Origin of the sequence: Klebsiella sp. GG_Kp146 (assembly GCF_040061975.1) — a bacterium.
Taxonomy (GTDB): Bacteria; Pseudomonadota; Gammaproteobacteria; order Enterobacterales; family Enterobacteriaceae; genus Klebsiella; species Klebsiella quasipneumoniae.
Genome location: NZ_JBEAHA010000014.1, coordinates 55295 through 111174 on the forward strand (window position 1 = coordinate 55295; position 55880 = coordinate 111174).

At 59.0% G+C, this 55880-nt stretch carries 57 protein-coding genes (1 of these 57 cut by a window edge); 29 read left to right on the plus strand and 28 right to left on the minus strand.

Going from position 1 to position 55880, the window contains the following annotated elements; genetic code table 11:
* On the minus strand, positions 1-283 hold the beginning of the coding sequence (locus tag ABLU95_RS16495) for a L,D-transpeptidase family protein (protein WP_023289149.1). It extends 671 nt beyond the left edge of the window; the window shows 283 of its 954 coding nt (coding positions 1-283); the start codon lies at positions 281-283; its stop codon lies off the left edge, out of view.
* 164 nt (positions 284-447) lie between these two features.
* Positions 448-3894, minus strand: coding sequence for a transcription-repair coupling factor (gene mfd / locus ABLU95_RS16500; protein ID WP_087776214.1), 3447 nt, complete (start codon positions 3892-3894; stop codon positions 448-450).
* 39 nt (positions 3895-3933) lie between these two features.
* Here mfd and ABLU95_RS16505 point away from each other — a divergent pair, with 39 nt between their 5' ends.
* The 9 genes from ABLU95_RS16505 to ABLU95_RS16545 all read left to right on the plus strand — a co-directional run bounded on the left by ABLU95_RS16505 (position 3934) and on the right by ABLU95_RS16545 (position 13210).
* Complete coding sequence (locus ABLU95_RS16505) at positions 3934-4065, plus strand: hypothetical protein (protein ID WP_032428740.1); 132 nt, start codon at positions 3934-3936, stop codon at positions 4063-4065.
* Between the two features lie 133 nt (positions 4066-4198).
* Entirely contained in the window at positions 4199-5398 is a 1200-nt protein-coding gene (lolC, locus tag ABLU95_RS16510) for a lipoprotein-releasing ABC transporter permease subunit LolC (protein ID WP_023289151.1), read from the plus strand.
* Entirely contained in the window at positions 5391-6092 is a 702-nt protein-coding gene (gene lolD, locus ABLU95_RS16515) for a lipoprotein-releasing ABC transporter ATP-binding protein LolD (RefSeq protein WP_032452447.1), read from the plus strand. Before lolC ends, lolD begins: the two co-directional genes overlap by 8 nt.
* Complete coding sequence (gene lolE / locus ABLU95_RS16520; protein ID WP_023289152.1) at positions 6092-7336, plus strand: lipoprotein-releasing ABC transporter permease subunit LolE; 1245 nt, start codon at positions 6092-6094, stop codon at positions 7334-7336. The genes lolD and lolE overlap by 1 nt, the downstream gene beginning before the upstream one ends.
* A 48-nt stretch (positions 7337-7384) precedes the next feature.
* Positions 7385-8296, plus strand: a complete 912-nt coding sequence (gene nagK, locus ABLU95_RS16525; RefSeq protein WP_348879983.1) for an N-acetylglucosamine kinase — start codon at positions 7385-7387, stop codon at positions 8294-8296.
* A gap of 14 nt (positions 8297-8310) precedes the next feature.
* Positions 8311-9141 carry a Sir2 family NAD+-dependent deacetylase gene (cobB, locus tag ABLU95_RS16530; protein ID WP_178962957.1) on the plus strand — a complete coding sequence of 277 codons (831 nt, stop codon included), beginning with the start codon at positions 8311-8313 and terminating at the stop codon, positions 9139-9141.
* Positions 9142-9231: 90 nt separating this feature from the next.
* Positions 9232-9576, plus strand: a complete 345-nt coding sequence (locus ABLU95_RS16535; protein WP_348879985.1) for a hypothetical protein — start codon at positions 9232-9234, stop codon at positions 9574-9576.
* Between the two features lie 284 nt (positions 9577-9860).
* On the plus strand, positions 9861-11489 hold the full coding sequence (locus tag ABLU95_RS16540; RefSeq protein ID WP_348879987.1) for a long-chain fatty acid--CoA ligase: 1629 nt from the start codon (positions 9861-9863) through the stop codon (positions 11487-11489).
* Positions 11486-13210, plus strand: a complete 1725-nt coding sequence (locus ABLU95_RS16545; protein ID WP_065883854.1) for an aldehyde dehydrogenase family protein — start codon at positions 11486-11488, stop codon at positions 13208-13210. The genes ABLU95_RS16540 and ABLU95_RS16545 overlap by 4 nt, the downstream gene beginning before the upstream one ends.
* A 45-nt stretch (positions 13211-13255) precedes the next feature.
* On the opposite strand, the gene potD is transcribed toward ABLU95_RS16545, so the two are convergent.
* Genes potD through potA form a run of 4 tightly spaced genes read right to left on the minus strand, consistent with a single transcriptional unit; the run spans position 13256 to position 17058 of the window.
* The gene (potD, locus tag ABLU95_RS16550) at positions 13256-14302 is read right to left on the minus strand and encodes a spermidine/putrescine ABC transporter substrate-binding protein PotD (protein ID WP_277475828.1); all 1047 of its coding nucleotides are present in this window, start codon (positions 14300-14302) and stop codon (positions 13256-13258) included.
* Positions 14299-15084: a spermidine/putrescine ABC transporter permease PotC gene (gene potC, locus ABLU95_RS16555; protein ID WP_004150813.1), complete on the minus strand. Its 786-nt coding sequence runs from the start codon at positions 15082-15084 to the stop codon at positions 14299-14301. The genes potD and potC overlap by 4 nt, the downstream gene beginning before the upstream one ends.
* The gene (potB, locus tag ABLU95_RS16560; protein WP_004150812.1) at positions 15081-15938 is read right to left on the minus strand and encodes a spermidine/putrescine ABC transporter permease PotB; all 858 of its coding nucleotides are present in this window, start codon (positions 15936-15938) and stop codon (positions 15081-15083) included. Before potB ends, potC begins: the two co-directional genes overlap by 4 nt.
* A complete protein-coding gene (gene potA, locus ABLU95_RS16565; RefSeq protein ID WP_087848973.1) occupies positions 15922-17058 on the minus strand; it encodes a spermidine/putrescine ABC transporter ATP-binding protein PotA in 1137 nt (378 codons plus the stop codon). The genes potB and potA overlap by 17 nt, the downstream gene beginning before the upstream one ends.
* Before the next feature lie 257 nt (positions 17059-17315).
* Between potA and pepT the strand changes: the two genes are divergently transcribed.
* The gene (gene pepT / locus ABLU95_RS16570) at positions 17316-18548 is read left to right on the plus strand and encodes a peptidase T (protein ID WP_023289160.1); all 1233 of its coding nucleotides are present in this window, start codon (positions 17316-17318) and stop codon (positions 18546-18548) included.
* Positions 18549-18831: 283 nt separating this feature from the next.
* Positions 18832-19323, plus strand: coding sequence for a transposase (locus tag ABLU95_RS16575; RefSeq protein WP_023289161.1), 492 nt, complete (start codon positions 18832-18834; stop codon positions 19321-19323).
* Between the two features lie 374 nt (positions 19324-19697).
* Here the strand turns inward: ABLU95_RS16575 and ABLU95_RS16580 are convergent, their stop codons facing one another.
* The 4 genes from ABLU95_RS16580 to ABLU95_RS16595 form a co-directional block, all read right to left on the minus strand.
* On the minus strand, positions 19698-20819 hold the full coding sequence (locus ABLU95_RS16580; protein ID WP_004206634.1) for a cupin domain-containing protein: 1122 nt from the start codon (positions 20817-20819) through the stop codon (positions 19698-19700).
* An 85-nt stretch (positions 20820-20904) separates the two neighbouring features.
* Positions 20905-22371, minus strand: a complete 1467-nt coding sequence (gene phoQ, locus ABLU95_RS16585) for a two-component system sensor histidine kinase PhoQ (protein ID WP_004206635.1) — start codon at positions 22369-22371, stop codon at positions 20905-20907.
* Positions 22371-23042, minus strand: a complete 672-nt coding sequence (gene phoP / locus ABLU95_RS16590) for a two-component system response regulator PhoP (protein WP_004206636.1) — start codon at positions 23040-23042, stop codon at positions 22371-22373. The genes phoQ and phoP overlap by 1 nt, the downstream gene beginning before the upstream one ends.
* A 41-nt stretch (positions 23043-23083) precedes the next feature.
* Complete coding sequence (locus ABLU95_RS16595) at positions 23084-23302, minus strand: hypothetical protein (protein ID WP_136070404.1); 219 nt, start codon at positions 23300-23302, stop codon at positions 23084-23086.
* 21 nt (positions 23303-23323) lie between these two features.
* Between ABLU95_RS16595 and ABLU95_RS16600 the strand changes: the two genes are divergently transcribed.
* Together ABLU95_RS16600 and ABLU95_RS16605 are read left to right on the plus strand one after the other, a co-directional pair.
* Positions 23324-24130: an AraC family transcriptional regulator gene (locus ABLU95_RS16600; protein WP_023289162.1), complete on the plus strand. Its 807-nt coding sequence runs from the start codon at positions 23324-23326 to the stop codon at positions 24128-24130.
* Positions 24131-24213: 83 nt separating this feature from the next.
* Entirely contained in the window at positions 24214-24576 is a 363-nt protein-coding gene (locus tag ABLU95_RS16605; RefSeq protein ID WP_032452456.1) for a cupin domain-containing protein, read from the plus strand.
* A 54-nt stretch (positions 24577-24630) separates the two neighbouring features.
* On the opposite strand, the gene purB is transcribed toward ABLU95_RS16605, so the two are convergent.
* The 5 genes from purB to rluE are packed head-to-tail and all read right to left on the minus strand — an operon-like array spanning position 24631 to position 28989.
* Positions 24631-26001: an adenylosuccinate lyase gene (gene purB / locus ABLU95_RS16610; RefSeq protein WP_004176557.1), complete on the minus strand. Its 1371-nt coding sequence runs from the start codon at positions 25999-26001 to the stop codon at positions 24631-24633.
* Between the two features lie 3 nt (positions 26002-26004).
* Positions 26005-26646 carry a high frequency lysogenization protein HflD gene (gene hflD / locus ABLU95_RS16615; RefSeq protein ID WP_004140557.1) on the minus strand — a complete coding sequence of 214 codons (642 nt, stop codon included), beginning with the start codon at positions 26644-26646 and terminating at the stop codon, positions 26005-26007.
* Between the two features lie 54 nt (positions 26647-26700).
* Positions 26701-27807: a tRNA 2-thiouridine(34) synthase MnmA gene (gene mnmA / locus ABLU95_RS16620; protein WP_012542211.1), complete on the minus strand. Its 1107-nt coding sequence runs from the start codon at positions 27805-27807 to the stop codon at positions 26701-26703.
* A gap of 56 nt (positions 27808-27863) precedes the next feature.
* Positions 27864-28322 carry an NUDIX hydrolase gene (locus ABLU95_RS16625; RefSeq protein WP_004150802.1) on the minus strand — a complete coding sequence of 153 codons (459 nt, stop codon included), beginning with the start codon at positions 28320-28322 and terminating at the stop codon, positions 27864-27866.
* A 16-nt stretch (positions 28323-28338) separates the two neighbouring features.
* Positions 28339-28989 carry a 23S rRNA pseudouridine(2457) synthase RluE gene (rluE, locus tag ABLU95_RS16630; RefSeq protein WP_348879997.1) on the minus strand — a complete coding sequence of 217 codons (651 nt, stop codon included), beginning with the start codon at positions 28987-28989 and terminating at the stop codon, positions 28339-28341.
* 240 nt (positions 28990-29229) lie between these two features.
* Between rluE and icd the strand changes: the two genes are divergently transcribed.
* Positions 29230-30480: an NADP-dependent isocitrate dehydrogenase gene (icd, locus tag ABLU95_RS16635; protein ID WP_023289166.1), complete on the plus strand. Its 1251-nt coding sequence runs from the start codon at positions 29230-29232 to the stop codon at positions 30478-30480.
* 272 nt (positions 30481-30752) lie between these two features.
* Here the strand turns inward: icd and ABLU95_RS16640 are convergent, their stop codons facing one another.
* The 4 genes from ABLU95_RS16640 to ABLU95_RS16655 form a co-directional block, all read right to left on the minus strand.
* The gene (locus tag ABLU95_RS16640) at positions 30753-31466 is read right to left on the minus strand and encodes a winged helix-turn-helix domain-containing protein (RefSeq protein WP_348879998.1); all 714 of its coding nucleotides are present in this window, start codon (positions 31464-31466) and stop codon (positions 30753-30755) included.
* Positions 31463-31855, minus strand: coding sequence for an amino acid-binding protein (locus ABLU95_RS16645; protein ID WP_348880000.1), 393 nt, complete (start codon positions 31853-31855; stop codon positions 31463-31465). Before ABLU95_RS16645 ends, ABLU95_RS16640 begins: the two co-directional genes overlap by 4 nt.
* The gene (locus tag ABLU95_RS16650; protein WP_241504917.1) at positions 31848-32171 is read right to left on the minus strand and encodes an antibiotic biosynthesis monooxygenase; all 324 of its coding nucleotides are present in this window, start codon (positions 32169-32171) and stop codon (positions 31848-31850) included. Before ABLU95_RS16650 ends, ABLU95_RS16645 begins: the two co-directional genes overlap by 8 nt.
* Before the next feature lie 136 nt (positions 32172-32307).
* Positions 32308-32781, minus strand: a complete 474-nt coding sequence (locus ABLU95_RS16655) for an OsmC family protein (RefSeq protein WP_004203707.1) — start codon at positions 32779-32781, stop codon at positions 32308-32310.
* 157 nt (positions 32782-32938) lie between these two features.
* On the opposite strand from ABLU95_RS16655, the gene ABLU95_RS16660 reads away from it, so the two are divergent.
* Both ABLU95_RS16660 and ABLU95_RS16665 read left to right on the plus strand, forming a co-directional pair.
* Positions 32939-33580, plus strand: coding sequence for a GntR family transcriptional regulator (locus ABLU95_RS16660; protein ID WP_064154847.1), 642 nt, complete (start codon positions 32939-32941; stop codon positions 33578-33580).
* Positions 33581-33870: 290 nt separating this feature from the next.
* Entirely contained in the window at positions 33871-34416 is a 546-nt protein-coding gene (locus ABLU95_RS16665) for a cysteine hydrolase family protein (protein WP_023289210.1), read from the plus strand.
* A gap of 54 nt (positions 34417-34470) precedes the next feature.
* Here ABLU95_RS16665 and ABLU95_RS16670 read toward each other — a convergent pair whose 3' ends face one another.
* Together ABLU95_RS16670 and ABLU95_RS16675 are read right to left on the minus strand one after the other, a co-directional pair.
* Positions 34471-34698, minus strand: a complete 228-nt coding sequence (locus tag ABLU95_RS16670) for a DUF1272 domain-containing protein (RefSeq protein ID WP_348880002.1) — start codon at positions 34696-34698, stop codon at positions 34471-34473.
* A gap of 111 nt (positions 34699-34809) precedes the next feature.
* On the minus strand, positions 34810-36003 hold the full coding sequence (locus tag ABLU95_RS16675) for a zinc-dependent alcohol dehydrogenase (RefSeq protein ID WP_348880003.1): 1194 nt from the start codon (positions 36001-36003) through the stop codon (positions 34810-34812).
* A gap of 610 nt (positions 36004-36613) precedes the next feature.
* On the opposite strand from ABLU95_RS16675, the gene ABLU95_RS16680 reads away from it, so the two are divergent.
* The 6 genes from ABLU95_RS16680 (at position 36614) to cydB (ending at position 41289) form a co-directional block, all read left to right on the plus strand.
* Positions 36614-36799: a general stress protein gene (locus ABLU95_RS16680; RefSeq protein WP_004150795.1), complete on the plus strand. Its 186-nt coding sequence runs from the start codon at positions 36614-36616 to the stop codon at positions 36797-36799.
* Positions 36800-36889: 90 nt separating this feature from the next.
* Positions 36890-37384, plus strand: coding sequence for a ferritin-like domain-containing protein (locus tag ABLU95_RS16685; protein WP_023289213.1), 495 nt, complete (start codon positions 36890-36892; stop codon positions 37382-37384).
* Between the two features lie 26 nt (positions 37385-37410).
* The gene (locus ABLU95_RS16690; RefSeq protein WP_023289214.1) at positions 37411-37917 is read left to right on the plus strand and encodes a ferritin-like domain-containing protein; all 507 of its coding nucleotides are present in this window, start codon (positions 37411-37413) and stop codon (positions 37915-37917) included.
* A 15-nt stretch (positions 37918-37932) separates the two neighbouring features.
* On the plus strand, positions 37933-38820 hold the full coding sequence (locus ABLU95_RS16695) for a manganese catalase family protein (RefSeq protein ID WP_023289215.1): 888 nt from the start codon (positions 37933-37935) through the stop codon (positions 38818-38820).
* A gap of 55 nt (positions 38821-38875) precedes the next feature.
* A complete protein-coding gene (locus ABLU95_RS16700; protein ID WP_023289216.1) occupies positions 38876-40282 on the plus strand; it encodes a cytochrome ubiquinol oxidase subunit I in 1407 nt (468 codons plus the stop codon).
* Positions 40279-41289 (plus strand): cytochrome d ubiquinol oxidase subunit II, encoded by a 1011-nt coding sequence (gene cydB / locus ABLU95_RS16705; RefSeq protein ID WP_348880005.1) that lies wholly within the window; start codon positions 40279-40281, stop codon positions 41287-41289. The genes ABLU95_RS16700 and cydB overlap by 4 nt, the downstream gene beginning before the upstream one ends.
* On the opposite strand, the gene ABLU95_RS16710 is transcribed toward cydB, so the two are convergent.
* Genes ABLU95_RS16710 through ABLU95_RS16720 form a run of 3 tightly spaced genes read right to left on the minus strand, consistent with a single transcriptional unit; the run spans position 41283 to position 44462 of the window.
* Complete coding sequence (locus ABLU95_RS16710) at positions 41283-42203, minus strand: HlyD family secretion protein (RefSeq protein WP_348880007.1); 921 nt, start codon at positions 42201-42203, stop codon at positions 41283-41285. The genes cydB and ABLU95_RS16710 overlap by 7 nt on opposite strands.
* Complete coding sequence (locus tag ABLU95_RS16715) at positions 42200-42412, minus strand: DUF1656 domain-containing protein (protein ID WP_049014926.1); 213 nt, start codon at positions 42410-42412, stop codon at positions 42200-42202. The genes ABLU95_RS16710 and ABLU95_RS16715 overlap by 4 nt, the downstream gene beginning before the upstream one ends.
* Positions 42405-44462 (minus strand): FUSC family protein, encoded by a 2058-nt coding sequence (locus ABLU95_RS16720; protein ID WP_348880009.1) that lies wholly within the window; start codon positions 44460-44462, stop codon positions 42405-42407. The genes ABLU95_RS16715 and ABLU95_RS16720 overlap by 8 nt, the downstream gene beginning before the upstream one ends.
* 77 nt (positions 44463-44539) lie before the next feature.
* Here ABLU95_RS16720 and ABLU95_RS16725 point away from each other — a divergent pair, with 77 nt between their 5' ends.
* Complete coding sequence (locus tag ABLU95_RS16725; RefSeq protein ID WP_044522244.1) at positions 44540-45334, plus strand: helix-turn-helix transcriptional regulator; 795 nt, start codon at positions 44540-44542, stop codon at positions 45332-45334.
* A gap of 59 nt (positions 45335-45393) precedes the next feature.
* On the opposite strand, the gene ABLU95_RS16730 is transcribed toward ABLU95_RS16725, so the two are convergent.
* On the minus strand, positions 45394-45591 hold the full coding sequence (locus ABLU95_RS16730; protein WP_023289222.1) for a hypothetical protein: 198 nt from the start codon (positions 45589-45591) through the stop codon (positions 45394-45396).
* Between the two features lie 568 nt (positions 45592-46159).
* Here ABLU95_RS16730 and ABLU95_RS16735 point away from each other — a divergent pair.
* From ABLU95_RS16735 to ABLU95_RS16750, 4 genes are all read left to right on the plus strand, one after another.
* Positions 46160-46792 (plus strand): helix-turn-helix domain-containing protein, encoded by a 633-nt coding sequence (locus ABLU95_RS16735; protein WP_023289223.1) that lies wholly within the window; start codon positions 46160-46162, stop codon positions 46790-46792.
* A 45-nt stretch (positions 46793-46837) separates the two neighbouring features.
* On the plus strand, positions 46838-46993 hold the full coding sequence (locus ABLU95_RS16740) for a hypothetical protein (protein WP_048298651.1): 156 nt from the start codon (positions 46838-46840) through the stop codon (positions 46991-46993).
* Positions 46994-47421: 428 nt separating this feature from the next.
* The gene (locus ABLU95_RS16745) at positions 47422-48108 is read left to right on the plus strand and encodes an EAL domain-containing protein (protein WP_023289224.1); all 687 of its coding nucleotides are present in this window, start codon (positions 47422-47424) and stop codon (positions 48106-48108) included.
* A 134-nt stretch (positions 48109-48242) separates the two neighbouring features.
* Complete coding sequence (locus tag ABLU95_RS16750; RefSeq protein WP_348880013.1) at positions 48243-48653, plus strand: Spy/CpxP family protein refolding chaperone; 411 nt, start codon at positions 48243-48245, stop codon at positions 48651-48653.
* Between the two features lie 84 nt (positions 48654-48737).
* Here ABLU95_RS16750 and ABLU95_RS16755 read toward each other — a convergent pair whose 3' ends face one another.
* Positions 48738-50240, minus strand: coding sequence for a UbiD family decarboxylase (locus ABLU95_RS16755; protein WP_023289226.1), 1503 nt, complete (start codon positions 50238-50240; stop codon positions 48738-48740).
* Positions 50241-50360: 120 nt separating this feature from the next.
* Here ABLU95_RS16755 and ABLU95_RS16760 point away from each other — a divergent pair, with 120 nt between their 5' ends.
* Positions 50361-51260, plus strand: coding sequence for a LysR substrate-binding domain-containing protein (locus tag ABLU95_RS16760; RefSeq protein WP_023289227.1), 900 nt, complete (start codon positions 50361-50363; stop codon positions 51258-51260).
* Here the strand turns inward: ABLU95_RS16760 and ABLU95_RS16765 are convergent.
* Both ABLU95_RS16765 and ABLU95_RS16770 read right to left on the minus strand, forming a co-directional pair.
* On the minus strand, positions 51257-53041 hold the full coding sequence (locus ABLU95_RS16765; RefSeq protein ID WP_348880015.1) for a diguanylate cyclase: 1785 nt from the start codon (positions 53039-53041) through the stop codon (positions 51257-51259). The two genes, ABLU95_RS16760 and ABLU95_RS16765, sit on opposite strands and share 4 nt — an antisense overlap.
* A 72-nt stretch (positions 53042-53113) precedes the next feature.
* Complete coding sequence (locus ABLU95_RS16770) at positions 53114-54322, minus strand: HD domain-containing phosphohydrolase (RefSeq protein ID WP_348880017.1); 1209 nt, start codon at positions 54320-54322, stop codon at positions 53114-53116.
* Positions 54323-54625: 303 nt separating this feature from the next.
* Here ABLU95_RS16770 and fraE point away from each other — a divergent pair, with 303 nt between their 5' ends.
* Positions 54626-55669, plus strand: a complete 1044-nt coding sequence (fraE, locus tag ABLU95_RS16775; RefSeq protein WP_348880018.1) for a fructose-asparagine asparaginase — start codon at positions 54626-54628, stop codon at positions 55667-55669.
* The last annotated feature ends 211 nt before the right edge of the window (positions 55670-55880 follow it).

Consider the following 55880-nt stretch of genomic DNA (forward strand, 5'->3'; position numbering starts at 1 on the left):
CATCGGGCAGCAGCGTCTGCAGGGGGATAGTCAGCACGCTGCCGGCGCGCGGAACATAGGGATCTACCCCGGGATTCGCCTGCAGCAGGGCCAGAAAGCCGACATTGTACTTTTTGGCAATCGCCTCCAGCGAACCGCCGTTATCCTGCACCACATGGAACTGATTCTGCCCCACCAGCCGGCTGCCCGGCGGGGGAAGGGGCCAGGTGTTAGCGCGCGCAGGCAGTGCCAGCGCGGCAACAAGCGCGACCAGCGCCAGCGCCAGGGGGAAACGGTTTCTCATTACCATAACTCCAAAATATATAACTGGTTATTTTTATATGAAAAAGGAGATGAGATTATGGCGTGAGTCTGTGTGGGGAAATCCAGGCGGATTGCAAAATGTTTGTAAAGATTGCCAGATATGTGAAAAGGGAGATACGGCGTACCGGCCGTATCTCCCTGCGATCAGGCGACGGCGTTCTCTTCCAGCTGGCGCATGAACTGGCGAACCCAATCCATCCGCGTCTTACGCTCCTCGAGATCCTGCATGAACTTCAGGCGCGTCGGCCCGTCCAGGCGGAAGTGCTGCGGCTGCTTCTGCAGCAGGCCGATCAACCACACCGGATTGACGTTGTTTTTCTCGTTAAATTCGATCACGCCGCCTTTTTCATTGCTCTCCAGCTTACGGATCCCCAGCTTCTGCGCTTGCTGACGCAGACGGGCGATATCCAGCAGATTGCGGGCGGCGTCGGGCAGCCGGCCAAAACGATCGATCAGCTCGACTTTGATCTCCTCCAGATCCTGTTCGTTTTTGGCGCTGGCAATGCGCTTATAGAACGACAGACGGGTATTGACGTCGGGAATGAAATCATCAGGCAGCAGGGAAGGCATGCGCAGTTCGACTTCTGTCTGCTGGCTGGTGAGATCTTCCAGCGACGGCTCGCGCCCGGCTTTCAGGGCATCTACCGCATTCTCCAGCAGCTCCATATACAGGGAGAAGCCGATGGTCTCCATCTGACCGCTCTGATCTTCGCCCAGCAGCTCCCCGGCGCCGCGGATCTCCAGATCGTGGGTCGCCAGCGCAAAGCCTGCGCCAAGATCTTCCAGCGAGGCAATGGCTTCGAGGCGCTTTTGCGCATCGGTGGTCATCGCCTTCGGATGCGGCGTCAGCAGCCAGGCATAGGCCTGGTGATGGGAGCGGCCAACGCGGCCGCGCAGCTGGTGCAGCTGGGCGAGGCCAAAGTGGTCGGCGCGTTCGATAATGATGGTGTTGGCGGTGGGAATGTCGATCCCGGTTTCGATGATGGTGGTGCACACCAGCACATTGAAGCGCTGGTGATGGAAGTCATTCATCACCCGCTCCAGCTCGCGCTCCCGCATCTGACCGTGGCCGATGGCGATCCGCGCCTCAGGCACCAGCTCCGCCAGCTTGTCGGCGGCTTTCTGGATGTTCTCGACGTCATTAAACAGGTAGTAAACCTGACCGCCGCGCAGCGTTTCACGCAGGATCGCCTCGCGCACGACCAGCGCATCGTATTCGCGAACGAAGGTCTTTACCGCCAGGCGGCGCGCCGGCGGCGTGGCGATGATCGACAGATCCCGCATCCCGCTCATCGCCATGTTCAGCGTTCGCGGGATCGGCGTGGCGGTGAGGGTCAGGATATCGACATCGGCGCGCATCGCTTTGATGCGCTCTTTATGCCGCACGCCAAACCGGTGCTCTTCGTCGACGATCAGCAGCCCCAGATCGCGCAGCTTCACCTCGCTCTGCAGCAGCTTATGGGTGCCGATCAAGATATCGATTTTGCCTTCCGCGGCCTGCTCGAGGATCTGCGCCTGCTCTTTAGCGCTGCGGAAGCGGGAGAGCATTTCGATGCGTACCGGCCAGTTGGCGAAACGATCGCGGAAGTTGTCATAGTGCTGCTGAGCCAGCAGGGTGGTCGGTACCAGTACCGCCACCTGTTTGTGGTTCTCCACGGCGAGGAAGGCGGCGCGCATGGCCACTTCGGTCTTGCCGAAGCCCACATCGCCACACACCAGGCGGTCCATGGCCAGCGGCTGGCACATATCGCTGAGGACGGCGTTGATCGCCTGCGCCTGATCCGGCGTGGTTTCAAACGGGAAACCGTCGCAGAACAGCTGATACTGTTCGCGGTCGTGTTTAAAGGCAAACCCGGCTTTCGCCGCGCGCTGGGCGTAGATATCCAGCAGTTCGGCTGCTACGTCGCGTACCTTCTCGGCCGCTTTTTGCCGCGCCCGGGTCCAGGCATCGCCGCCCAGCTTGTGCAGGGGCGCGTTCTCTTCCGCTCCGCCGGCGTAGCGACTGATAAGATGCAGGGAGGAGACCGGAACGTATAATTTGGCATCGTTGGCGTAGGTCAGCATCAGGTATTCGCCGGTGATGCCGCCCGCCTCCAGGGTGGTCATCCCCGCATAGCGGCCCACGCCGTGTTCCAGGTGAACGACCGGCTGGCCGATATGCAGTTCGGCAAGGTTGCGAATTAGCGTGTCAGGGTTAATGGTGCGACGGGAATCCTGACGACGGCGCGCTACGCGCTCGCCGAGCAGGTCGCTCTCGCAAATCAGCGCCAGGCCGCGCTGGCTGTCGATAAACCCGTGCTCGGCGGCGCCAATCATCAGATAGCGCCCGTTGCCGGTGGCTTCCTCTAGGCGCAGCAGGTGTTTCGGCGCAATTTTGATCCGCGCCAGCATTTCGCTCAGCGCTTCCCGGCGACCCTCGCTTTCAACGGAGAAGATCACCGGGCCGGCAAACGCTTCGAGGAAGCGGCGCAGATTATCCAGCGGCGCTTTGTTTTGCGCCTGGACGGCGAGGTCCGGCAGCGTCTGGTAGCCCAGGTTGGTATTCGCTGCTTTTTCGGCCAGGCGCTCGGTTTTCAGCTGAACGCGCGGCCACTTTTTCAGTTCGCTGAACAGCTCATCGCTGCGCAGCCACAGTAGTTCCGGCGGCAGGAGCGGGCGCATCGGATCGACGCCGCGGTTTTCAAAGCGGGCGCGGGCTTCATTCTGGAAACGCTCCGCGCTGGCCTCGAGATCGCCGGTGTTGACGATCAGCGTGCTGGCCGGGAAATAGCTAAATAACGGCGGCAGCGGCTCGCTGAAGAACAGCGGCTGCCAGTATTCGATACCGGCAGGCAGCGTCCCTTTACTGACCTGCTGATAGATATGCTCGGCGTCGCGCTTCACCTCAAAGCGGTCGCGCCACTGACTGCGGAACAGCTCGATGGCGGTCTGGTCGGTGGGGAATTCGTGCGCCGGCAGCAGGTTAATGGCCGCCACTTCCTCCAGCGTGCGCTGGCTGTCGACGTCGAACAGGCGCAGGCTGTCGATTTCATCGTCAAAGAAATCGAGGCGGTAGGGCTGGTCGCTGCCCATCGGGAACAGGTCGAGCAGCGCGCCGCGGGTGGCGTATTCGCCATGCTCCATCACCTGATCGACATGGCGGTAGCCGGCCCCCTCGAGCTGATCGCGCAGCGCATCGCGCGACAGGCGCTGACCCTTTTTCATCACCAGCGCGTGGCCGTGAAGGAAGCTGTGCGGACAGACGCGCTGCATCAGCGTGCTGACCGGGACGATCAGCACGCCGCGCTGCATAGTGGGTAACTGGTAAAGGGTGGCAAGACGGGAGGAGATGATGTCCTGATGCGGCGAGAAGCTGTCGTAAGGGAGCGTTTCCCAGTCCGCCAGCCCCATCACCAGGCTGTCGGTGAACTGCCTGATCTCGTCGTTCAGACGCAGCGCGTTTTGCATGTCAGGCGCCACCAGCACCACCGGGCCCTTGTGGCGTTCGGCCATCTCCGCCACCAGGGTGGCGCAGGCTGCGCCGGTCAACTCGCCAAGCTGGCGCTGGTCACCGGCTTTCACCGGCAATGAGTATCGATATTGTTCAGGCATAGACGGTTTCATGGTCTCTTAGGGATTCGCTCTGCCGATATGGAGGGCAACTCGCTGATATTCAATAGTGAGATTATCCGCGATTGGTCTGGATTCGCCAACCCGAATTGCCATCGCGTGTTGAGTGAAGAAAGGTCAGCGCTGTCGATAAGCGTAAAGATTAATAAGTAAGTACTTATCTATCCGTTTGTATTTGCTTGGTTTTTAGGATTATTGCTAATAAAGTCGTCAGGTATCAGTCATTTACGCTGCCCCTAATCGCTTATATACTCGGGAATCGGCTATCAGCAACCAGATGGATGACATGTACCAACCTGCCGCACTCTTTATCGGCCTGCGCTATATGCGCGGGCGCGCAGCCGACCGCTTCGGTCGTTTCGTCTCCTGGCTTTCCACCATCGGTATTACCCTCGGCGTCATGGCGCTGGTGACGGTCCTGTCGGTGATGAACGGCTTTGAACGCGAACTGCAAAACAACATCCTGGGGCTGATGCCCCAGGCCATTCTTAGCGCCAAACAGGGTTCGGTGAATCCCCAACAGCTGCCGGAGCGCGAGGCGAAACTCCAGGGCGTCACCCGCGTGGCGCCGATCACCACCGGCGACGTGGTGCTGCAGAGCGCGCGCAGCGTGGCGGTCGGCGTGATGCTGGGCATCGACCCGGCGCAGAACGATCCCCTGACACCGTACCTGGTGAACGTCAAACAGAGCGATCTGCAGGCGGGCAAATATAACGTGATTCTCGGCGAGCAGCTGGCGGGCCAGCTGGGGGTGAATCGCGGCGATAAAATTCGCGTGATGGTCCCCTCCGCCAGCCAGTTTACGCCGATGGGACGCGTGCCGAGCCAACGTCTGTTTACAGTCATCGGCACCTTCGCCGCCAACAGCGAAGTCGATGGTTATCAGATGCTGACCAACATCGACGACGCTTCCCGTTTGATGCGCTACCCGCTGGGGAATATCACCGGCTGGCGCCTGTGGCTGGATAAACCGCTGCAAGTGGATACCCTCAGCCAGCAGACGCTGCCGTCGGGCACCCAGTGGCAGGACTGGCGCGAGCGCAAGGGCGAACTGTTCCAGGCGGTGCGTATGGAGAAAAATATGATGGGCCTGCTGCTCAGCCTGATCGTCGCCGTCGCGGCCTTCAACATTATTACCTCGCTGGGGATGATGGTGATGGAGAAGCAGGGCGAAGTGGCGATCCTGCAGACCCAGGGGCTGACGCCGCGACAGATTATGGCCGTCTTTATGGTGCAGGGCGCCAGCGCCGGGATCGTCGGCGCGCTGCTGGGAGCCGTGCTTGGCGCGCTGCTGGCCAGCCAGTTGAATAATTTAATGCCGATCATCGGCGCCTTCCTTGACGGCGCGGCGCTGCCGGTGGCGATTGAGCCGCTGCAGGTCGTCGTGATCGCCCTGGTGGCGATGGCGCTGGCATTGTTGTCTACGTTGTACCCTTCCTGGCGCGCTGCCGCCACTCAACCCGCTGAGGCTTTACGTTATGAATAAGATCCTGCTGCAATGCGACAACCTGTGCAAACGCTATCAGGAAGGCAATGTGCAAACCGATGTCCTGCACAATGTCAGCTTCAGCATTGATGAAGGCGAGATGATGGCCATCGTCGGCACCTCCGGCTCCGGCAAAAGTACCCTGCTGCATCTGCTGGGCGGCCTCGATACGCCCACCTCTGGCGACGTGATTTTCTCCGGCCAGCCGATGAGCAAGCTCTCTACCGCCGCGCGCGCCGACCTGCGCAACCGCGAGCTGGGCTTTATCTATCAGTTCCACCATCTGCTGCCGGACTTTAGCGCGCTGGAAAACGTGGCGATGCCGCTGCTGATTGGCAAAAAGAAGCCGGCGGACATTGAACGTCAGGCGAAAGCGATGCTGCATGCGGTCGGGCTTGAACACCGCAGCCATCACCGTCCGTCGGAGCTCTCCGGCGGCGAACGCCAGCGGGTGGCGATTGCCCGCGCGCTGGTGAACAAACCGCGGCTGGTATTGGCGGATGAGCCGACCGGGAACCTCGACGCCCGCAACGCGGACAGCATCTTCCAGCTGCTGGGCGAACTGAACCTCGCGCAGCGCACCGCGTTTCTGGTGGTGACCCACGACCTGCAGCTGGCGAAGCGGATGAGCCGCCAGCTGGAGATGCGCGATGGCCGCCTGACCGCCGACCTGACCCTGATGGGGGCCGAGTAATGGCCTCTCCGTTATCGTTATTAATTGCATTGCGTTTCAGCCGCGGCCGGCGGCGCGGCGGCATGGTGTCGCTGATCTCGGTGATCTCCACCATCGGCATTGCGCTGGGGGTGGCGGTGCTGATCGTCGGTCTCAGCGCGATGAACGGCTTTGAGCGCGAGCTGAACCACCGCGTGCTGGCGGTGGTGCCGCACGGTGAAATTGAACCCGTGAACCAGCCGTGGAATAACTGGCAGGAGGCGCTGGCGAAGGTGCAGAAGGTGAAGGGGATTGTTGCGGCGGCGCCCTATATTAACTTCACCGGCCTGGTGGAGAGCGGCAGCAATATGCGCGCCATCCAGGTGAAAGGGGTCGACCCGCAGCAGGAAACCCGGCTCAGCGCGCTGCCCACCTTTGTGCAGAATAACGCGTGGGCCGGCTTCAAGGCCGGCGAACAGCAGGTGATTCTGGGTAAAGGGGTCGCCGATGCCCTGCACGTGAAGCAGGGGGACTGGGTGTCGATCATGATCCCTAACGCCGACGCCGACCATCAACTGCTGCAGCCGAAACGCGTCAGGCTGCATGTGACCGGTATTTTACAGCTGAGCGGCCAGCTCGATCATAGTTTTGCCATGATCCCGATGCAGGATGCGCAGCAGTACCTGGAGATGGGCGGCAGCGTGACCGGCATCGCCATCAAGGTCACCGACGTTTTCCATGCTAACAAGCTGGTGCGCGACGCCGGCGAGGTGACCAACAGCTACGTCTACATCAAGAGCTGGATTGGCACCTACGGCTATATGTATCGCGATATCCAGATGATCCGCGCCATTATGTACCTGGCGATGGTGCTGGTGATCGGCGTGGCCTGCTTCAACATCGTCTCGACGCTGGTGATGGCGGTCAAAGACAAAAGCGGCGATATTGCGGTGCTGCGCACGCTTGGCGCAAAAGACGGCTTAATTCGCGCGATTTTCGTGTGGTATGGTTTATTAGCCGGATCGGTAGGCAGCCTGTTCGGGGTGGTGATCGGCGTGATCTGCGCGTTGAATCTGACGTCAATCATCAACGGCATCGAATACCTGATTGGGCATAAATTCCTCTCCGGCGACATCTATTTTATTGACTTCCTGCCGTCTGAACTGCACTGGCTGGACGTCTTTTATGTGCTGGTGACAGCACTGTTGCTGAGTTTGCTGGCCAGTTGGTATCCCGCCCGCCGCGCCAGCCGTATCGACCCGGCGAGGGTGCTGAGTGGCCAGTAATTTATCGTCATCGTCGGCCTGGCTGACGACACAAGAGGAATTGCTGAAATGTACTATGGATTTGACATTGGCGGCAGCAAGATAGCGCTGGGCGTATTTAATCAGGAGCGGCGGCTGCAGTGGGAAAAACGCGTCGCCACGCCGAAAAGCAGTTATGAGGATTTTCTCCAGGCGGTGGAGGCGCTGGTCCGCGAGGCCGATGAGCGCTTCGACCGGCAGGGGACGGTTGGAATCGGTATCCCGGGGATGCCGGAAACGGCGGACGGCACGCTGTATGCCGCTAACGTGCCTGCCGCCAGCGGCCGGCCGCTGCGCGCCGACCTCAGCGCGCGACTGGGGCGCGATGTGCGCCTCGATAATGACGCCAACTGCTTCGCGCTGTCGGAAGCGTGGGACGATGAGTTTACGCAATACCCGCTGGTGATGGGGCTGATCCTCGGCACCGGCGTGGGCGGCGGCCTGGTGTTGAACGGTAAATCGATTACCGGACATAGCTATATCACCGGCGAGTTTGGTCATATTCGTCTGCCGGTGGATGCCCTGGAGGTGGTCGGGCGTGATTTTCCGCTGCTTCGCTGCGGCTGCGGCCAGCTGGGCTGCATTGAAAATTATCTCTCCGGCCGCGGTTTCGCCTGGCTGTATGAACATTTTTATCAGCAACCGCTTACCTCGCCGGAGATTGTGGCGCAGTGGCAGCAGCACGATCCGCGCGCCCAGGCGCATGTAGAGCGCTATCTCGATCTGCTGGCGGTGTGTCTGGGAAATATACTGACCATTGTCGACCCGGATTTGCTGGTGCTCGGCGGTGGATTATCTAACTTTACGGCCATTAGCGAAGGGCTGGCGCAGCGATTGCCGCGCCATCTTCTGCCGGTCGCCAGGGTACCGCGCATTGAGCGCGCGCGCCACGGCGATGCCGGGGGAATGCGCGGTGCGGCCTTCCTTCATCTGAGCCATTAACCACAGAGGTAGCTATGCAGTCGCGCCGTTTACATCGATTGAGCCGTTTTCGTCGCAATAAACGTCGGTTGCGTGACCGTCTGCGTCAGCGGATTTTCTTTAGGGAGGACAGGATGAAGCCTGAAGCGATGGCCAAACCGAGAGTGGTGGTGTTAACCGGCGCGGGCATATCGGCGGAGTCGGGGATCAAAACTTTCCGCGCGGCCGATGGCCTGTGGGAAGAGCATCGGGTGGAAGATGTGGCTACGCCGGAAGGCTTCGCCCGCGACCCGGCGCTGGTGCAGGCGTTCTACAACGCCCGCCGTCGTCAGCTGCAGAGTCCGGAGATCGCGCCGAACGCGGCGCATCTGGCGCTGGCGCGTCTGGAGGATCTGCTGGGCGACCATTTTCTGCTGGTCACCCAGAATATCGATAATCTGCATGAACGCGCCGGCAACCGCCGGGTGATCCATATGCACGGCGAGCTGCTGAAGGTGCGCTGTTCGTGGAGCGGCCAGGTGCTGGAGTGGACCGGGGACGTCACCGCAGAGGACAAATGCCACTGCTGCCAGTTCCCGGCGGCGCTGCGTCCGCACGTGGTCTGGTTTGGCGAAATGCCGCTGGGGATGGACGAGATCTACAGCGCGCTGGCCGAAGCGGATATCTTTATCGCCATCGGCACCTCCGGCCACGTCTATCCGGCGGCCGGCTTTGTGCACGAGGCGCGACTGCACGGCGCCCATACCGTTGAACTGAACCTCGAGCCCAGCCAGGTGGGCAGCGAGTTTGCCGAAAAGCACTACGGGCTGGCAAGCGAAGTGGTACCCGCCTTTATCGATAAGCTGCTGCAGGAAAACGCGCTGTAAACTGAATCAGCCTGCCGGGGGTCAGGGCGACGCCCACCGCTTCCGGCAGCGCTGTTGACAAGGATGTCACGTCATGACAGGAGTTAGACCATGCATCATCCCCTGGTCATTGCATCGATCGCCTTGATCGCGGCCATTATCGTCGGCATCTGGAGCCAGCGTGCGCTACCTGAATACGCTGATAGCCGACCGATCCTCTTCCTGCTGTGCCTGTTGATCGGCACCGGCAGCGCGTTGTGCCTGCTGCTGGATGGCTTAGCCCTGCTGTTCACCGGTCAGGTCGCGACGGGCGGTGTGCGGGTATACGGCCCCATGCTGCTGCTGGTGGTGCTGTGGAAACCCCTCAACGGGATCTTCGGCATCATTGAAGATTTTGTGCAACGGCGAGCCGAAAAAGGGAAGGACAAAGGCCAGCGCGACGGAGGGCGACGCTGAGCCGCTTTCCTCTGAGGCGCGCATCACTTACTCCAGGCTATCGTCAGTCCCCCGGCGGTCGCTCTGGCGATATCGCCCGGACCGGCGCCGGGCAATGCCCTTCATCATATCATTCTCGGTTTCTCCTTTCTGAGCGATTACCCGCGATAATTTTGTGCGTGACCGCTGATTTCTGTACGTTTTTTTGTGCATACCGGCAAATGTAGACCAGATTCAATAGGCGTCCGCACGTTCGCGCCGCGACCCTGTTCCCCCGCCCGGAAGTCTGCAAAGGAGACCCCGCCATGCCGTCACCGATGATTTATCAGGATCTCACCACCACCGCGCTGCTCAGCCATGCGGCGCAATACCACAGCGAGACGGAGATCGTTTCGGTGGGCGCCGGCGGTGAGAAAGAGCGCAGCTGCTGGGGGGAAGTGGCCAGCCGCGCTCAGCGGCTGGCATCGGCGCTGGCGTCGCTGGGGCTGCCGCCGGGCGCCCGCTGCGCCACCCTCGCATGGAACAATCGCCGCCACCTGGAGATCTATTTCGCCGTCGCCTCCGGCGGCTGGGTGACGCACACCGTCAATCCGCGGCTGTCGGTTGACCATCTGCGGTATATCCTCAACGACGCCGCCGACGAGGTGCTGTTCTTTGACCAGACCTTTTTGCCGCTGGTGGCGCAGCTGCTGCCGCAGCTGCCGACGGTGAAACACGTCGTGCTGATGGCGCCCCGCAGCGAAGCGGCGCTCAGCCAGCTGCCCTCATTGCTGTTTTTTGACGAACTGTTGCAGCAGGGGATGGCAGACTATCGTTGGCCGCCGCTCAATGAACTGACGCCGGCCTCGCTCTGCTACACCTCGGGGACCACCGGCCGACCGAAAGGGGTGTTGAATACCCATCGTTCGCTGGTCCTGCATGCCCTGAGCGGCAATCAGCCGGACGCCGCCGGGATCTCGGCCAGGGATAGCCTGTTGCCGGTGGTGCCGATGTTCCATGTCAACGCGTGGGGGACGCCGTTTATCGCCGCCATGGTCGGCGCGCGGCTGGTGCTTCCGGGGCCGCACCTCGATGGCGACAGCCTGCTGCAGCTGCTGGCCGCCGAGAAGGTGACGGTGGCGTTCGGCGTGCCGGTGATCTGGGCCGGTCTGTTGGCGGCGATGCGGCGGTCGGACATGCGGCTGCCTGATTTTAAACGCGCGTTTGTTGGGGGCTCCGCGCTGCCGCCGTCGATGATGGAGGCCTTTCAGCACGATTACGGCATTACGCTGATCCACGCCTGGGGAATGACCGAAACATCGCCCATCGGCACCATTAACACGCTGTTGAGCAAACATGACGCACTCCCGGCACCGGAGCAGCAAAAACAGCGTACCGGTCAGGGGCGGCCTATTTTTGGCATCGAGCTACAGGTGGTGGATGTCGAGGGCGACCCACTGCCGATGGACGGTCAAAGTCAGGGATATCTGCAGGTCAGAGGGCACTGGGTGGTGGAGCAGTACTATGGTCAGGACGAAAGCGCCCTGACCGCGGCTGGCTGGTTTGATACCGGCGATATCGGTACGCTCGACGCCAATGGTTATCTGGTGATCAGCGATCGGGCAAAGGATATCATCAAGTCCGGCGGCGAGTGGATCTCCACCGTTGAGCTGGAGAATATCGCCATCGCGCATCAGGCGGTGCGCAGCGCGGCGGCCATCGCCGCCCGCCACCCGCGCTGGGACGAGCGGCCGGTGCTGCTGTGCGTTCGCGTGGAAGGGGGCGAAGTGGAAGAGAGCGATCTGCTGGCCTGGTTTGAGAAACGGATGCCCAAATGGCAGATCCCGGACCGGGTGATATTTGTCGATGCGCTACCGGTCAGCGCCACGGGCAAGGTGCTTAAGAATCAGCTGCGCCAGGCCTATGGAGAGATATTAATGAGTGAGGGAAAATGAGCCACGCGCGACCCGGTCTGACGACCTGCTCTCAGTATGACGCAGCGCTGCACGCCTTGTCGGCGGCGCGCCAGCGCTGGGCGGAGACCTCAGTGAATCGTCGTCTGGCGCTCCTGCGCCAGATCAAGGATGCCCTGGCTTCAATTGCTCCTGCGTGGGTGGAGGCGGCGGCGAGGGCCAAAGGACTACCGCCAGGCGATCCGCTGACGGGCGAAGAGTGGCTGGCAGGCCCCTGCGCGCTGATGGTCGGCTGCAACGGGCTCATCGCCACCCTGGAGCAGCTGGAGGAGAAGACCTTTCTGCGGCGGATCCCGCTGCGGACGCTGGCGGACGGCCGCCTGGCGCTGCGGGTGGTGCCCGGCACGCTCTGGGATCGACTGTTGCTGTCTGGTGTTCGCGCTGAAATTTGGATGCAGCCGGGGGTCACCCGGGCCAATCTCGATCGCTGCGCGGCAGCCGCATACGATATCCCGCCGGCCGCGCGGCAGGGCAAGCTGGCGCTGGTGCTCGGCGCCGGGAATGTGGCCGCTATCGCGCCGCTGGACGTATTACACAAACTGTTTATTGAAAATCAGGTCTGCCTGCTGAAGCTCAACCCGGTGAATGATTATCTGCACGATCTGCTGGCTCAGGCTCTGGCGCCGCTGATCGCCATGGATGCGCTCCGCATCGTCACCGGCGATGCCCAGGCGGGGGCGTGGCTGACCACCCATCCCGCAGTCGATGAGATCCATATCACCGGCTCGCGGGAGAGCCATGACGCTATCGTCTGGGGCGACGGTGAGGCGGCTCGCCAGCGTCGGGCCGCCGGGACGCCGCTGAACCCGCGTCGGGTGACCTCGGAGCTGGGCGGCGTCAGCCCTACCATTATCGTCCCCGGTCCGTGGAGCGAGGCGGATATCGCTTTTCAGGCGCAGCAGCTGGCGACGCAGAAGATGAACAATGGCGGGTTTAACTGCGTGGCCAGCCAGGTGCTGATCCTGCAGCAGGGCTGGGAGCCGGCGTCGGCCCTGCTTAATCAGCTGTACCGGCTGATCGCCGCCAATACCCGTCCGGACTATTACCCCGGCGCGGAAAACCGGCTGACTGACTTTCGCCTGCGCGCCCGTCAGCCGCTGGAGATAGCCCGCGGCGACGCGCTGCCGTTGATTGTGGCGAACACCGAGGATGATCCTGACTTCTGCCAGCAGGAGGTCTTTGGCCCGGGGCTGTCGATCACCCGCCTTGAGGCCGACAGCGCGGAAAGCTTTTTGCGCCAGGCGATCGGCTATGCCAATCAGCGGCTGCAGGGCACGCTGGGGGCCAATATTGTGATCCACCCGCGCACCCGCAAGGCGATTGGGCGTAAGCGTTTTAACGCGCTGATCGCCGAGCTGCGCTACGGCACGGTGGCGATCAACTGCTGGAGCGGGGTGGCCTTCCTGTTAGCTCCCTGCCCGTGGGGGGCGTTTCCCGGCCACAGGCTCGACGATATTCAGAGCGGGCGGGGCAAGGTGCATAACAGCTTTATGCTGGAGAAAACCGAGCGCACGGTGATTGAGGCGCCGTTTCGGCCGTTTCCGCGCAGTCTGTGGCATGGCGAACTGACGCTGATGCCCCTGCCGCCCTGGTTTATTACTCACCGGGGGCAGGAAGCGGTGGCGCAGCGGCTGGTGGATTTTTACCATCGGCCGCGCTGGCGCAAGCTGCCGGCGATCCTCTGGCGCGCCCTGAGGGGCTAAAGTGAGAGCAAAAAAAGGGCGGAACCGCGGTTCCGCCCGGCGGGATTAGCGGCCCGCTTTCAGCTTCTGGTAATACTCTTCATAAATAGCGCTGGCGCTGCCGACGTCATTTTGCCATTCGCCTTTCTCGATGGTGGCGGCGTCCGGATAGAGCGATTTATCGTTGGCCACGGCCGGGCTGAGCATTTTGCGCGCCGCCAGGTTTGGCGTGGGGTAGCCGATGGTTTCCGCGACCTGCTTGGCGACATCCGGGCGTAGCAGGAAGTTAATCAGCTTCAGCGCGCCGTCGACGTTTTTCGCATTTGCCGGGATCGACAGGCTGTCCATCCAGAAGATGCCGCCTTCTTTCGGCCAGATCACTTCCAGCGGCGTACCAGCCTGGCGGGCGACGTAAGCCGAACCGTTCCATACCATGCCGAGGTTCACTTCGCCTTCCATATACGGGTTCGCCGGGTTATCGGAGTTAAACGCCGCGACGTTGGGCATCAGTTTTTTCAGCTCGTTATAGGCGGCTTCAATCTCTTTCGGGTCGGTAGTGTTGCCGGAATAGCCCAGCTTACGCAGCGCTATCTGGAACACTTCGCGCGCGTCGTCGGTCAGCAGCAGGCTGCTTTTGTATTCCGGCTTCCACAGGTCGGCCCAGCTGGTGACGGTTTTCGGATCGATAGCGTCGCTGTTGACGCCGATGGCCGTCGCCCCCCAGATGTAGGGGATGGAGTAGTCGTTATTCGGGTCGAACGGTTTGTTCAGCATCTGCGGATCGAGGTTGCTGAAGTTAGTCAGCTTGCTCTTATCGATCTTCTGCAGCATGCCTTCTTTACGCATCTTGTCGACGAAGTAGGTCGACGGGACGACCAGGTCGTACGCCCCATCTTTATAGGTCTTGAGCTTGGCGTACATGGTTTCGTTCGACTCGTAGGTCGAGTAGATAACCTTGATGCCGGTCTCTTTGGTGAATTGCTCCAGCAGGCCCGGCGGCACATATTCGGTCCAGTTGTAGAAGTAGATCGTTTTGCTGTCGTCCGCGTGGGCGGCGCTCATGCCGATTGCCAGAGCGCCCGCCGCGAGCAGGTGGCGTGACCATTTTTTCATTTTAACGTCCCCTGAGTTTTATCACGTGCAATTAACTGACTGGCGATGACCATCACCAGCGACAGAACCAACAGTATCGTTGCCAGAGCGTTCACCTCTGGCGAAACGCCGACCTTGACCATCGAGTAGATCTTCAGCGGCAGGATTTCATACCCCGGACCGGTGACGAACGATGAGACCACCACGTCATCCATCGACAGCGTGAAGCTCAGCAGCCACCCGGCCGCCACCGCCGGCAGGGCCAGCGGCAGGATGATTTTGCGCAGGATGGTCATCTCGCTGGCGCCCAGATCTTTCGCCGCCTCCAGCATCCGCACATCGAAGCCTTTCAGCCGGGAGTAAACGGTGACCACCACAAACGGCAGGCAAAAGGTGATATGCGAAAACAGCAGCGACCAGAAGCCAAGCTGGACGCCAATCAGCATAAACAGCACCAGCAGGGAGATGGCCATGACAATATCGGGCGACATCATCACCACAAACAGCATGCCGCTAACGAACGGTTTGCCGCGAAAACGGTAGCGGTACAGCGCCACGGCGGTTAGCGAGCCGATAAGGGTGGCGAAGGTCGCCGACAGCACCGCCATGGTCAGCGAGTGCTGGGCGGCCTGCAGCAGGCTATCGTTGTTCATCAGCAGACTGTACCAGTCGGTGGTGAACCCCTGCCAGTTGATGCCGAAACGCGACCGGTTAAACGAGTTAACGATCAGAATAATAATAGGGATGTAGAGATACGCGTAGATGGCGGTCATAAAGCCGCCGCGCAGCAGTCGACCGATCATTCCAGCTCCACCTTTTTATTCAGCAGGCGCGCCGCGCGCCAGTAAATCAACAGCATCAGGCCCATCACCAGGGTTAAGGTAATGCTGGTTGCCGCGCCGAACGGCCAGTCGCGAATATTGAGGAACTGGCTCTTGATCACATTGCCGATCAGCAGGTTCTTGGCGCCGCCCATCAGGTCGGAAACGTAGAACAGCCCCATCGCCGGCAACATGACCAGCAGGCAGCCGGCGATGATCCCCGGCATGGTCAGCGGAATGATGATGCGGATAAACGTCTGCAGCTTGCTGGCGCCGAGATCTTTCGCCGCTTCCAGCAGCGGCCGATCCAGTTTCTCAATGCTGGAGTAGAGCGGCATCACCATAAACGGCAGCAGGATGTACACCAGGCCGATAATCACCGCCGACGGGGTGAACATAATGCGTATCGGCGTGTCGATCACTCCTAGCCAGAGGAGAAACTCGTTCAGGTAGCCTTTGGTGCTGAGGAAAATCTTCAGCCCGTAGATGCGGATCAACGAGTTGGTCCAGAAGGGAACGATCAGCAGGAACAGCAGCAGGGGCCGCACCTTCTGCGGCAGCCGGGCAAGGAACCACGCAAACGGGTAGCCCAGCGCCAGGCAGGCGAGGGTCGCCAGCAGCGCCATGTTCAGCGAATGCAGCAGCACGTCGTAATAGAGCGGATCCAGCAGCCGCGAGTAGTTGTCCAGCGTGAAGACCAGCTTGACGAAGTTAGCGTCGTCGCGGGTCAGGAAGCTGGTGGCGATGATCATCAGGTTGGGCAGAAAGACAAACAGCACCAGCCAACCGACGATGGTGGCGATCACCACATTCTGGAATTTACTGGTGTTCTTCATCGGCCAGCACCACCTCCCAGCTCTCCACCCAATTGATAGACATTTTCTGGTCAAGAGAGTGGTCGAAATCCGGGTCGTCTTCATTAAAGAATTCGCTGACCATCACCATTTTGCCGTTTTCCAGCTCCACCACCGACTCGAGGGTCATGCCCTTATAGTTGCGCTCGCGCACATAGCCGATCAGGCCGTCGGCGTCGCTGTTGTGGTGGATCTCATCGACGCGCAGATCTTCCGGGCGCAGCAGGACATGCAGACGCTGGCCGGCCTCCACCGCAAAATTGACGGTGATGTTGCATTCACGCCCTTCCACGCTGGCCCGCACGCGCTGTTCGTCGATGCGTTCAATGACCGTGGCGTCGAAGATATTGATCTCGCCGATAAAGCTGGCGACGAACAGGTTTTTTGGCTCTTCGTAGATCTCGCGCGGGGTGCCGTCCTGTTCGATTTTGCCATCACGCATCACCACGATGCGATCGGACATGGTCAGGGCCTCTTCCTGGTCGTGAGTGACGAAGACGAAGGTGATGCCGAGCTTACGCTGCAGCGCTTTCAGTTCGTTCTGCATCTGCTTGCGCAGCTTGTAATCCAGCGCCGAAAGGGACTCATCGAGCAGCAGCAGGCGCGGTTTGTTGACCACCGCGCGGGCGATGGCCACGCGCTGCTGCTGGCCGCCGGAGAGCTGGTGCGGTTTGCGCTGGGCAAACGCCTCCAGCTGCACCATCTTTAAGGCATCCATCACCCGCGGAGTGATTTCCGCCGCCGGGGTTTTCTGCATCCGCAGGCCGAAGGCGACGTTCTCGAACACCGTCATATGCGGAAACAGGGCGTAGCTTTGGAATACGGTATTAACGTGGCGGTTTTCCGCCGGAACATGAGTGATATCGTGATCTTCGAGATGGATCCGTCCGCTGTCGACGTTTTCCAGGCCGGCGATAAGGCGCAGAACGGTGGTTTTACCGCAGCCAGAGGGGCCAAGCAGGGTGAGAAACTCACCATTGTTGATGGTCAGGTTAAGGTTATCGATGACCGTTTTACCATCAAAGCTTTTGCGAATTCCCGCCAGTTGCACCAGCGGCGAACGCGAACGCGGTTGTATATTCAATTTTTGACTCTGTCCCATGTAGACGCAACGGAAACTTCCGACCGCTGCGGGGTTTGTGATTAACCACCTTTGGGGTTGCACGTTTTTAATAAGGGCCAGCATTCTACGGCAAACGAGGGTAATCGCCAATCCTTGATACGCCTGCATAGTCTACCTTTACACCATAACGTCGGTTCCGTTATTAAATTTCGCTTTACGGGCTAAGAATGACCTGACGCAATATTTGTCTTTTCTGGCTTATCAATAATGTTGTCACAAAAGAAGAGGGTGGCTACATGGATAAATTGCTTGAGCGTTTTTTGCAGTACGTTTCTTTGGACACGCAGTCGAAGCCTGGCGTTCGTCAGGTCCCCAGCACGGAAGGGCAGTGGAAGCTGTTACGCCTGTTGCAGGCGCAGCTGGAAGAAATGGGACTGGTCAAGGTAACGCTGAGTGAAAAGGGGACGGTAATGGGAACCCTGCCTGCCAACGTCGAGGGCGATATCCCGGCCATCGGCTTTATCTCTCACGTCGACACCTCCCCGGATTTCAGCGGCAAAAACGTTAACCCGCAGATTGTCGAAAACTATCGCGGCGGCGATATTGCGCTGGGTATCGGCGATGAGGTGCTCTCCCCGGTGATGTTCCCGGTTCTCCATCAGCTTTTGGGGCAGACGCTGATCACCACCGACGGGAAAACGCTGCTGGGGGCGGACGATAAGGCCGGCATCGCCGAGATCATGACCGCGCTGGCGACCCTGCAGGCGAAAAACATCCCCCACGGCGATATCCGCGTGGCCTTCACCCCTGATGAAGAGGTCGGAAAAGGGGCGAAGCATTTCGACGTCGAGGCCTTTGACGCCCGCTGGGCCTATACCGTTGACGGCGGCGGGGTCGGCGAACTGGAGTTTGAAAACTTCAATGCCGCCTCGGTGACCATTAAGATCGTCGGCAACAACGTGCACCCCGGCACCGCGAAAGGGGTGATGGTCAACGCGCTGTCGCTGGCCGCGCGGATTCATGCCGAAGTGCCGGCCGACGAGGCGCCGGAGACTACCGAAGGCTATGAAGGCTTTTATCATCTCACCAGTATCAAAGGCAGCGTCGATCGGGCCGAGATGCACTACATCATCCGCGATTTTGACCGTAAGCACTTCGAGGCGCGCAAGCGCAAGATGATGGAGATCGCCAAAAAGGTGGGCAAGGGGCTGCACCCGGACTGCTATATCGAGCTGGTGATCGAGGACAGTTATTACAATATGCATGAGCAGGTGATCGCCCATCCGCACGTGGTCGATATTGCCCGCCAGGCCATGGTGGACTGCGATATCGAACCGCAGATGAAGCCGATCCGCGGCGGTACCGACGGGGCGCAGCTCTCGTTTATGGGACTGCCATGCCCGAACCTGTTTACCGGCGGCTACAACTATCACGGCAAACATGAGTTTGTCACCCTGGAAGGGATGGAGAAAGCGGTGCAGGTGATCGTGCGTATCGCCGAGCTGACGGCGGCACGAAAAGGGCATTAATCTTCTCAGGCAGCCCGGTAGGGCCGCGTGTCGGACAAGACGCCGGATGTCGGCTGCGCCTTATCCGGCCTGGGGTCCAACCGGTGGCCGCGGAACCCGTAGGCCCGGCAAGCGCAGCGCCGCCGGGCGGTCAACAGTAGAGCGGGAACTTGTCTTCGTGCCGGATGGCGGCTGCGCCTTATCCGGCCTACGGCCCAACCGGTGGCCGCGGAACCCGTAGGCCCGGCAAGCGCAGCGCCGCCGGGCAAAAGCGATAAGGCTAATACTGAGGAGGGAACCTCACATGTCTGACTATCGTCGCAGTTATATCCCCGGCGGCTGCTGGTTCTTCACCGTTAACCTGCAAAATCGCCACAGCGATCTCCTGACGCGGCATATTGCTCATCTGCGTATCGCTACAGCGCTGGTTAAAAGCAAAAAACCTTTTCTGATTAACGCCTGGGTGGTTTTACCGGAGCATATGCACTGCATCTGGACTCTGCCTGAGGGGGATACCGATTATTCCGGTCGCTGGCGGGATATTAAAAAAACGTTTACCCGGGCGCTGGCGCAGCGCCATATCTGGCAACCGCGCTTCTGGGAACATGCCATCCGTAATGAAGAAGATTACCGGCGGCATATGGATTACGTTTATATCAATCCCGTTAAGCACGGTTATGTCCGTCGGGTGCAGGATTGGCCGTATTCGACCTTTCATCGTGATGTGCGCCGGGGATGGTACCCCCCGGAGTGGGCGGGTGAGGTAAGCGAATTTGATGCAGGCGAGAGGCGATAATGCTCGGGTAAGACATTGCCGCCATCGAAACCACAAAGTGCCGGAAGGCGGGTAACGCCTTATCCGGCCTACGGTCCAACGGGTGACCGCGGAACCCGTAGGCCCGGCAAGCGCAGCGCCGCCGGGCGGTCAACAGCAGAGCGAGTGCCTGTCTTCGTGCCGGATGGCGGCTGCGCCTTATCCGGCCTACGGTCCAACAGGTGACCGCAGACCCCGTAGGCCCGGCAAGCGCAGCGCCGCCGGGCGGTCAACAGCAGAGCGGGTGCCTGTCTTCGTGCCGGATGGCGGCTAACGCCTTATCCGGCCTACGGTCCAACAGGTGACCGCGGAACCCGTAGGCCCGGCAAGCGCAGCGCAGCCGGGCAGGATGCCACTCAGTCGCCAAAGAACCAGTAGCCGCTGTTGACCAGCGCCGCCAGCATGGCGAGGAAAGAGGGATCTTCCAGCGCATCGCCAAAATGGTCGGCGCGCAGCGTTAGGTGGGTGGCTAAGGCGTCCAGCGCCGGGCGGTGCGGAGAGTTGATCTTCTCGCCATTGACGAACACCTCGCCGTCAATGCGCAGCACCCGCAGGCCGCCCAAGCGTTCCAGGGTATCGCCCTGCTGCAGGGCATCGTAAATTTCATCGGGCTGATACGGCGGCTCCGGCGGCGCGACGTCGAGCTCATGACGCGACTGAGTGATAAACTCGCCGAACCACTGCTTAAAGTGCTCCGGTTGGTTAATCAGCCCCAGCATCATCTCGCGCAGGCGGTCGAGTTCGGCCGGTAAAATATCCGCCGGATGGTCGCGGGAGGGCACGTCCGGATCGGCGTAGCGCTGGCTGCCCAGTTCGCGCTGGAGAACGTAGTCGGCAAAGCCGCTGAACAGCTCGCGGGCATTCGGCGCGCGATAGCCGACCGAATAGTTCAGCGAATTTTCCAGCGAATATCCCTCATGCGGGAATCCTGGCGGAATATAGAGAATATCGCCCGGCTCCATCTCTTCATCGATGATCGCCTCGAAGGGGTCAACCTGCAGCAGGTCCGGATGCGGGCAGTGCTGTTTCATCGGCACTTTTTCCCCGACGCGCCAGCGCCGACGGCCAGTGCCCTGGATGATAAACACATCATACTGATCCAGATGCGGGCCGACGCCGCCGCCCGGTACAGAGAAGGAGATCATCAGGTCGTCGATACGCCAGTCCGGCAGGGCGCGGAACGGGTGCATCAGCGCCGCCGACGGCTCATGCCAGTGGTTGACCGCCTGTACCAGCAGGGACCAGTTGTTTTCGCTCAGGTGATCGTAGCTTTCGAAGGGACCGTGACTGACCTGCCATTTTCCATCCTGATGGCTGACAAGGCGGCTATCGACCTCGCTCTCCATGGCCAGTCCAGCCAGTTCGTCCGGGCTCAGCGGGTCGATAAAATTGGCGAAGCCGCGCTTCAGTACCACCGGCCGTTTTTGCCAGTAGCGTTCGATAAAGTCAGGCCAGTTAAGCGTTAATTGATAATCCATATTGATATTCCACTGCAGGTGTCTGACAGGGATTATAACGGATGCGGCGCCCCGGCGATGCAGGCGCCGTGAAAAAACTCAACGATTAACTCTCTTTATCTTCCATCAGCTGGCGGCCAAACACCACCTCCATGCAGGCGCCGCCGAGCAGGCTCTCGCCGGCGATGATCTCCCCGTCATATTGTTCGACGATTTCCCGGGCGACGGAGAGCCCCACCCCCTGGCCGGGACGCAGAGTATCCGCTCGCTGACCGCGGTCGAAGACAGCGCGGCGCTGGCTCGGCGGGATCCCCGGCCCATCGTCTTCCACCAGAATGTGCAGATGGCTGTCGGTGGTCTGGCGCACGGAAACCTCCACGAACTCCAGACAGTACTTACAGGCGTTATCGAGAACGTTACCCATCACTTCCATAAAATCGTTCTGCTCGCCGACAAAACTGATCTCCGGCGAGATGTCGAGCGAGATATTGACCCCCTTGCGCTGATAAACCTTATTGAGGGCGGAGGTCAGGCTGTCGAGCAGGGGGGCGATCGGGTGCAGCTCCCGGCTCAGCAAGGTGCCGCCGCTGCGCATGCTGGCGCGATGCAGATAGTAACCAATCTGCTGCGAAATACGGCTGATCTGCTCCAGCATCACCGGCTCCGCCTCGTCGACGCTGATCTTCTCGCCACGCAGCGAGCGCAACGTGCTCTGCATCACCGCCAGCGGCGTTTTCAGGCTGTGGGTGAGATCGGTGAGGGTGGTGCGGTATTTGTCATAGCGTTCACGCTCGCTGCGAACCAGCCGGTTAAGGTTGCTGACCAGCCTGGTCAGCTCGCGGGTGGTGTTGGGATTGAGCTTCTCGCGGTGATGTTCCTCCAGCTCGCGCACCTCTTTGGCCAGCGACTCGATGGGGCGCAGGCTCCACCAGGCGGCGACCCACAGGAGGGGGATCACCAGCAACAGGTTGGCGGCCAGCACGTAGATAAACCAGCTCCACACCATATAGCTGCGCTTGAGCTCCACCGGGATGGTGTCGACCACCACGATACTGAGCTGGGGCATTTTGCTGGTGGCCGGGTAGAAGTTGATCGCCACCGAGTGGGTCATCTCCGAATCGTCGCCCTGTTCGCGGATGGCGTCCAGCTGTTCCTGAACCTCATGGTTATTGCGCAATAACATACTGCTGCTGTCGACATCGGCTTCAATTTCATGGAAGCCATTGCGTTTTAGCCAATCCGGTTGAATGCGTTTTGTCAGCCAGGGGACATCGCGCTGCGCCCACAGCAGTTTGCCCTTCTCATCGTAAATAAGGGTCACCGTCGGGCTTTCCATATTCAGATTTTCCGGGATATCGACGTCAATGGCGCCGTTCTCCCATTTGGCCAGCATATAAAAGAGATTGCTCTCGCCGCGCAGCAGACGGAAGGTGGTTTTATCGAAGCTGACGCTGTAGCCCACCAGCGCCACCATGCCATAAGCCAGGGAGAGCACCAGCACCACCCCGGCGGTCGCCAGCAGGAAGCGAACCCGTAACGACAGCGGGAAAATATGCCGCAACAGTCCCTTCATCAGCGCAGTTCGAACAGATAGCCCTGGCCGCGCACCGTGGTGATGACGTCCTGCGGGTATTCAGCCTGAATTTTCTTACGCAGCCGGCCCATCAGCACGTCGATGGTATGGCTTTCACGCAGTTCGGCATCCGGGTAAAGCTGGAGCATCAGCGAATCTTTACTGACCACTTTGCCGCGATTGCGGATCAGGGTTTCCATAATGGTGTACTCAAAAGCCGTCAGCTTGATCGGCTGGTCGTTCACCGACAGCTCGCGCCGGGAGAGGTCGACCTGGAACGGCGGCAGAGAGATCACCTGCGAGGCCAGGCCGCTATTGCGGCGCAGCAGCGCCTGCATGCGGGCGGCAACCTCTTCAATATGGAAAGGCTTGGTGACGTAATCATCCGCCCCGGCGCTCAGCACTTCGACTTTATCCTGCCAACCTTCGCGGGCGGTCAGCACCAGCACCGGCAGTGACACGTCGTGGCTGCGCCAGCGGCGGATCAACGATAATCCATCTTCGTCCGGTAGACCGAGATCGACGATGGCGATATCCGGGAGATGTTCGCCCAGATAGTAATCCGCTTCCTTGGCATCCTCTGCGGCATCGACCTGATGGCCCAGCTCCTGTAGCTGAACTTTGAGGTGGTGACGCAGCAGGGCATTATCCTCAACCACGAGTACGCGCATGGCTGTTCTCCCTTGCAATTTCGAAAGTAGTCTGACGCTTATTATATACGCAAAATATAAACAGCTGTTAAATAAAGCTTTTTATACAAACGGCGTGCAGCATCGCCGGGCAGGTCGGCGTTGGGCGGCGCCTTTTGCGCACGGGTATGGAACTCCTTCATTCTATGCGTAATTTCAGCAAACGCCCAGCGGCAGGGCGCGGGCAGCGGCGGGTTGGTGATGTTAATTTTTTGTGTAATAGTGCTGGAATTATCCCTCAATGACGCCGCAGGTTATCCATTATGTCTCAGCAGCAGAGCGCGGACTGGGTCAGGCTGGCGCAGTCGCCCAGTCGGACGGAGCGCATCGAAGCCTTCTTCGGCGGCCACGGCTATGAGCCGCACCGGCATGACACCTACGCCATCGGCCAGACGATCGCCGGCGTGCAGAGCTTTCACTATCGCGGCGGGCTACAGCACAGTCTGCCCGGCGGGACGATGGTCCTTCACCCGGACGAAATACACGATGGCGAGGCGGGCACCGAGGCGGGGTTTCACTACCGCATGGCCTATATCGAACCCGCGTTGATCCAGAAGATACTCGGCGGCAGGCCATTGCCGTTTATCCCCGGCGGCCTGTCGGCGGATCCACGGCTACGTCGCGCCGCGCAACCGTTGTTGAAAGCGGTCACGGCTACCTTCGAGCCGCTGGAGGAAGAGGACGCCCTGTACGACCTGGCGCAGACCCTGGCCGTGGTCGGTGGGCAGCGTTCCCGTCGCCAGGCGTTTGATTATCAGGCGGCGGAGAGGGCCCGGGAGTATATCCATGCCTGTTTTATGCAGGATATGACCCTCGACATCCTGTCGCAGGTCAGCGGCCGGGACCGCTGGAGCCTGAGCCGCGATTTCAGAACGCTGTATGGCACCAGTCCGTGGCGATACGTCATGATGCGCCGGCTCGATTTTTGTCGCCAGCGGATGCGCGCCGGGGAGCGTTTGGTGGATATTGCCGCCGAGGCGGGCTTTGCCGACCAGAGCCACATGACGCGCCAGTTTATCAGCCGCTTTGGCCTCTCTCCGGGGCGCTGGCTGCGGGCGATCCGCGGCTAAGGCGGCGCAGGTTGCACAATCGTTCAAGCGTGACCGCGGCGCGGCGAACTATGCTGACTGCCTTTATCACAAGGAGACAGCCTATGTATCAACTCGTTAATCTTGCTCACAAATTTTCCCTGTTCAGCGAACAATGGCAGCCCAAAGTGGTGGCCGAAATGAACGACTATCAGTTCAAGATCGTGCGCATCGCCGGCGACTTTATCTGGCACAGCCATCCGGAAACCGATGAGACGCTGATGGTGGTGGAGGGGGTATTGCGCGTGGACTTCCGCGACGGACATGTGCTGGTGAAGGCCGGGGAGATGATCGTCGTGCCGCGCGGGGTGGAACATAAGACCTCGGCGGAGATGGAAGCGAAGCTGCTGCTGATTGAACCGCGCGGGGTGCTGAATACCGGCCACGAGGGGGGCGAGCGGACGGCGGTGAACGACGTCTGGATCTGATCGCCTTCCGGCGATAAAACGCCCCTCTTTCCGGCGGAAAGAGGGGCAGGGCGCTTACTTCAGCTCGTCAACCATGGTGGTTGCCCGACCGATATAGTTGGCCGGGGTCATCGCTTTGAGACGCACTTTTTCCTCTTCCGGCAGGGCGAGGCTGTCAATAAACTGCTTCATCCCTTCCGCGTCAACGCGTTTGCCACGGGTCAGCTCTTTCAGCTTCTCGTACGGTTTTTCGATACCGTAACGACGCATCACGGTCTGGATCGGCTCAGCCAGTACTTCCCAGTTGTGATCCAGTTCGTCCAGCAGGCGATCCTGGTTCAGCTCCAGCTTGCTGATCCCTTTGAGGGTGGACTGATAGGCGATCAGCGCATAGCCGATGCCCACGCCGAGATTACGCAGGACGGTGGAGTCGGTCAGGTCGCGCTGCCAGCGGGAAACCGGCAGTTTGCTGGCCAGGTGCTGCATGACCGCATTGGCCAGGCCGAGGTTGCCTTCGGAGTTTTCGAAGTCAATCGGGTTCACCTTGTGCGGCATGGTGGAGGAGCCGATTTCCCCGGCGATGGTCTTCTGTTTGAAGTGGTTGAGCGCGATGTAGCCCCACACGTCGCGATCGAAGTCGATCAGAATGGTGTTGAAGCGCGCGATGCAGTCAAACAGCTCAGCGATATAGTCATGCGGCTCGATCTGCGTGGTGTACGGGTTCCACTGAATGCCCAGCGAAGTGACAAATTCTTCGCTGAACTGATGCCAGTCGACTTCCGGGTAGGCAGCGATGTGGGCGTTGTAGTTACCCACCGCGCCGTTGATTTTACCGAGGATTTCCACCTGGTTCAGCTGACGGTACTGGCGCTCCATACGGTAGGCGACGTTCGCCATCTCTTTACCCATGGTGGACGGCGTCGCCGGCTGGCCGTGGGTACGGGAGAGCAGCGGTACATCGCGGTACTGGGTCGCCAGATCTTTTACCGCGTCAATCAGCTTGCGCCAGTAAGGCAGAACCACTTCGTCGCGGGCGGTTTTCAGCATCAGCGCGTGGGAGAGGTTATTGATGTCTTCGGACGTACAGGCGAAGTGAATAAACTCCGACACGGCGTGCAGTTCAGCGACGTCAGCGACTTTCTCTTTCAGAAAGTACTCTACCGCTTTCACGTCGTGGTTAGTGGTGCGCTCGATGGTTTTGATGCGCTCGGCGTCTTCGACGCTGAAATCGGCGACGATTTTGTCAAGGAAACCGTTTGCGTCGGCAGCAAAAGCAGGAACTTCCTTGATCGCTGCGTGGGCGGCCAGTTTTTGCAGCCAACGTACTTCCACCTGAACGCGGAATTTCAGCAAACCGAATTCGCTGAAGATACCGCGCAGCGCGCTGACTTTATCGCCGTAGCGGCCGTCTACAGGGGAAACGGCGGTCAGTGAGGATAATTCCATAGATCACAACTCCGGGGTTAAATGAGCAAGAATTTGCTTTGCCTGGTTAACCAGACGATTACGGGAAAACATAAGCTGCAGACGTCCGCCGCCCACCTGATGCCAGAGCACCGCGGCGCGAATCCCCGCCAGCAGCGCTGAGCGAACTTTCGCCTGCACCTGCGGGCTTTGCAGCACGGCAGGGGAGCCGGTCACCTGAATACGCGGGCCCAGCGGGCTTATCACATCGACATAGATGCCCGCCATGGCGCTGAGCAGCGTTTCGGACTGCAGGTCAAAGTGCTCCAGCTGACGGTGCAGGCCGGCGATGCGGTTACCGAGCGTGTCCATCGCCCCTTTACTGGCGGCGAGCTTGCGCTCCAGCACCATCAGGCTCAGGGTATAGCGGGTGAGTTCCGCATTGAGGCCCTGACGGCTGCTGGTATTGAGCACCCCGAGCAGCGTTTCAAGGCCGAGGCGAAGATTGGCTTCACTGCCACCGAACACCGCCAGCGTCGACTCGGGATCGAGGTCGATGATGCTGTTCAGCGACACATGCAGGGCATCGCTGTCGCAATGTCCCTGATGCGCCAGTTGCTGAACCAGTCGCGCCGCCTGGCAAACGCCAGCCAGCGCCAGGGTGATGTCATAGTAATTCTTCGCCACACATACTCCTTGTCAGCCGCCGGGGCGGTTCGTCCCGGCGGAAATAACGCGCGTTCAGGACTGCAGAGGCAGTCGTTGTTCAATAATTCCGCCGCCGAGGCACACTTCACCCAAATAGAACACGGCGGACTGGCCCGGGGTCACCGCCGCGACCGGCTCATCGAAGCGGACTTCGATACGGTCTTCATCCAGCGCGGTAACGGTGCAGGGGATATCGGTCTGGCGATAGCGGGTTTTCACCGTGCAGCGCAGGGTGCCCTGCAGCGGTTCACGGTCAACCCAGTGCAGCTGTTGGGCAATCAGGCCGACGGACATCAGGCGCGGGTGGTCATGGCCTTGGGCGACGATAAGAATATTATTCTCAACGTCTTTATCGACCACATACCATGGGTCTTCGCTACCCTCTTTGGTGCCGCCGATACCCAGTCCTTTACGCTGGCCCAGGGTATGGTACATCAGCCCCTGATGGGTGCCGATCTCCTCGCCGTCGACGGTGAGGATTTTGCCCGGCTGCGCCGGCAGATAGCGGCCAAGGAAATCGCGGAATTTACGCTCGCCGATAAAGCAGATGCCGGTGGAATCTTTTTTCTTCGCGGTGATCAGATCCAGCTCTTCGGCGATCTTACGCACCTGCGGTTTTTCCAGCTCACCCACCGGGAACAGGCTCTGGGCAATCTGCTCGTGGCTGAGGGTATAAAGGAAGTAGCTCTGATCTTTGTTGCCGTCGAGACCGCGCAGCAGCTGGCTTTTACCGTCGACATCGGCGCGGCGCACATAGTGCCCGGTGGCGATGTAGTCGGCGCCGAGGTCTTCGGCGGCAAACTCGAGGAAGGCTTTAAATTTGATCTCTTTATTGCACAGAATATCCGGGTTTGGCGTGCGGCCGGCTTTGTACTCTTCCAGGAAGAGCTCAAAGACGTTATCCCAATATTCGGCGGCAAAGTTAACGGTGTGCAGTTCAATGCCCAGCTTATCGCAGACCGCTTGCGCATCGGCAAGGTCGGCGGCGGCGGTGCAGTATTCCTCGCCGTCGTCTTCCTCCCAGTTCTTCATGAACAGGCCTTCCACCTTATACCCTTGCTGCAGCAGCAGGTACGCGGAGACCGAGGAGTCGACGCCGCCGGACATGCCGACGATCACTTTTTTCTGGCTTTCTGACATGGAAATACTCGCTACATTGAACTTCGAGGCGGCGTATTCTAGCACGCGCTCACCGTTCATTCACCCCCTGTGAACGGCCAGTTAAATGCGCCAATCAGCGACAGCGGCTGGCGCGGGTCCTGCAGGTAGCAGCGAATGCTTTCGGCAACCAGCGGCGAGCGCAGGTTTGGCGCGTTAAGAATTTCCTCAGCACTGAGCCACAGGCAGCGATCGATATCGCTGTCGTGCGGTTCAGTGGCGCACAGATCGCTAAGTTCGATGGCGAACAGGAAGCGCAGAAACGGGGTGTTATCGGGGGCCAGCCACTGATGCATGCGGATGAAGTGCTGCGGCGTGGCGCGAATGCCGGTCTCTTCCCACAGTTCACGTTCGGCGGCCTGCAGCAGCGTTTCATTGGCCTCGAGATGGCCCGCCGGCTGGTTCCACAATGCTTTGCCGTTAATGGTCTCTTCGACGATGAGAAATTTATCCTGAGCGTGAACCACGCAGGCAACAGTGACATGAGGTTTAAACATCGCTTTTCCTTTTCGGTTATTCGGCTTTGCGCCAGTCGCCGTTGGCCAGCCCGTCGAGGGTGTAGCCGCCCATAGCGTAGCGGATCAGCCGCAGGGTAGGGAAGCCGACGTGGGCGGTCATCCGGCGCACCTGACGGTTGCGTCCCTCGTAGAGCGTGATCTTCAGCCAGCGGGTGGGGATCGATTTGCGCTCACGAATCGGCGGGTTGCGCGGCCACAGCCAGGCGGGCTCCTCCACAAGTTCTACGCCGGCAGGCAGGGTGGGGCCATCGTTGAGGGTGACGCCGTCGCGCAAAGCGGCCAGCGCCTCGGGGGTGGGGTCGCCTTCCACCTGGACGTAGTAGATCTTGCCGGTGCGTTTACCCGGCTGGGTCAGCTTCGCCTGCAGCGCGCCATCGTTGGTCAGCACCAGCAGCCCTTCGCTGTCGCGATCGAGTCGACCTGCGGCGTAGACGCCCGCCACGGGAATAAAATCTTTCAGCGTGCTGCGCCCGGCCTCGTCGGTAAATTGTGGCAACACATCATAGGGTTTATTGAACAAGATCACAGTTTTTGGCTGGCGTTCTTTGCGTTGTCTGGTGACTTGTTGTGTGCTGAATCGCTCAACGCGATGTTTTCTAAATGAAGTTTTCTGCATGGTATTTTCAGGCTCTATCAATTGCCGCATTATAGCCTAATTACGAATGCCTTTCATGGACGCAAACATTCAGGTAGTATTGACATGCTCATTACAAATTATTAACAAAAAATTGCTCAAACCGATTCGCAACACAGGCAGGAAGGCGACACGGACGCGATAGCTCCGGTTAGCGGGAAGACCCGGTACTCCGAAGCTGGCCGACTCAGCCAACACCAGGCTCGCGTGAAGAGGGAAGAGCAGAACCAGAAGCGCTCGAAGGAGAGGTTAATGGAAAGCAAAGTAGTAGTTCCGGCGGAAGGTCAAAAAATCACCCTGCAAAACGGCAAACTGAACGTCCCTCATAATCCGATTATCCCGTTCATTGAAGGTGACGGTATCGGCGTTGACGTTACCCCAGCGATGCTGAAAGTGGTTGATGCCGCCGTTGAGAAAGCCTATAAGGGCGAGCGTAAAATTTCCTGGATGGAAGTTTACACCGGTGAGAAATCGACCCACGTCTATGGCCAGGATGTCTGGCTGCCAGCTGAAACCCTCGATCTGATTCGTGACTACCGCGTTGCTATCAAAGGTCCTCTGACTACCCCAGTCGGCGGCGGCATTCGTTCCCTGAACGTGGCGCTGCGTCAGGAGCTGGATCTCTACGTTTGCCTGCGTCCGGTACGTTACTACCAGGGCACTCCGAGCCCGGTTAAGCACCCGGAACTGACCGACATGGTTATCTTCCGTGAAAACTCCGAAGATATCTATGCCGGCATCGAGTGGAAAGCCGACTCTGCTGAAGCAGACAAAGTGATCAAATTCCTGCGCGATGAGATGGGCGTGAAGAAAATTCGCTTCCCGGAACATTGCGGCATCGGCATCAAGCCGTGCTCTGAAGAAGGCACCAAACGCCTGGTTCGTGCAGCCATTGAGTATGCGATCACCAACGATCGTGACTCTGTGACCATCGTTCACAAAGGCAACATCATGAAGTTCACCGAAGGCGCGTTCAAAGACTGGGGCTACCAGCTGGCTCGCGAAGAGTTCGGCGGCGAGCTGATCGACGGCGGCCCGTGGGTGAAAATCAAGAACCCGAACACCGGCAAAGAGATCGTGGTAAAAGACGTGATCGCCGATGCCTTCCTGCAGCAGATCCTGCTGCGTCCGGCGGAATACGACGTTATCGCCTGTATGAACCTCAACGGCGACTACATCTCTGACGCGCTGGCGGCACAGGTTGGCGGTATCGGTATCGCCCCGGGCGCCAACATCGGCGACGAGTGCGCGCTGTTCGAAGCGACTCACGGTACTGCGCCGAAGTATGCAGGCCAGGACAAAGTGAACCCGGGCTCCATCATCCTGTCCGCAGAGATGATGCTGCGCCACATGCAGTGGTTCGAAGCCGCAGACCTGATCGTCAAAGGCATGGAAGGCGCTATCGCCGCCAAGACCGTGACCTATGACTTCGAACGTCTGATGGAAGGCGCTAAACTGCTGAAATGTTCAGAGTTTGGCGACGCGATTATCGCGAACATGTAATCCCGTTGGTGGATTAAGTAAAAGCGGGAGCCGATGGGCTCCCGTTTTTTTATCGCATTCAGGCCGTTATTTTGCCGGACGCTCGCTGCGCGGTACCATGGTTGATTTCCCGCAACACAATGTCCATCAAAGCCATGCGCTTACAACAGGGCTAGCTCAGTTTACCGCGAGATCGCAAGTGGGTATGGATTGAACGCCAGGGGTCTTACTGATGGCCCGACCGGCTTAAACCGGTGCCGTTCGGCGAAAATGTGATGTAGCCTAAACTCAGGCTATCCACCCACCTTCAGATTAAACAGCCGGGACAGCGCCGCTCTGCCGCTATCCGTCACTTGCACTTCCCGATATCCCGGCGCGCGGGTTATCCATCCTTTCTGCTCAAACAGCGCCATCAGCGCCGAACCGGCGTCGCCTCCCAGATGAAAACGTCTTTCGCTCCAGTCAAGACAGGGGCAACAAGGCTTACGTCGCGGGCGAGCGTTAAGTACCGCGCCCAGGCTTTCAAGCTGGGTTTTACCGGCTGACGTCAAGGACTGCCCATCGGCCGTCAGCCATTTTTCCCGCAGCATAGACTCATAAATATTCACCGCCAGTTCGCCCGCCAGATGGTCGTAGCAGGTGCGGGCGTAGCGAAGCGTAACCGGCGTGCTGGTGGCCAGCGCCTTATGAGCCTGCATTGAGACGCCCATCAGGTTTTCCAGCAGGCCGGCGATATGCGGGCCCGCCAGGCGGTAATAGCGGTGGCGCCCCTGCGCGAGACACACCACCAGCCCGTTGCTGAGCAGCCGGGCAAGATGTCCGCTGGTGGTGGAGGCGGAGACCTCGGCGACCGTGCTGAGCTCGGTCGCCGTCCATGCGCGCCCGTCCATCAGCGCGCAGAGAATACTGACCCTTGACGGGTCGGAGAGGGCTGAGGCCACCATCGCCATCGCGGTTTCCAGCGCCGCCTCTGGCTCACTGTCTTGCTGCGTTTTCAGGAGATTCATTCAGAAAGTATGGCCCATTTTTTGGTCACTTCCGCTGCCCGGGTGTCATCATCGGTAAGGAGAATGAGCCGGTTACGGTGGTCGCTGTACTGTACCAGAATATTAATACCGTTGCGGGCCAGGGTGTCTGCAATGTCCCCCAGCTCCCCGGGTCGTTCCTGGGGTAACTTGCGTATCAGAGGACGGCATACATCGCTGACCGTAAATCCGGCCTCGGTCAGCACCCTGCGGGCTGTCTCACCGTCTTCTACCAGAAAATGCGCATGCCCGGCATCAGGCGTGGTGAATACCCCACCACCTTCGAGACCCACACCGTTGTTGCCCATCGCTATACCCATTGCGCCAAGCGAGCCCGGCGTGTTGCTGAGAATGACGTGAATATCATACATCTGGCTGTGCTCCCCGAGCCGATGAGTAATCCCGGAACACGCGGGCAACGCGTATTCTGTAATATGAAAAAATTGATGCTTTGCCTTCGCGCTGGGCAGCCAGATGCCGCTCATTTTGCTGCCAGTTGGCCACCGATGCTTCATCTTCCCACCAGGATAACGAAAGGATTTTGCCGGGCGAATTCAGGCTCTGAAAACGCTCGATGGCAATAAACCCCGGCGTGTCTGAAAGCAAAGGCGTCAGCCCGGCCGCCAGCTGAAGATATCTTTCCTGTGCTTCCGGTAAGGCGTCGGCCTCAAAAAGTACCGCAATCATAAGTCTGCTCCGTGGTGAATTTCCCTGCAGTCTAATGACGGCCAGAGCAGGATGCTTCGGTGTGCAGCGAAGTGTGGCTGAGGTTGGATACCCCAGCCACATTTCCTGAGCGCCGGATGACCGCGCCAGAAACGAGTTACTCTGCGTTAAAGATAATAAATTCAGGCTGGTAGCTGACCGGGAAATTGACCGATCGGGCGATAAAACAGACGTGATGGATCTGCTGATGAAGGGCCGCGGCGGCGTCGAGATCGGTACCTGGTAATACGGTGATTTTCGGCCTGAGGGTAGCAGAAATAAAGCGACCCGCGCCCCCTTTTAATACTTCGCCCGTTGCTACCGGCGAGTCCTGATATTCCATGACCGTAATGCCGGCATCTGAGGCCAGATGTAAGTACCACAGCATGTGACAGGCAGAGAGAGAAGAGAGCAGGAGATCTTCCGGGTTCATTTTGCCGGGATCGCCGCCCAGTAATGGATCATTTGAACAATGAATGGGTTCTTTTCCCTTTACCGCGATATCCCAGGTTCGGGCATAAGCCTTGTAACCCGAAGTACCCGTGCCCTGATTGCCGGTCCATGTGATATGACTGGTATAAGCATGTTCCATTGGTTTGCCTTTCTCTAGAGAGGGATGAATTTCTTCACTGCGGTATCGTCCAGGTGCATTGCCTGAACGAAGCTGCAGGTAGAATCGCAAGGTTGTCATGACGTTGGCTATAATGGCATAATGGTATACCATTTATGAATGATGTAAAGAGAGCCAAATGAACGCTGCTACCCGTTCGACCGCTGACATCCTTGCCAGTGAGTTAAAAATCTTAATCAACAAGGGGGCATTGCGAGATGGCGACCGGCTTGTAGAGCGCGACCTGGCCTGCCAGTTTTCTGTCAGCCGTATCCCAATGAGAGAAGCGATACAGCAGCTTGAGCGCGAAGGTCTGGTTGAGATTTACAGAAATCGTGGCGCGGTGGTGAAAACGCTGACGGCCGCAGATGTCGATGAAATTTATCAGCTGCGGGCACTCCTGGAAGGTGAAGCCATTTTTCATAGCCTGAAGAATATGGACCCGGAAACGCTTGCCCGGGCAGAGCTGGTGCATCAGCTGCTGAGCAGCGCTTCTGAACCCGAGCAGCAGGGGAGGTATAACCGGGAGTTTCATGAACTGCTGTATCGGAAGTGTAACAATCAGCGCCTGTTGAAGATGATCGGTGAATTGCGCGAGCAGATTGAAAGATATGAGCTTTTTCAGAACAGACTGCTGTCGGATACGCTGAAATTCCAGGATGAGCATCAGCAGATCCTGATGGCCTGCCAGCAAAATAATCCACAGGAGGCTCGGGCATATACCGTGAAACATATTCTTTCAGCAGGCGAAACCCTTCGCGCCTATATTGTAAGCCGTTAATGGTTGCGTAAAGCGGCTGCGTTGTTCAGGCATAAATTGCAATCCGTCTCAGCTCAATGCTATAAGAAAAGAGCCGTTTTAATGCCGCTTATGTTTTATCTGTAAAGAATAAGTGAAGGTCAGATAATGATTACGTCAGTGCAGCCAACCACCACCGTCACCACCACGACCGTAACCTGCGGTGGTGTGGGCGTATCTGTGACCGGCTCCTGACAAACAGATCCTCACTCCCCGCCAATGTGGACGGGGAGCGTCTTCTCCGTTCGTGACAGACTGAATGGAGACCCATCATGATTTCATCTGAACATGCCCTGTTAATTATCGATATGCAGCAGGGGCTTTTCCGTGGCCCGGTTTCCCCGTATCAGGCCGATGCGCTTCTGGCGAACGTTTGCCTGCTGATTGAAAAAGCGAGACAGGCTGAGGTGCCAGTCTTCTTTGCCCGCCATACCGGACCTGACGACTCTCCGTTCTCCGCGCAAAGTCCATTAACCCAACTGCTGCCTGAGATGGGGGTTAACTGCGAGCGGGATATCGTTTTGATTAAAAAATACCCCTCCTGTTTCCAGCAAACTGACCTTGAGCATCAGCTCGCCCAGGCCGGCGTAAAACAGCTGGTTATTGCCGGGATGAAAACCGAATTCTGCGTGGACACGACCTGCCGAGCGGCATCGGCGCTGGGATTACGGACGGTGTTAATCTCGGATGCGCACTCAACCATGGATAACGAACGTTTATCAGCGCCTGACATCATTGGCCATCACAATGTCACCCTTGCGGGGCCCTTTGTGACGCTGTCGACCGCCGCGGAGTGGCGCTTTTCGGCAGAGAAATAAGGGTGAAGAAAGGGAGCCTGAGGGCTCCCGTTCGCGACGCCTGCTCATCCGGTTTTACTGCGTATGGCGACGCAGGGTGGAGGCGGGGTGACGCCGGAGCGCCTCTTCGGGACGCACCGGGCGCCGCACCAGCTCGCCGCCGCAGTTCGGGCAATGGCCGTTCAGCCGGGCCGTCATGCAGTCCTGGCAAAAGGTACACTCGAACGAACAGATAAACGCTTCGGGTGAGTCTGGCGGCAGATCTCTATCACAGCATTCGCAATTCGGGCGTAACTCGAGCATGACCTTCTCCTGTGGTTAATGGCGGTATCCGCCACGGCGGGCCAGCGGATACTGTTTTTATATCACGGCCCGCACTGGCCGCCGAGGGGTTTCGCTGCGTTAACCTCCGCCTCAAAGCGTTGCCTTTCCGGGCTGCATCCCCGGCACGAGGATCACTTTGCGGCATGCCTCTTCACGCTTCTCAAAGATCTGATAGCCGCGCGCGGCCTCCTCCAGCGGCATATGGTGCGTGATTATCTCCTCCGGGGTGAGCAACCCTTGCTCAATTAGCGCCAGCAGATCCGGCAACCAGGCATGGACGTGGGTTTGCCCCATTTTGAAGGTCAGCCCCTTATCAAAGGCATCGCCAAACATAAATCCATGAATGAAACCGGCGTAAACCCCGGGCACGCTGACGATGCCGCCGCGGCGCACGGCGGCGATGCACTGGCGCAGCGCTTTCCCGCTGCTGCCCTCGATTTTCAGGGTGGTGAGGACGGTTTCCGTGAGGCTGCCTTTCGCCTCGAAGCCGACGGCGTCAATCACCGCGTCGACGCCGCGATGGCCGGCGGTGTTGTCGATAATCCACTGCGCCGGGTCGTCATGGTGGTCGAAGTTTATCGGGATCGCGCCATAGCGCTGCTGCGCGAAGTCGAGTCGGTAATCGTTATGATCAATGATGAATATCTGCTCTGCGCCATTGAGCCTGGCGCAGGAGGCGCACAGCAGGCCAACCGGGCCGGCGCCAAAAATAGCCACGCTGCTGCCGGGTTTGACCTCGGCGTTTTTTACCGCCTGCCAGGCGGTGGGCAGAATATCTGACAGAAACAGCACCTTTTCATCGGGTAAGGTGTCCGGCACTTTAAACGGGCCGGTATTGGCTTTGGGAACCCGCACATATTCCGCCTGGCCGCCGGGGATCCCGCCGTACAAATCACTATAGCCAAACAGCGCCGCGGGTGGCGAAATACCTTTGCGATTGAGCGTCGCCCCCTGGCCGCTATTGGTGCTTTCGCAGGCGGCATATTGCTGCAGGCGACAAAAGAAGCAGTCTCCGCAGGCAATGACAAACGGGATAACCACCCGATCGCCTTTACGAACCGCGGTGACGTCCGAACCGGCGTCCACCACTTCCCCCATAAATTCATGGCCGAAAATATCACCATGGTGCGTGCCGGGGATCTTTCCGCGGTAAAGGTGCAGATCGGAACCGCAGATCGCCGTCGCCGTGACGCGCAGAATAATATCGTCCGGCGCCTCAAGGGCTGGGTCGGGCATGGTGTCAACGCTGACATGATGGGGGCCATGATAAGTGAGTGCTTTCATAGAGTCTTCTCCTGGAGAGAATGGCTGATCGCATCAGGCGCAAAGGCAAAGTGACCTGACGCTATTGCCGCCGATAAACCACCGTGAAAATAAAGCGTAGAGTACTAATAATGGAACTGCGTGATATTCCAGTCGCTGAATATATTCCACGCTTCGCTTATTTATTGGCGTTATTTGCCTGTTTCCCCTGAATATGCCAGGCTTAATCGGGCATGATATTCGCTCCATTTTATTTTTCCAGCCGCTTCCCCAGCGGCTTTTTTTTGCCTTAAAAACAAGAAAAATTCCTAATTTCAGTCGGGCTACAGGCAATACTGCCGCTTCGTTATATAACCCAACGGGAGTAACCCGCCGGTATAAATAATTCTTTGCCGCATGGGTGGTCTCTATGCATTATTTCCCTGAACACAGTAAGTTAGCCGAAATGTGCCGTCTGGTTGTTTTTGATGTGTTTTATAGAATTATTCCGAATTGCTGCTAAAAGGTATCGGAAACACCGGATAATAATTTGACTAACCAGCATTACCCGCTAGATTTAAATATCGAACGACGAGTGATACGGAATATTTTCGTATCGTACTGACATAACCGATATACATGAGGTGAAAATATGGCAGAGCATCGTGGTGGTTCCGGTAATTTTGCTGAAGACCGTGAAAAAGCTTCTGAAGCAGGTCGTAAAGGTGGTCAGCACAGCGGCGGGAACTTTAAAAATGATCCGCAGCGTGCGTCCGAAGCGGGTAAAAAAGGCGGACAAAACAGCCACGGCGGTGGCCGCAAGTCTGATAATTCCTGATTATCCTTTTCCTTGCACCCTGAAGTGAAAGTATCTCCTGCGAGTCTGTCACGGGCTCGCAGTTATTTTCTGACTCCAGAAGGTATTTCTATGAATATGAAAAGCATTGAAGATGTATTTATTCACCTGCTCTCAGATACCTACAGCGCAGAGAAACAATTAACCCGCGGGCTGGCTAAACTGGCCAGAGCGGCGTCCAGTGAAAAACTCAGCGCGGCGTTCAATGCTCATCTTGAAGAAACCCAGGGCCAGATTGAACGTATCGACCAGATCGTTGAGCAGGAATCCGGTCTGAAAATCAAACGCATGAAATGCGTGGCCATGGAAGGATTAATCGAAGAGGCCAATGAAGTCGTTGAGAGCACGGAAAAAAATGAAGTACGTGATGCCGCGTTAATTGCCGCTGCGCAAAAGGTCGAGCATTACGAAATTGCCAGTTACGGTACCCTGGTGACCCTAGCGGAACAGCTGGGTTATAAAAAAGCGGTCAAGCTGCTGGCCGAAACCCTGGAAGAAGAAAAACAAACCGATGTGAAATTAACCGACCTGGCGGTAGGTAATATTAATAAAAAAGCAGAAAAATAAACGCTCCCTGACACGAGGAAATCACGATGAATCACATTGAACATTATCATGACTGGCTACGAGATGCGCATGCCATGGAAAAACAGGCAGAATCCATGCTGGAATCAATGGCTGGCCGTATCGATAATTATCCGGATCTCCGTGCCAGAATCGAACAGCATATCAATGAGACCAAACGGCAAATTACCGTGCTGGAAGAGATCCTCGACCGCAACGAGATTTCGCGCTCGGTGATTAAAGATTCGATGAGTAAAATGGCGGCTCTCGGCCAGTCCATCGGCGGGATGTTTCCTTCCGATGAAATAGTCAAAGGCTCGATCAGCGGGTACGTCTTCGAGCAGTTTGAGATCGCCTGCTATACCTCTCTGCTGGCGGCGGCTGAAAAAGCGGGCGATACCGCTTCCATTCCGGCCATTGAGGCCATCCTGGCGGAAGAGCAGGCCATGGCCGACTGGCTGATCAAACATATTCCTCAGACCACGGAGCAATTTCTCCTGCGTTCAGATGCTGACGGCGTAGAAGCGAAAAAATAACCAGGAGGCAGGCCTATGTTTCGTCATGTGAAACAACTGCAGTATACCGTGCGCGTTGCTGAACCCAATCCGGGGCTCGCGAATTTACTGCTCGAACAGTTTGGCGGCCCTCAGGGCGAGCTGGCCGCCGCGTGTCGTTATTTCACTCAGGGATTAAGCGATGACGATCCCGGCCGCAAAGACATGCTGATGGATATCGCGACAGAGGAGCTGAGCCATCTGGAGATCATTGGCACCCTGGTCGGCATGCTAAATAAAGGCGCCAAAGGGGCGCTGGCGGAGGGCACCGAGAGCGAGGCGGAACTCTATCGTTCGCTCACCGCCAACGGCAACGACAGCCATATTACGTCGTTACTGTACGGCGGCGGTACCCCGCTGACCAATTCGGCGGGCGTGCCGTGGACGGCGGCCTACATTGATACTATCGGCGAACCCACCGCCGACCTGCGGTCAAACGTCGCGGCGGAGGCGAGGGCGAAGATCGTCTATGAACGGTTGATCAACGTGACCGACGATCCCGGCGTAAAAGACGCGCTGGCGTTCCTGATGACCCGCGAAGCGGCGCATCAGCTCTCTTTTGAGAAGGCGCTGCAGTCAATTCGCAACAACTATCCGCCGGGCAAACTGCCGCCCATTAGCGAGTACGCGAACACCTACTACAATATGTCTGAAGGTGGAGAAGTACGCGGCAGCTGGAACAGTGACAAACACTTCGATTATGTCAAGGATCCGCAGCCGGCCGTGGATGGCGGAGATGGCAGCGCCTCTGTCGGCCTGACGCCGGAGCAGGAAGCGCTGTGCAAAGCGATGCTGAAGCGAACAGAATCTGACCCGCAGGGTGATCCTTTGACCGGCGCTGAACTGGGCGCCGGTAAGCAAAACACGTCATCATCGGCTAAGTGATGTTCGCATAAGCCCCGGCTGCGGCCGGGGCGTTTCATAATGATGGGTGCGGATTATGTTTGAATTTGACGCGTTTCATCTGGCCCGACTGCAATTTGCCTTTACCGTTTCCTTCCATATTCTGTTTCCGGCCATCACCATCGGCCTTGCCAGCTACCTTGTGGTGCTGGAAGGGATGTGGCTGCGAACCCGGGATAACGTCTGGCGCTCGCTCTACAACTTCTGGCTGAAAATTTTCGCCGTCAATTTTGGCATGGGCGTGGTTTCCGGATTAGTCATGTCCTATCAGTTCGGCACCAACTGGAGCGGATTCTCCCAGTTTGCCGGCAGTATTACCGGCCCGCTGCTGCTGTATGAAGTGCTGACCGCCTTCTTCCTCGAAGCGGGATTCCTCGGCGTGATGCTGTTCGGCTGGAGCAAGGTGCCGCCGGCGCTGCATTTTTTTACCACCTGCATGGTAGCCCTTGGCACCCTGGTCTCCACCTTCTGGATCCTCGCCTCCAATAGCTGGATGCAGACGCCGCAGGGTTTTACCCTCGAAAATGGCCACCTCATCCCGCAGGACTGGCTGGCGATTATCTTTAACCCCTCATTCCCGTATCGCTTGTTCCATATGGCGATCGCCGCGTTTCTCAGCAGCGCCATGTTCGTCGGGGCCTCCGCCGCCTGGCATCTGCTGCGCGGCAACGACTCGCCGGCCATCCGCAAAATGCTGTCGATGGCGATGTGGATGGCGCTGCTGGTGGCGCCCATCCAGGCGGTGGTGGGGGATATGCATGGCCTTAACACCCTTGAGCATCAGCCGGCGAAGATTGCGGCGATTGAAGGACACTGGGAAAACCGGCCGGGCGAGGCCACCCCGCTGCTGCTGTTTGGCCTGCCGGATATGGAAGAGGAGCGGACCCGCTATGGCCTGGAGATCCCGGCGCTGGGCAGCCTGATCCTCACCCACAGCCTGCATAAGCAGGTGCCGGCCCTGAAAGATTTCCCGAAAGAGGACCGGCCCTATTCGCCCGCCGTGTTCTGGTCGTTCCGTATCATGGTTGGGATGGGCGTGTTGATGATCGCCTTAGGGATCTGCAGCGCCTGGCTGCGCTATCGGCGGCGGCTGTACCATTCGCGTCCCTTCCAGTGGTTTGCGCTCTGTATGGGGCCCGCCGGTCTTATTGCGCTGGTCGCCGGGTGGGTGACCACCGAGATGGGCCGTCAGCCGTGGGTGATCTACGGTTTGCTGCGCACCCGGGACGCGGTGTCGTTGCACAGTACGCTGCAAATGGCTATCAGCCTGCTGGTGTTTATCGTGGTCTACTGCGCGGTGTTTGGCGTGGGGTATTACTATATCTTCCGGCTTATCAAAAAAGGGCCGCAGCCGGTGACGGAGCTGACCTCGCAAACCGCAGGCACCCCGGCGCGTCCGCTCTCGGCGGCAGAGCCGGTGCGGGATGAGGAGAACGCATCATGAGCATCGATATCTCGGTGATTTGGTTTGTCATCATTGTCTTCGCCACGTTGATGTATATCGTGATGGATGGTTTCGATTTAGGCATCGGGATGCTGTTCAGCGTGGTGCATGACGCCGAAGAGCGCGATGTGATGGTTAACAGCGTGGCGCCCGTCTGGGATGGTAACGAAACCTGGCTGGTGCTCGGCGGGGCAGGGCTGTTCGGCGCGTTTCCGCTGGCTTACGCGGTGATCACCGATGCGCTGGTTATCCCGCTGACGGCGATGCTCATCGGCCTGATTTTCCGCGGCGTGGCGTTTGAGTTTCGTTTTAAAGCGGTTCCCTCGCATCGCACCTTCTGGGACTATGCCTTCGCCGGCGGCTCGCTGCTGGCGACCTTCAGCCAGGGGATTGTCGTCGGCGCCTTTATCAACGGCTTTGCGGTAGCCGACCGCCGCTTCGCCGGCTCGACGCTGGACTGGCTTACCCCCTTTAACCTGTTCTGCGGTCTGGGGCTGGTGGTGGCCTATCTGCTGTTGGGCACCACCTGGCTCATCATGAAAAGCGAAGGCGCGCTGCAGCAGCGGATGCGCGAGCTGACCCGCAAGGTGCTGCTGGCGCTGATGGCGGTGATCGCGGTGGTCAGCGTCTGGACGCCGTTGGGCTGGCGCTACGTGGCGGAACGATGGATTACGCTGCCCAATTTCTTCTGGTTCGTGCCGGTGCCGATCCTGGTGCTGACCCTGAGCCTGTGGATCTGGCGCCTGAGCGCGCGCCCCGCCAGCCACGCTCGTCCCTTTATCCTGACGCTGGGCCTGATATTCCTCGGCTTCAGCGGGCTGGGGATCAGCGTCTGGCCGAACATTATTCCGCCGCACATCTCCCTGTGGGATGCCGCCGCGCCGCCCTCCAGTCAGGTATTTATGCTGCCGGGGGCGCTGCTCATCATCCCGGTGATCCTGATGTATACCGCCTGGAGCTATTACGTCTTTCGCGGCAAAGTGTCCGGCAGCGAAGGCTATCACTGAGAGGACAGCAAGTCGGCTACGGATGATTGACCGGCGCGCCGCGCCGTCCGGTCAGGGATGACCGAAATGGTCGCGGACAGACCGGCGACCCGCTCCACCCCCGCGGGCAGGGTATCGATATGGATACGCACCGGCACACGCTGCGCCAGCCGCACCCAGCTGAACGTTGGCTCGACCTGCGGCAGGCCCAGGGCGCCGGTTTCATCATTGGTATCGCCGATCCCGTGCCCGATGCTCTCCACATGGCCGGTAATAACCGGGTCGTAGCCCATCAGCGTGATGTGCGCGGTATCGCCAATGTGGATGTGGCGCAGACGGGTCTCTTCAAAATACCCCACCACCCAGAAACTCTGACCATCGATAATGGCGACTGTCGTCACCCCGGCGGTGGCATAGTCGCCGGGGCGCAGCCGGAGATGGGTCACGTAGCCGGATACCGGCGCCCGCACGGTGGCATGCGCTACATTCAGCTGCGCCAGCGCCAGTGCCGCCAGCGCGCCCTGGTAGTTAGCGGCCGCGACGCTGGCCGCGCTGTTGGTCTGTTTCAGATCTTCGCTGGAGATGACGCCCTGGATCTGCGCCCGACGTCTGGCGGCATCCTGGCGCATCGCCATCTCCTGGCGTCGGGCTTCCACCTCCGCCTGAGCGCTGCTGACCGCCAGCTTCAGCCAGCGCGGATCGATGGTATAGAGTACCTCTCCCCGATTGACCCACTGGTTGTCTTTCACCGCCACGCTGGCCACCGGCCCCGAGACATTGGGGGCGATCTGCACCACGTCGGCCCGCATCCGGCCATCGCGGGTCCAGGGCGTCTGCGCCTCCTGTTTCCAGAAAATGAAAGCCAGTAGCGCGGCGGCGGCGACGGCGCCTAAAGTCAGGGCATAGCGGCCCACAAGTGTCAGATACAGTGTCATACGGATAACCCCAGCGAGTGAACGCCCTGCAGGAGCAGGAAGAAAAGCGCGATAAAAAGGGACAGCCCCCACAGCGGCCGGCACGGCAGGCGACCCGGGCCGCGGGCGGAGAAGATAAGCGGTTGCAGCAACAGTGTAGCGAGCAGGGCGATAAGGCCGACAATCAGCAGGCCGGGGAAAAATACCCCGCCCAGCGCGAGGTCACGCATGGTTCTGGCTCTCCTCAGGCAGGTGTAAGGCGCAATACAGCGCGATGAGCGCTTCCGCGCGTTCGCGCGAGGCGGCATCGGTCGCCGGTAAAGCCTGGGCCAGCAGCGCATTGACCGGTTGCTCCAGGGCCGTCATGTCCGGCTGCGGGTTCAGCGCGTCGAGGAGCGCTTGCACTGCGTCCGCCGACGCACTGTCCGCCTGCTGATAGCGACGGCGCAGATGGATCACGGCGAGACCGGTACGAATATCGCGCAGCATCTTGTCAAGCAACTGACCGGCTGCCGGTCCACTCTGCGGCAGGCGGGGCAGCAGTAATGCGGTTCGGTCGATCATCAGGTTGGTCCAGCGGTGGGCATTGTGCGCCAGCCGGCCGCGAGCGGCGCGGCGGATATCGCGCTGGCACAGCGTCAGCAGACGACGGATAGCGGTTTCCGCCTGCACGGTTTGCAGCAGGCGCATACCAAACGCCGCATAACCGACGGCGATAAACAGCGCGAGCGCGGTATTGATCGCCGTCGCGAAGTCGCCGCGGTAGCTGGCCCCCAGCTCGCACAATATCGGCAGCGTCAGGGTGATGCCCATCGCCATAAAGGTGGTGGCTGGCCGCGCCTGCAGCGAGCCGGCCAGCAGATAGACCGGGGCGAGCACCGCCGCCAGCAGCGCAAATTCGTTCACCTGCGGCAGCAGGACGAAGCTGTAGAGCAGGCTGAACAGCACGCCCCACACGCAGCCGATCAGGTATTTCACCAGATGCGCCGCCGGCGCGTCGAAGCTGGCGAACAGGCTACAGCAGACCCCGAGGATCGAGACCGCGGTGCCGCCATCGGGCCAGGCGGATTCTATCCAGATCAGGCAGCCGCTAAGGATGATGACGAAGGCGCCGAAGGAAGTCCGCAGGGCGCTGAGCGGATCGCGATGGAAAACATAACCCTTCGCCGCGCCGGCGTCGGGGGGCAGGGCAGGCGACCGCCGGCGATAAACCGCCTTCGCCAGCCGCTCGCTCTCCTGCAGGAGGCGGATGGCTTCCGCCAGATGGCGCGCCAGGCTGAGCCGCAGCGCCTCGTCCATGGTCTGCGCGTCAGTAGCGTACCGGGCGATGAGCCGCTCGCAGCGGAAGAGAAGTCCGTCTGCCGAGGGCGGCGTCCTGGCGGCTTGCGGGCCTGTCAGCCAGGCCTCTGCCTCCGCCAGCAGCGCCTGCAGGTCGTCAGGTGGCGGCCCGCTCCTCTGTAAACGGTCATACAATTCGCCATTGACGATCAACAGTCGCGCCAGCCGGTCGTGGATCGCTTTTCTCGCCTGGCGGTGAGGGACAGACAGGCCGTCATCCCAGGGCAGGTGGTGGTTGATGCCCTGGAGAAACTGCAGGCTCAGCGCCAGCCGCAGCGTTTCCGCCGCCACCGGCTTGCCTGCCAGCGTATCGGCGATCCGCTGGCGGGCGGTTGCCAGCGTCTGTGCCAGCGTGCTGTTAAACCGCCCGGCGATGCGCACCGGCAGCACGAAGCGATGGATCAGGCTGGCGCATAAGATACCGATGGCGATCTCTTCCACCCGGGTGACGGCGAGGTCAAAGATCGTTCCGGGCGCGGAGACGGCGGGAAAGCCAATCAGGCTCGCGGTGTAGCCCGCCAGCAGGAAGGCGTACCCGCGCGGCGTGCGTTCAAGCAGGGACAGGCAGAGGCTACCCGCGATCCACAGGGCCAGCATGACGCTGCACAGGATCGGCTGGTTAACGAAGGTGGGCACGATGATCACGGTGGCCGCCGCGCCGACGACGGTCCCGACCAGCCGATAGACGCTACGGCTCAACGAGGCGCCCGCCGAGGTCTGCGAGACGATATAGACGGTGATGATAGCCCAGGAAGGCCGCTGCAGACCGATGGAGAGCGCAAGATAATAAGCCAGCATCGCCGCGGCGAAACTCTTCGCGGCATAGATCACCGCCTGGCCATCGCTGCGCAGCGTGGCTGAGGGTGTTTGCGGCATGAAACGGCGCGCGACGGCGCCTGCGGCCCGCAGCCAGCGGGCCTGACGAAAGAGGATGATGTTCATGCCGCCGATTATTGCCGGCTTGCGCTTGCGGAGAAATACTCTATTCTGTCAAAAAATACCTGAATCTTGCCAACCGTATGCCATCACCCTTTGCCAATACGCTGTACGATCCGGACGCGTCTTCCTGCCCGGCCGTCGCGCGTCATCTTGATTTTGTCGAGTATGAAGCCGAAGTGCCGGTGCATAGCCATCGCAAAGGACAACTGATTATCGTGCTGTATGGCGCGGTGCGTTGTCGGGCGGAAAATAACCTGTGGATCGTGCCGCCTCGCTGCGCGGTATGGATCCCGGGCGGTATTGCCCACAGTGTGACCGCCACCTGGAACGCGCGCCTCAACTACCTGTTTATTGAACCCGGGGCGGCGGCGCTGCCCGACAGCTGCTGCGCGCTGGCGCTCTCTTCCCTGATCCATGAGCTGGTGGGGCGGCTCACCCGCGAAGGGGCGGACTACGCGGCGGATAGCCATGCCGGGAGACTGACCCGGGTGACCCTTGACGAGCTGGCGACCATGCCGGCGCAGCGCCTGAATCTGCCCGTCTCAGCGCACCCCAAAATACGCGCCATGGCCGACAGGCTGGTGAGTCATCCTGACGATCGCAGTACCCTGCCGGTGTGGGCGAAACGTCTGGCGCTGAGTGAACGCTCCCTGGCGCGCCTGATGCAGCGGGAGACCGGCCTCACCTTCGGACGCTGGCGCCAGCAGCTGCATCTGATTATTGCCCTGCAGGAGCTGGCCAGCGGCGTTTCGGTACAAAACGTGGCGGCTAAGCTGGGGTATGAGTCGGTGAATGCTTTCATTACCCTGTTTAAAAAAACGATGGGGACGACGCCGGCGCACTATTTTGCCGAACGGCAGACCGGCACTCGTTAAGAAAAAGGGACGGGCGATGACCGCTGGCCTGACGCCCGCCAGAGAGGGCGGGCAGGGGCTTAGGCTTTCGGCGACTTGATCTTAATAATAAATCGCTCATTCAGCCGGGTGATCCTCGCGCCAATGTCGCCAAACTCGGTGGCGATTTTAAAAAAATCGTCCGCGGCGACGTCGAAATCGAGTTCAATTTTCTGATGTTGTCCTGTCGCCAGTAATTCATAGAAATGGTCAAGGCTGCGGGCTTTTTCGCTGGGCATCGTATTTCTCCATGGTCAACCAATCAGCAGGGCGTTTATGACTTATCGCGCTTTCCGGATTATTCAGCAGAATGGCAATGGGGCCTGATATAAGATTATGCAATGACAGTAAGAGTGGGGTAGGGCGATATTATTCCGTGTTGTTAAACCGTACGGTCGCGCGTTTGCCGGCGATACCATGACGGCAGGAACAATCCTGTGGCGTCGGCTGATGATAGACATTGTTTGATGACAATTTGATGTCAGTAAAATGAACCTGCAAGGGCTCGGGATTTCATATCGCTAAATAATTTTTATTCTGTGGCTGTTAAGGTAGTTCTTAACTACTTTATGGTGATGGGGCTTTATTTTTTATGGCCAACGGCGAGGGAACAACGATGCAATTACTTGATTTATTCGCAGGCTTATTGTGGTTAAGCAGCGTTATTTTCCTGCTGTTTGTTCTTGATGTGGTCATCACCCGTTATCTTTATCGTAAATAACCGACAGCGGCGACGGCGCTCGGCGTAGGGTACAGCGCCGGAGGATGATAGTATAACGCCGGGACTGATTCAGGAAGGAATGCGCGGTGGCCGGGAGAGTTGATTACGATATTGAAAAATACCAGTTTACCGAAGCCGGCGAAACGTCGCGGCTGCGGGAGCAGTGGCGCGAAGTCTATCAGGAGTGCCGTCAGCTGCAGGCCGGGGCAGAGGAGCGCCTGCGCATTGCGTTACTGAACGTCGACTATGTCACCAGCTTCGAGCTGCCTTTTCGCCTGCTGCTGGTGCGCGCGCCGCAGCTGATCGCCGACGTCCGCGAGACGCTGCAGCTCAGCCGTAAAGCCGCCGTTTTCAACGGCAAACGTTACGGCTGCGTCTACAGTTTGAAGCAGGATTTACAGGCTGTACCGGAGAGCTTTCATTACCACCTGACAAACCGCATTCGTCGCGTCGAAGCGACGGGCCTGACGGCGGCGCCGTACCAGCAGATCGCCCGGGAGATTAAACCTGCCCGGGATCGACTCCGCCAGGCATTAATCGCCGGCCTGCCGGTTACCGCGCTTGATGCCCTGTTCTGGTTCGGCAGTCAGCGGGTGGCGGCGGACATTGCCCAGCTGCGCCGGTCCGGTATGGCTATTGTCACTGAGGAGGTGGAGGTCAGCGACAATCTGTTCAATACCACCCGGCGGGTACCGGTTTATCGTCTGACCAGCGCGTGAGCGGGTCTCGCTTCGCCCAGCCGCTGCCTCTGCAGGCAGTCGACCATTGCGCCATCAAACCAGACGCACAGCCCTCTGGCGGCATGCCGCGGAGCCGGTTCCCGCCACGCGCTGACGCTGAGCATGATCAGCATCAGCGCCAGCGGAACCACGTATATTCTTTTCACTTCCCTCTTCCCGCTTCGCCTTTTCTGCCAGTAAGGTAGCGGGAAAATATGACGTTTCGTTGACCCGGCTGCCTGATTTATCGCCCGCAGAAGGCATGGCCGGCGGGGCGTGCCGGGTGATGCGTTATTCATCTTCGGCATAACAATATGACAAAAACTGGCGGCTTGTTTTTTTCGTTTTTATTACATCATGCTTTTTATCCTGCAGGGAAAAAGCATGAAGTCGCCATGCCTGGCGGCGGGGTTATCTTGTAACTGGCTGGTTTGAAACGATATTTTAATTGTGATTTACGCGGGTCTGACAGCGGGGGCAAATTTATATTAATTCACTTTACCGATCAATAAATTATATCTTGATAGCTTTTAGCTATCGAATGTTTCTTATCGATCATTTTAAACTATTTTTGTTAGCGGGAAATATATGACATGCTTTAACCCTTTCTTATTTCTGGTATTTTTTAAATGGTTGAAGAAAACGTGAAAAATACCTCTTATCGCTTCGTTCTGGAGCCCGCTATTAGCGATGGCGGCGGCTACCACTCGTGGGAATTGCTCACTAAAGACATTATAGCACCCGCACAAAATAACACCTCAGCGCCCACATTTTCTTTCTCCACGCTCACCGAAAGCGATAAGCTTGCACTATTTACCCGACAAATCGAGTTGCTTTCCGTATTTGATTTTTCCCAGGTCGATAATAAGCCGATCTCTCTGAATATTGATGATTTATTAAGCCATTTTATTCTGACCGACCGCTATCTCTGTGATTTTCTGCGCTCCTGTAAATACATTGCTCTGGAAATAAATGAGAATTTTCATGAATTTATCGCCGGCCGTGAACTGACGGCGCTGAGCACGCTGGCGGCGCTTTGCCCGGTCTGGCTGGATGACTTTGGTCGCGGACGAACGACGTTCCGGCTGCTGGAGCGATTTCGCTTTGATTGCGTCAAAGTGGATAAAGACTATTTCTGGGACAAAGAAAACGATCCCGCTTTGCCCGGGCTGTTACAGGCCATTCATACCCTGACCGGGCATGTGATTGTGGAGGGGATCGAAACTGAAAAGCAAAAACGGCTCATCAATGCGGCCGGGGATATCATTGGTCAGGGCCGTTACTGGAAGGATGAATATATCTTTCTTTGCTGCTGAGCGCCCGCCGGGGCCAGGTTCGGTTACCTGCCATTCTTTTCTTATCCAGTTTTAAACGAATGCTTTGTTACAGATAGTCTTTATTCCCGCGATGATAATCCAGTCTCTTTTACTTGCCTGAAGGATAACTCATTGTGAATACACGCTTGCGTAACACCCTGATCGCCATTGCGCTGACCACCTGCTTCACCGCCGCCAGCCAGGCGTCGACCTCGGCTGACGTGCCGTCTGTCTCGCAGGACCCGGTCGTCCAGCACCTGAAGCTGAGTGAGGAGCAGGTCGCCAAAATCCAGGCGCTGCGTCAGGGCTTCGAAAACAGTGTGAGCCAGATTAAAATCAGCGGCTATCAGGACGGCGCCCTGGCCGACGTGATTCACTCCGGGAAATGGGATGAAGCCAAAGTCAAACAGCAGCTGGCTACCTTTAGCCAACTGGATCAGCAGGTGCGCTATTATCGCGTGAAATACTACTTCGACGTCAGCCAGGTGCTGACCGCCGAGCAGCGTGAGCAGGTGAAAAAAGACCTCGCCGCGGCGATCAACTAACCCGCCTTCGCCATCCGCTCCGGATGGCGCTGCATCGGGCGACAGACGCCGTGTGTTCGGCGCCTGTCGCCCCGCTTGACTGACTTACTGACCGTGGCCGTTTTCCAGACGGGCAAAATACTCCGGGGCAAACGGACGCGGGTCGACATCGGCAAACGGCGCACGCTCAAAGTGCGCTTTCAGCGCCCAGGGAACCGTGCAGTCAAAAATCGTCTTGCAGCTGATACCTTCCCCGCGGATCGACGGACTGTATTCCGGCGTCTGGGAAGGATCGAGCTGGTGACCGCGGATACCGGGGAGGGTGGTGATGCTGACATCCCCCTGCATGCGGGTGGTCATCGCCCACAGGATATCGTCGCTGTCAAAGATATCGACATCCTCATCAACCAGAATGATGTTTTTCAGTTCGGAATAGGTCGCCAGCGCCAGCAGCGCAGCCTGTCCCTGACGTCCTTCGTCGGCGGGCTGACGTTTTTTCACCTGCAGGATCCCCAGAAATTTACCGCCGCCCGCGGTGTGGGCGTAGACGTTTTGTAAAAAGCCCGGGATGGCGGCCTCGACGGCATTCCAGATACTGGCTTCGGTCGGCAGCCCGGCGAGGGTGGTATGTTCTTCCCCCGGTCCCACCAGCGTCTGCAGGATGGCATTGTGCCGCATGGTTACCGCTTTGACTTTGATCACCGGCAGCGACGGGTTGGCGCCGCCGCAGTAGCCGGGAAATTCCGGCATCGCGTGGCCGCTGTTGGTGTGTTGATCTTCCCTGACGCGCACGCCGGGCAGCAGTTCGCCTTCAATGACGATCTCGGCGCGGGCGATGGCTTTCTCCGGGACGCTGACGCCCTGCACCAGCTCCACCGGGCGCTGACGCAGCGCGCCGGCGACGCCCAGTTCGTTATAGCCAAACGGCGTGGTGGGGGCTTCGAAGCAGGCGCCAATATAGATGGCCGGATCGAGACCCATGTTGATGGTTATCGGCAGCGGTTTGCCGGCAGCCTCGGCTTTCTGGCGAAACACTTCGATATGGCGGCCGGCGGCAAGAAACATCGACAGCTCATCCCGGCCCTGCACGCACAAGCGGTGGATGGTGACGTCGGTGAGCGAGGCGTCGTCAGGATCGCTGGCCAGCGCCAGGCCGAGGCAGAAGAAGGGGCCGGCGTCGATCGGGGTGTTGGTGGGCGCCGGGAGCAGGGTGCGCAAATCAAAGTCCGGATCGTCGGCCAGAAAAACCTGCTCCTGACAGGGGGCGCTGCCGGCCGGAACCACCACCGGCGCGACCGGTGTTTTCACCGCTTTACCCACCTCCAGCGCCAGCTGCGAAGCTTCGCAGCCCAGCAGCAGCGCCGCCCGCTGGCGGCTGGCGTGCATGCCCACCAGAATACGCGAATGCGGATAGCCTTTAATATTGTTAAACATCATCGCCGGGCCAATGCGGGTGGGGCGCTTCACGGTGCCGCCGGCGCCGATATGACGATAGACGCCGGCCAGCTCGGCGTTAGGGTCCACCGGATGATTGGTTTCGAGGTATTGATTGTCATGCTGTTGCAGCAGCGCGATGGCGTCGCGCAGATCCTGAATCGGTGCGGTCATGATGTTCTCCTTAGCGTGTCGATGCGCACAGTATGCTTCGCAGGCTAATGGTTATCAATTGCATCATTCATGCGTTATTGATAAGATTTTTATTATCAATAAAACCCATGGAGTCCGGCCATGTCCTTGCGAGCGTTACGCCATTTTGTGGTCGTTGCCGAAGAGTTACATATGCACCGGGCGGCGGAGCGGTTACATATCGCCCAGCCCGCCCTCAGCCAGCAGATTAAACAGCTCGAGCAGCGTCTGGGGGTGGTGCTCTTCTCCCGCGCCAACCGCCGTCTGACCCTGACCGCCGCGGGCGAGGCCTTTTGGCAGAAGACGCGGCTGGCGCTGGAGATGGTCGACCAGGCGGCACTGGACGCCCAGCGCACCGCGCGGGGCGAGCAGGGAAGGCTGCATCTGGGGTATGTCTCCAGCGCGATGTACGACAGTAAACTGCCGGGGCTGCTGCGCGAGCTGCGCGCCGACTGGCCGGGGATTGAGCTGTCGCTGGTGCATGGCGATGTGCAAATGCTCTACGAAGCGCTGCTGGATCTGCGCCTGGATATCGCCATCATCCGCGCGCCGCTGGCCTCGCCGCCGGAGGCGCTGGTGGTCAGGCCGTTTGTGCGGGAAAAGCTCTGCCTGGCGCTCTATCAACAGCATCCGCTGGCGGGCGTGGGGGCGCTCAATCTGGCCTCATTGCGCGCGGATAACTGGATCTCGCTTGACGATCCGCAGGGCACCGGGCTGGAGCAGGTGTTTATTGACGCCTGCCGCGTTGCGGGCTTTACGCCGCAGGTGGCGCAGCGGATTAACGACGTCACCTCGATGATTAGCCTGGTCTCCGCCGGGGTCGGGGTGGCCCTGGTTCCGGTCTCGGCGCGGGCCTTACGCCTCGATAACGTGGTGTATATCGATCTTCAGGACCGGCTGGCGGAGAGTGAGCTGAGCATGGTTTACCACCGCCATATCCGTTCGGCGGTGGTGCGGAAAGTTATCTCGCTGCTCAATGCGACCGAGCAATCACCCGGTTAGCTGGTCTTCAGGCGGCCAAAGCTGACAATCCTTGAGCGGCCCAGCTCTTTCGCCCGGTACAGCGCGGCGTCCGCCGCGCGCAGCAGGCTGTCGCTTTGGGTGTGCTGCGGGTAGCTGGCGATGCCAATCGACACATCCACCTGGCCTATCTCGGTCAGACCATCGCGCAGCGTCATCGCATGCACCTGGGTATAGATCTCGCTGGCGCACTGGTGCGCCTCGGCTTCGTCAATGCCGGGGAGCAGCACCAGAAACTCTTCGCCGCCGTAGCGGAAAGCCGTGCCGATATCGCGCACCGCGCGCTGCACGATGGTGGCGACGCTCTTAATCACCAGATCGCCGGCCTCGTGGCCGTAGCGGTCATTGATGGCTTTAAAATGATCGATGTCGATCATCAGACAGCTCAGCGGGGTGTGGGTATGGACCGCCAGCGCCATCTGTGAATGCAGCGCTTCGTCAAGATGATGGCGATTACGCAGGCCGGTCAGGGAATCGAACAGCGCTTTTTCCAGCAGGGCGCTGCGTAAGCGCTGATTGGCCAGCGCCAGGCCCAGCGCTTCCGCCATCAGCTCAAGGTAGGCCCGGGAAGGGGCGTCACTGGCGGTAACGTTCTGAAAGGTCAGCAGCCCGATGGCTTCGCCCTGGGCGATGAGCGGTACGCAGAGCGACTGGCCGGCGTGCGCCTCCGGCAGATGATAGCAGGTGATATCGGGTTCGCCCTGCACCGGCGGATGGCTGAGTCCCCGACGTATCGCCCAACAGTCGTCGGGTGAAAAGGGCGTCGTCTCCCCGGTGGGCGCCAGCCACTGCGCCACGCAGCGCATCTGCCAGGGGTCGGTATCCAGAATATACAGTTTCCCGGGGATCGTCGGGGCGATATTCGGCGCAAACAGTTCCGCCACCTTAATCACATCCTCAATGGTTTCACAGCCCTGCAGACGCTGGGTCATGCGCGCCAGCAGTTCGCGGATCGCCCAGTCAGCGTCGCGCTGCTGCTCCAGCTGCTGGCGGGCCAGGCCATTCTCGCGAAAAATGCGGATGGCCTGGGCCATATCGCCAATCTCATCCACCTGAGTAAACTGCGGCGTCTCCACCGCATAGTCCTGGGAGGCGAGACGCTGCACCACGTCGCTCAGGCGAACCACCGGGTAGAGCACCCGCCGCTTGAGAATAAAGCCGAGGACGAACAAAAACATCAGCGCGGTCAGGCCGACCATGATTTCCGACAGGGTGCGCCAGATCCGCGAGCGTTCGGTGGCCTGGTCAATGGCGACGGCGGCGCGATTTTCGAGCATCTGGCGGAAGCGATCGATCTGCGTCTGCATGCGTTCCAGCTCGGTCTCGTATGCATTGCCGTACAGCACCGCGATGGCCGCTGGCGCATCGCCGTGGGCGACATGCGTCAGGGCGGCCTGTTGTTCATCCTGCAGTTCAGCGGCAATCTGCAGGCCATCGTGCAGCAGCGCCAGCTCCTCGCGGCTGGCGCCGTTATCTTTCAATCTGGCCAGCCGCAGCTCAATGCTTTTGTCGGTCCGCTGCAGCTGCTGGTACTGCTCCAGCGTCTCCGGCGAGGGCTTAATCACGTATAGCCGGGCGAGGTCAGACAGCGCCCAGGCGTCGTTTTCCACCTCGTCGGAGAGGGTATCAAAGACCTGGCGCTGCTGTACCGCCTGGCGTTCGACGCGGTCGGCGCTGGAGGCCATGAGCATGGCGCTCCCGGAGGCCAGCGTCAGGCCGACGGTGATCCCGTAGGCCCAGTTGGTGATGGTGGCGATTCTCACCCTGTGTTTCCTTGCATGCAGATGAAGCTGTTTTAATTATAGAACCCGTCCCCGTCACGACGGCGGTCCGCTTCAGGGACAGTGTTCGCTGCGGGGGTGTTCGAGGGTCTGAAGAATGATGGCGTGTAGCGTTTCCGCATGGTGGCGCAAAACGAGAAAGACATCGCGATCCAGAGCGCCATTTATAACATCCGTTTCCATAATCTGTAAGGCCTCCTGCCAGGCCATCCCTTTACGATAAGGGCGATCTTCGGTCAGGGCGGTGAAAATATCGGCGATGGAGATAATGCGGTCGGCGAGGGTCAGGTGATCCTTTTCGAGATGCAGAGGGTAGCCGCTGCCGTCCAGTTTTTCATGATGATTCGAGGCCCAGTTGATAATGTCGCCAAGCTCGCTGTAGTCGCTAAGGAGATCCCCGGTCATGTAGCTGTGCTCGCGTACCTGGCTCAGCTCGTCGTCATCCAGCTCCCCCTCTTTTTCCAGAATAGAAAGAGGGATATAAACCTTACCAATGTCGTGCAGATAGCCGGCAACCTGTATTTGCTGGCAGATGGGCTCCGGCAGCTGCATCCAATGGGCAAGCTGGCGGGCGATTTCCCCCACCATAATACTGTGGCTGGCGGTAAAGCTGCTGTAGGTGTCGACAATTTTGGCAATCAGCAGGCAGACATCTTTCAGACCGTCAATATCCAGATACAGCGTGTTGATGGGGGCAATAATTTCCAGCAGCCGTTGAATATGCCCGGGATGCAGGTGCTGCCAGAAGTTCGCATTTTCAGCGACCTCGCACAGGGTATCGCAGAGTAACGGATCGATCTCCCGGTGCAGGGTGACGAACTGCTCCACCACTGCCCGCGTGGGCCAGGCGGTCACGCGGCTATCCGCCGGCAGCAGCCGTTCAAAGGCATCGGCGAAATAGACAATATGCTGTTCGCGGCTGCCGCGGTGCTCCGGGCTAAAGTGGTGGTCGCGAATAAAGGGGACGATGGGCCGGAAGGTTGCTAACCCCTCGAGCATCGCCGCCCCCTGGCGCTGATGCGGATCGTGGATATTATCGATGGCATCCAGCGAATGAATGGTGCGTCTATCACCCAGTACGCCGATATCGTGCAGCAGCGCGGCGCAAAAGATGGTCTGCTGCCGCTCGGCAGGCAAGCCCAGCCTTTGCGCCAGCGTCAGGGCGATTAAGGCCGTTCGTTGCATATGCCGGTGCAGATCAGGGTTAATGATCTGAATGACGTTAGTGGTCAGCATCAGGGCCGACTTCAGGGCAATACGCATTTCTGTTCTCCGTTCGCGTCACCCGGCGGGCATAAATGACCTCGGGGGTGCCGGAAGTGTCGATAATCTGATCCCAATGCGTGTTGTGTGTTGCTGAAAGGGTAAAAACTCATAATGTATGGGTTCATGGCGCCTGCCCGGTTCAGATCCAGTCATGCACCAGATTTGGGCGATGTTGATGCGAGAACCTTATTATTGTCTGATAGTTAACCATTTACCCCCCGTAAAAGATATCAATTCTGGCAAGCCCTTTGCATTAAGCAAGCGTAAGTTTGATTAATGTCTATGAAGGGAGTGACTTGTATGAATTTTAGAGCATTACTTGCCATTGCGTTACTGACGATGAGCAGCCTAGCGTTTAGCGAGACGCGCTTACCGCATATTGTCATTTTAGCCACCGGCGGGACGATTGCCGGCTCGGCGGCCAGCAATACCCAGACGACGGGCTATAAGGCCGGGGCAATTGGCGTGCAGACGCTGATTAGCGCCGTGCCGGAAATAAGTAAAATCGCCCACGTCGAAGGTGAGCAGGTGGCGAATATCGGCAGTGAGAATATGACCAGCGATATTATTCTGCAGCTCTCGAAGCGGGTGAATGCGTTATTATCCCGGGATGATGTCGATGGCGTGGTGATCACTCATGGCACCGACACCCTCGATGAAACCCCTTATTTCCTCAATCTGACGGTGAAAAGCAATAAACCGGTGGTCTTTACCGCCGCGATGCGTCCGGCGACGGCGATCAGCGCCGACGGGCCGATGAACCTGCTGGAAGCCGTCACCGTCGCCGCCGACCCGGATGCCCGTGGGCGCGGGGTTATGGTGGTGCTTAACGACCGCATCGGCGCGGCGCGCTTCGTCACCAAAACCAATGCCACCTCGCTGGATACTTTCCGGGCGCCGGAGGAGGGTTATCTTGGCGTCGTGGTGGGGGGAAAACCCCAGTTTGAAACGCGGGTGGATAAAATTCATACCCTGCGCTCGGTCTTCGATGTGCGTCAGCTGAAGGCTCTGCCGAAAGTGGTGATCATCTATGGTTACCAGGACGACCCGGAGTATATGTACGATGCGGCGATCGCCCATCATGCCGACGGTATTATTTACGCCGGCACGGGGGCGGGTTCTGTATCGGTACGTAGCGCTGCTGGTATTAAAAAAGCGCAGCAGGCGGGCATTGTAGTGGTGCGCGCCTCCCGCACCGGCAGCGGCGTGGTGCCCCCGGACGACAGCCAGCCAGGGCTGGTGGCCGATTCCCTTAACCCGGCGAAAGCGCGTATTCTGCTGATGACGGCGCTGACGCAGACGAAAAATCCGCAGCTGATCCAGCAATACTTCCACACCTATTGATCCTCTACGTCCAGGGCGTGGTTCGCGCCCTGGACGCGTTGTTCTCTCAATGACCCGACGCGAGTGCAAACCGGCGGCGGATCATTGTCCGTCATTCACCCCGCCTGTTTTTATGCGCGAGGCGTAAAGAAATATTTTTTTAGCAGCCGGTGAGGGCGCCATTAAAATGCCTCCGCAGGGAAAGACGAGTATTTTTAAAGCAGGCTTAAAT

Coding starts and splice junctions, on each gene's coding strand:
- ABLU95_RS16545 (WP_065883854.1), top strand. CDS start 11,486: ATGAGCCACGCGCGACCCGGTCTGACGACCTGCTCTCAGTATGACGCA.
- ABLU95_RS16690 (WP_023289214.1), top strand. CDS start 37,411: ATGAATCACATTGAACATTATCATGACTGGCTACGAGATGCGCATGCC.
- ABLU95_RS16640 (WP_348879998.1), bottom strand. CDS start 31,466: ATGAATCTCCTGAAAACGCAGCAAGACAGTGAGCCAGAGGCGGCGCTG.
- ABLU95_RS16725 (WP_044522244.1), top strand. CDS start 44,540: ATGCCATCACCCTTTGCCAATACGCTGTACGATCCGGACGCGTCTTCC.
- phoQ (WP_004206635.1), bottom strand. CDS start 22,371: ATGAAGGGACTGTTGCGGCATATTTTCCCGCTGTCGTTACGGGTTCGC.
- ABLU95_RS16720 (WP_348880009.1), bottom strand. CDS start 44,462: ATGAACATCATCCTCTTTCGTCAGGCCCGCTGGCTGCGGGCCGCAGGC.
- ABLU95_RS16650 (WP_241504917.1), bottom strand. CDS start 32,171: ATGATTGCGGTACTTTTTGAGGCCGACGCCTTACCGGAAGCACAGGAA.
- ABLU95_RS16660 (WP_064154847.1), top strand. CDS start 32,939: ATGAACGCTGCTACCCGTTCGACCGCTGACATCCTTGCCAGTGAGTTA.
- ABLU95_RS16700 (WP_023289216.1), top strand. CDS start 38,876: ATGTTTGAATTTGACGCGTTTCATCTGGCCCGACTGCAATTTGCCTTT.
- lolD (WP_032452447.1), top strand. CDS start 5,391: ATGAATAAGATCCTGCTGCAATGCGACAACCTGTGCAAACGCTATCAG.
- ABLU95_RS16710 (WP_348880007.1), bottom strand. CDS start 42,203: ATGACACTGTATCTGACACTTGTGGGCCGCTATGCCCTGACTTTAGGC.
- mnmA (WP_012542211.1), bottom strand. CDS start 27,807: ATGTCAGAAAGCCAGAAAAAAGTGATCGTCGGCATGTCCGGCGGCGTC.
- icd (WP_023289166.1), top strand. CDS start 29,230: ATGGAAAGCAAAGTAGTAGTTCCGGCGGAAGGTCAAAAAATCACCCTG.
- rluE (WP_348879997.1), bottom strand. CDS start 28,989: ATGCGGCAATTGATAGAGCCTGAAAATACCATGCAGAAAACTTCATTT.
- ABLU95_RS16730 (WP_023289222.1), bottom strand. CDS start 45,591: ATGCCCAGCGAAAAAGCCCGCAGCCTTGACCATTTCTATGAATTACTG.
- ABLU95_RS16670 (WP_348880002.1), bottom strand. CDS start 34,698: ATGCTCGAGTTACGCCCGAATTGCGAATGCTGTGATAGAGATCTGCCG.
- ABLU95_RS16505 (WP_032428740.1), top strand. CDS start 3,934: ATGGAGGGCAACTCGCTGATATTCAATAGTGAGATTATCCGCGATTGG.
- nagK (WP_348879983.1), top strand. CDS start 7,385: ATGTACTATGGATTTGACATTGGCGGCAGCAAGATAGCGCTGGGCGTA.
- lolE (WP_023289152.1), top strand. CDS start 6,092: ATGGCCTCTCCGTTATCGTTATTAATTGCATTGCGTTTCAGCCGCGGC.
- ABLU95_RS16605 (WP_032452456.1), top strand. CDS start 24,214: ATGTATCAACTCGTTAATCTTGCTCACAAATTTTCCCTGTTCAGCGAA.
- ABLU95_RS16665 (WP_023289210.1), top strand. CDS start 33,871: ATGATTTCATCTGAACATGCCCTGTTAATTATCGATATGCAGCAGGGG.
- cobB (WP_178962957.1), top strand. CDS start 8,311: ATGCAGTCGCGCCGTTTACATCGATTGAGCCGTTTTCGTCGCAATAAA.
- ABLU95_RS16540 (WP_348879987.1), top strand. CDS start 9,861: ATGCCGTCACCGATGATTTATCAGGATCTCACCACCACCGCGCTGCTC.
- ABLU95_RS16715 (WP_049014926.1), bottom strand. CDS start 42,412: ATGCGTGACCTCGCGCTGGGCGGGGTATTTTTCCCCGGCCTGCTGATT.
- ABLU95_RS16685 (WP_023289213.1), top strand. CDS start 36,890: ATGAATATGAAAAGCATTGAAGATGTATTTATTCACCTGCTCTCAGAT.
- ABLU95_RS16760 (WP_023289227.1), top strand. CDS start 50,361: ATGTCCTTGCGAGCGTTACGCCATTTTGTGGTCGTTGCCGAAGAGTTA.
- ABLU95_RS16745 (WP_023289224.1), top strand. CDS start 47,422: ATGGTTGAAGAAAACGTGAAAAATACCTCTTATCGCTTCGTTCTGGAG.
- cydB (WP_348880005.1), top strand. CDS start 40,279: ATGAGCATCGATATCTCGGTGATTTGGTTTGTCATCATTGTCTTCGCC.
- ABLU95_RS16600 (WP_023289162.1), top strand. CDS start 23,324: ATGTCTCAGCAGCAGAGCGCGGACTGGGTCAGGCTGGCGCAGTCGCCC.
- fraE (WP_348880018.1), top strand. CDS start 54,626: ATGAATTTTAGAGCATTACTTGCCATTGCGTTACTGACGATGAGCAGC.
- ABLU95_RS16770 (WP_348880017.1), bottom strand. CDS start 54,322: ATGCGTATTGCCCTGAAGTCGGCCCTGATGCTGACCACTAACGTCATT.
- ABLU95_RS16675 (WP_348880003.1), bottom strand. CDS start 36,003: ATGAAAGCACTCACTTATCATGGCCCCCATCATGTCAGCGTTGACACC.
- ABLU95_RS16575 (WP_023289161.1), top strand. CDS start 18,832: ATGTCTGACTATCGTCGCAGTTATATCCCCGGCGGCTGCTGGTTCTTC.
- ABLU95_RS16580 (WP_004206634.1), bottom strand. CDS start 20,819: ATGGATTATCAATTAACGCTTAACTGGCCTGACTTTATCGAACGCTAC.
- ABLU95_RS16535 (WP_348879985.1), top strand. CDS start 9,232: ATGCATCATCCCCTGGTCATTGCATCGATCGCCTTGATCGCGGCCATT.
- lolC (WP_023289151.1), top strand. CDS start 4,199: ATGTACCAACCTGCCGCACTCTTTATCGGCCTGCGCTATATGCGCGGG.
- phoP (WP_004206636.1), bottom strand. CDS start 23,042: ATGCGCGTACTCGTGGTTGAGGATAATGCCCTGCTGCGTCACCACCTC.
- ABLU95_RS16755 (WP_023289226.1), bottom strand. CDS start 50,240: ATGACCGCACCGATTCAGGATCTGCGCGACGCCATCGCGCTGCTGCAA.
- mfd (WP_087776214.1), bottom strand. CDS start 3,894: ATGCCTGAACAATATCGATACTCATTGCCGGTGAAAGCCGGTGACCAG.
- ABLU95_RS16655 (WP_004203707.1), bottom strand. CDS start 32,781: ATGGAACATGCTTATACCAGTCATATCACATGGACCGGCAATCAGGGC.
- ABLU95_RS16645 (WP_348880000.1), bottom strand. CDS start 31,855: ATGTATGATATTCACGTCATTCTCAGCAACACGCCGGGCTCGCTTGGC.
- potB (WP_004150812.1), bottom strand. CDS start 15,938: ATGAAGAACACCAGTAAATTCCAGAATGTGGTGATCGCCACCATCGTC.
- potA (WP_087848973.1), bottom strand. CDS start 17,058: ATGGGACAGAGTCAAAAATTGAATATACAACCGCGTTCGCGTTCGCCG.
- purB (WP_004176557.1), bottom strand. CDS start 26,001: ATGGAATTATCCTCACTGACCGCCGTTTCCCCTGTAGACGGCCGCTAC.
- ABLU95_RS16680 (WP_004150795.1), top strand. CDS start 36,614: ATGGCAGAGCATCGTGGTGGTTCCGGTAATTTTGCTGAAGACCGTGAA.
- ABLU95_RS16625 (WP_004150802.1), bottom strand. CDS start 28,322: ATGTTTAAACCTCATGTCACTGTTGCCTGCGTGGTTCACGCTCAGGAT.
- potC (WP_004150813.1), bottom strand. CDS start 15,084: ATGATCGGTCGACTGCTGCGCGGCGGCTTTATGACCGCCATCTACGCG.
- ABLU95_RS16695 (WP_023289215.1), top strand. CDS start 37,933: ATGTTTCGTCATGTGAAACAACTGCAGTATACCGTGCGCGTTGCTGAA.
- pepT (WP_023289160.1), top strand. CDS start 17,316: ATGGATAAATTGCTTGAGCGTTTTTTGCAGTACGTTTCTTTGGACACG.
- potD (WP_277475828.1), bottom strand. CDS start 14,302: ATGAAAAAATGGTCACGCCACCTGCTCGCGGCGGGCGCTCTGGCAATC.